Below are 57,671 nucleotides of genomic sequence, written 5' to 3'. Positions count from 1 at the left end.
GCCACCCTCCAGCTGAACAGCCAGTACGGCGTCCCCCTGCTGGAGGTGGTCCACGCCGGGTCCCACCGCGCTGACCACGCCCGCGCATTCGAACCCGATGCGATAGGCCGTGGACGGCTCGGAGCCGAGCATGCCCAGTGAGGTGAGGACGTCACGGAAGTTGACGCCGGCCGCCCGGACCCGTAGTTCCACCTCACCGGGTCCGGGCCGGCGACGTGCGGCCGCGGCGGGTTCGAGGCTGTCGAGGTCGCCGAACCGGCCGACGCGCAGACGGAACCCGTCGTGGCCGAACCGAACGGCCCGGGTGGTGCGGGCTGTCGTCTCGGCGGCTGTGACCGGCGCGGGCTCGATGCGCGCCACGAACCGGGTGCCACCGCGCAGTGCGACCTCGTCCTCGGGTGCGTCGGCCAGCAGTTCGACGGCCAGTCCCCGCAGACCGTCCTCGTCGGAGTCGGTGTCGATGAGCGTGGGCCGCATCCCGGGCCGCTCCACGGCGAGGACCCGGACCACACCGCGCACGCTGCTCTGGGCGAGGTGACCTGTCTCGTCCGCGACGACGGCGTATGCCTTCTTGGTGGCCGTGTACAGACGCCACGTTCCACCGCCCTCGTCGGCCGCCTGGGCCAGTGCGAGCAGTCGGCGTGCGCGTTGCTGCGCGCCCTGGGTGGGGTCCGCATCACCGTCAGAGGACGAGCCGCACAGCAGGACGACGGCACGCCAGGGATCGCTTCCGGCAGCCAGGTACTGACCGAAAGTCTCCGCAAGAGAGGCCAGCTCCCCGGAGGCCGGTGGGATGTCCCGCACCTGGACCCGGGCTCCGGCGGCGCGCAGGAACGCGGCCAGGCTGTCGGCCCGGCCGTCGCCTTCACCGAGTACGAGCCAGTTCCCAGGCGCGGTGGGGGCCGTACGGGGACGGGGGACGCGGTGCCAGCCGAGTTCCATGAACCACTGGTCGACGGAGGTTCCCTGGGTGGGGGCGCCGCGTCGGAAGCGCACGTCGTCGAGGGCGATGACCGGGCGGCCGTGCGCGTCCAGCGCCCGGACGTTCCCGGCGAGCGTCATGTCACTGCTCTCCGTGACCAGCGCGTGTGCGTGAACGGCCTGTGCGGGGTCGCCGAGTAGACGGAGGGCGCCGATCCCCATCGGCAGGATCGGTGCGGGTGCGCTGTCCTGGCCGGCTCCTGCGACCAGCAGTTGCAGACACAGATCAAGCAGGACGGGGTGCGCGCTCAGTGCCGGGGAGGGGGTGCGCGCCGCTTCCGGCAGCCGGATGCGGGCCCAGAAGCTGTCCCTCTGCCTCGTGGTCCGCAATGAGGTGATACCGGTGAAGGCGGGGCCGTGTTCCAGTCCGCAGGCCCGCAGCCCGGCGTAGAGGTCCTCGGGACGCAGGGGGACGGGGTGTTTGCGGTGCAGGCCGGGGATGGAAGCGGTGCGGGTGTCGCGGGACGCGAGCGCGTGGCGTGCGATGGCCGTGGCATGCAGTTGCCACGATCCGTCTGACGCGCGGGAGTGCATCTTGCAGGTCGCCTGCTCGCCGTCGGTGAGAGTGAGTGTGGTGCTCAGCTCCGTGTCGCTGCTCATGCGCAGCACGTCGTGGAAGGTGATGTCGATGAGGTCGACGTCGGAGGCGGCGGACAGCGCTGAGACGGCCGCGGTGTGGAACACCGCGCAGAAACCGGCTCCCGGAAGGACGGGGGCGCCGTGGACGCGGTGGTCGTCGAGCCAGGGCAGATGCTGAGCCGGAGCGGTGGCGTGCCAGTTGTGACGGACCGGTTCGCCGGGGACCTCGGTGTGCCGGCCGGGCAGAGCTCCGTCGTCAGCGGAGGGCGATTGGCCGACGGCCCAGTGGCGCGTGCGATCGAATGTGATGGTCGGTACGTCGGCCAGCGAGCCGTCGCCGTACAGTGGTGTCCAGTCAACGATGCCGCCGTGGCAGTGGAGAATGGCGAGCTGAGTCCGGAAGGTGGCCGTTTCGTCCTGCCCGCGCCGCAGGGTGTGAAGGACGACGGCGTCGGGGACCTGCGCTGCCAGACAGTCGGTCAGGGACTGGGTGACCACGGGGTGGGGTGAGATCTCGATGTAGATCTGGTGCCGGTCCAGCGCCGCGGCGGCCACCGCGGGGTGGAAACGAACCGGCCGACGGAGGTTGTCGCACCAGTAGGTGGCGTCGAGCAGCGGACTGCGCCGCGGGTCTTCGCTCACGGTGGAGTAGAACGGGACGCGGGGTGGTCGTGGGGTGAGACCGGACAGCGCCTGGTGCAGGTCGGCCAGCAACGGTTCGACGTGCGGGCTGTGTGAGGCGACGTCCACCGCGATCGGTACGGCGGGGATGCCGAGCTCCTCCCATCGGGCGATCAGGCGCGCGACCTCGTCGGCGTCGCCGGATACGACGGTGGTGTCGGGCGCGGCCAGGACCGCGACGGACACGGCGTCGGCCCCGGCCTCAGCGAGGGCCGTTTCCACCGCGGCCCGGGCCAGGCCGACACTGGCCATAGCGCCCTCGCCGGCGATCCGCTCAAGCAGCGCCGAACGTCGACAGATGACGCGGACTCCGTCGGCGAGGGTGAGGGCTCCGGCCACGACCGCGGCGGCGGCCTCTCCCATGGAATGCCCGATCACGGCAGCCGGTTGGACGCCGTGTGCCTGCCACGCCGCGGCGAGAGCGACCTGCAGGGCGAAGAGGACCGGTTGGATCCTCGGGCATCCGATGAGAGGCTCGCCAGCCCGGACCAGGTCCAGGACGGAGAAACCCGCCTCCCTGCGCATGAGCGCGTCGACTTCGGTCAGGGCCTTGCGGAAGGCATCGTCCCGGTCCAGGAGTTCGCGGCCCATACCGGGCCATTGCGAGCCCTGGCCGGAGAACACCCAAACGGGACGCCGGGGGGCGGTGACATCGCCCGCGCCGGAGGTCAATGCCGGAGCCGGCAGCCCGCTGACGAACAGCCGCAGCGCTTCGGCGGCCTCGCCGCGGGACCGGGCGACGACCGCAAGGCGCCCACGCCCGGGACTGCGACGCAGCGCCAAGGTGTGCGCGACATCCCTGAGCGGGACATTCCGGCCGGCCGTGTCCAGCCAGTCCGCCAGTTTACGGGCGGCCTCCGGGAGGGCTCGCTGGGAGCCGGCGGCCACGAGGATCACCTCGGGAGGCGCTGTCCGGGAGCTGCGTGGAGAAGGCAGGACGCTCCTGCGGGAGGGGCGCGGAGGCTCCTGGAGGATGACGTGCGCGTTGGTTCCGGAGAAGCCGAACGATGACACGGCAGCCAGCCTGACCGGCTCCTTGACGGGCCACGGCGTGTTCTCCAAGGGGATGAACAGGCGTGTGCCCTCTGCGGAGATGGCCGGGTTCCAGCGTGTGAAGTGCAGGTTCGGTGGAATGACTCCGTACTGCAGGCAGAGGACGGTCTTGATCAGCCCGGTGATTCCGGCGGCCGGCTCCAGATGGCCCAGGTTGGTCTTGACCGAGCCAAGGGCGCAGGGGGAGAGACCATTTCCGTAGACAGTGGCCAGGCTGGCGAACTCCACGGGATCGCCCACGGTGGTGCCCGTGCCGTGGGCCTCGATCAGTGAGATGCGGGCCGGATCGACACCGGCGCGGCTGAGCGCGGCGCGGTAGAGGGATTGCTGGGCGGCGGCGGAGGGGGCGGCGAGGCCGTCCGACCGACCGTCCTGATTGACCGCGGATCCGCGGACGACGGCGAGGATGCGGTCGCCGTCCCGGCGGGCCTCGGGCAGACGCTTGAGAACGACGACGCCGCAGCCCTCACCGCGGACGAACCCGTCTGCCGCGGCATCGAAGGTGTGGCAGTGACCGGTGGGTGAGAGCATGCCCATCCGGACGAAGGACCGGGTGATGCGCGGGGCAAGCATGAGGGTGACGCCGCCTGCGAGGGCGAGGTCGCACTCCTCGCGATGCAGCGTCTCACAGGCCAGGTGGAAGGCGACCAAGGAGGACGAGCACGCGGTGTCGAGAGCGATGCTGGGTCCGTGCAGACCAAGGAGGTAGGAGATTCGTCCGGCGGCGACGCAGTGGCCGTTCGTCAGAATGGATCCCTCGAGTTCCTCGGGGTGGCCGGCCAGTTGATCCATGTAGTCGTTGTAACTCAGCCCCGTGAAGACGCCGGTCGTGGAGCCGGCGAGCCGGTCGGGAGGCAGTCCGGCGTGTTCCAGGGCCTCCCAAGCGACCTCTAGGAGAAGACGGTGCTGGGGGTCGAGAACGTCGGCCTCGCGGCCCGAGACTCCGAAGAAGTCCGCGTCGAACCGCGAGACGTCCCTCAGATAGCCGCCTTGTAACGAGGCCGGGAAGGCGTCGGTGTGCCACCTGTGTCCGGAGCCGGCGACATCCCGCCCGGGCGGGGGAGCGCCGACTGCGTCGCGGCCTTTCGACAGCAGCCGCCATAAGGAGGCCGGAGAGTCGACGTCTCCGGGGAGGCGGCAGCCCATGCCGATGACGGCGATGGGCGCGTTCGCTGGCCGAGGGCCGTGTGTGTCGTTGGCCACGAAAGTCTCCTTGCTGTGGCGGAGGGGAGGAGCGTGGACCTGCGCCGCGAGAAGCGGGCGGGCCGTGCGACGGCGTGCCCGGTGCGCCGAGCCCGCGGACGCAGGGGGACGAGGGGGCCGTTCGTACGCCTTCGCGGGACAACCGTGGCCATGCTGAACACCTGACTCCGCAGGTCGTCCAAGGTCTCGGGGACGGGCGACGGCGATCGGACAGCGGCGGCAGGCGAAGCCTGGGATCAGACGTCCGGGCTGCCCAGCAGGATCGCGCTCTTCACGCCCCCCACCTGGTAGTTGAAGGTGAACGCGTAGTCGAAGTCGAGGGGGCGGGGCAGCGTCCCGGGAACCGGGTCGAAGGTCAAATGCTCGGCCGGCTGCTCGCAGTTGGCGGTCGGACACACTTGGTTGTTGCGCATCATCAGCAAGGTCAGTGCCACTCCCAGGCAGCCCGCCGGAGCACCGTTGTGGCCGAAGCAGCCCTCCTGCGAGGACATGAGGACGTCGTGTGACGATGAGCCGTACAGTTCCCTGATCGCATTCGCCTCGAACGCGGTGACAACCACGTTGCCGTCGCTGCCACCGTGGATGTAGGGCACCTGACTGATCTCCCACGTGTCACCGAGGCACCTTCGCACCGCGGACACCAGTGCTTTCCCGGTCTCGTCGGAGGCCAGCGGGTTGGCGAGCCCGTCGCGAGTGGTGGACTGCGACAGGATCTGGCCGTAGAGGCGCGCATCTCGTGCGAAGGCGTGTTCCCGGCTCTCGATGATGACGGTCGCGGATCCCTCGCCATGGTTGATGCAGTCTGCGCGTTGGTCGTAGGGGCGCATAAGGGCGTCGAACGACGGCAGAAGGCTCGGCATGTCCTCGGAGCGCATAGCGTCGTATGCCTTCTGGGCTCCGCTCAACAGGCGTTGGATGTTGCGGATCATGGTGACGCTGAAGACGTCGGCTCCCGTCACCACTGCGATATCGGTCTCCCCCGAGGCGATCATACTCAGAGCGTTTCCGATCTGGAGCGCCGATGAGGCACAGCCGCACGACACCGTGAAGTTGGCGCCCTTCGACCGCGTGAATGCCCCTTGGACCAGGGCGACGTCCGATGGGGTGACAGCCTGCTCCGCCGCGACGAACATCTCCAGGGCCTCGGCGACGGGATAGGTCGCGGGGTCGGCCCGTAAAACGGCGAGGTAGCTGTCGATGTTGGCGTCCACGCCACCGCGGCCCACCAGGATGGCGGCTTCCCGGAGGTCCTGCTCCACATCGAGGCCCGCGTCCCGGCTCGCCTGCGCAAGCGACACCAGCCCGAAGCGATGAGCGTCCGTGTAGTGGCGTGAGAAAAACTCCGGAATGCCCGGTACCTGTTCTTCGAACGACGCTTTGGAGAGGCCGACGCTGCCGTAGTAGACGCCCTTTTTGACGAGGCAGGACGTGCCGGTGGAGGCGACCTGCCAGAGATCATCGGCAGTGAACACCGGGGCGCCCGGACCGGGAAGGCACAGTCCGATCCCTGTGACGACGGCGTCCCGCGCGCGTACGCCGGTGCGCCGCCTCATGAGGCACCTGCTCGTGCCAGTGAGTCGATCATTGAATTCTCCTCAGGATCAGGTGGTGGGTTATTCGGCGACGTAGGTGCGACGACACCACTTGTAGACGGGCAATCGCTCTCCGACATGAAGGGAGTACGAACCGGAGAACTCGAAGTGTTCATAGGCGTTGCCGCACAAGATTTTCACTTTGGGTTCGTCCCGCAGGGATGAAACTTCCCACACGCTGGGCAGCTCGCCCCAGACCGGACCGCCGGAAAGCAATACTCGGACAGGATTGGGCGCTTTCGGCTCCGGCACCTCGCGGCTACAGGGGATTACTTTCCCTGCCGGCCTCTCCTCGGTTTGTGGTGATTGTTTTCTCTCGGCGGTGAGCGGACGGTAAAAAGGTGAGGGGAAGAGACACCGGAACGCCGTGAGGAAGGAGCGGCACAGAGAATCGATGAGAGCGCGGACCAGCATGATGACCTGCCAGACGTTGAGGGAGCCCCGTCTCCCGGTGACTAGTGGACGCCTCGCCACGACGGCCGCGCACCGTAGATGCGGAGGGGGCAGGATGGCTGACGGCACCTGCGCTGTTGATCCGGACGCCGGTCACGGCCCCGAGCGCATCGGAGACGAAATGGCTGCGTGCTGCCGAGTGGGCCGGGCACCAGTCGGCGTCGGCTGGTGCCCGGCCCGTCTGCCGCCCGCCGGAATTGGGGAGAGGGGGCGCCCGGCGAGCGGCAGGTCCCGGCTTGTGCCGGGGGAAGGGCGGGGGTCACGTGACGTTGTCGCGGCGGCCGCCCGCCCGGGTACCGGTCAGGACGCGTTGGCCAGCGCCTGGGTGATCGCCGAGGCCGTGGCCTGCTCGGAGCTCAGGGCCGCGCTCGACGCCCCGAGCAGGTTGTAGACCAGAGCGGTCGCGTTGGTCGCGGTCGCCGTGAGGATGTTGGACCCCACCACTTGCGGCTGTCCCTGGCAGTCACCGATCGCGGCCACGAGGTAGGTGGCGGTGGCCGCGTTGTGCGTGCGAGCGCCCGCCACGTTGCTGGCCTGGTCCGCCGCGATGGCGGCGTTGTTGGCCGTCTGGGCGGCCTGGAGGTCGGCGACACAGGCCGAGACTGCTGCGGCGGGGGCCGCCGTGGCCAGAGGGGCGATGCCCACGACCGCGCCGGCCGCCATGGCGGTGACCACGGTGGCGGTGGCGAGACGGGAACGGAACATTGTGCACTCCCTTGAAGAGATGGCTGTTGCGCTGTTAGACACGACGCCGGTGGGAGCGGTCCGGTCCCCATGGACATTCGGGGGGTGGCTGCTGGGGAACGAAAACTCGGCCTGGTCGCCGCGCACTGCGCGCTGGGAGTGACGACCGGAACGGGCAGCAGTCACGTCCCCGGAAAGGGATGGGCGACCCGCCGGTTCGTGCTCCAGTAATGCGCCATGAGTCAGCGCCATCTCAAGAGGGATGCCGACTGCGTCACCCGATTGGAGCACGCCACACGGGAATAACCCCCGGCATACCGGACAGCGGCTTGCGCCGCGTTGGCGGCTTCCGCTTTTTTTCATTTCGATGGTGGCGGTACGTCGAAGTTGAGTGAAGAATGCTTTCTTGTACGGTCGGCGGACGACGCGCGCCGACGAGTGTCGCTGAGCCAGCGGCGGCCCAGAAACAGAAGCGCGACCAATCGGAATGGGAAAAAACCGCCCGATGGCGCGAAGATCTCCTTTTAAGGGGTTTTGCCTCGCGCGGCCGTAGGGGGCTCACTCGGTGTGCTATTGCGGCTCCTGTTGCGCAGAGTTCACGCCGGTGTGCGCCGTTAGCGCAGAATCATCCGGTCCTCGTGAGTCCCTGGAATACGCAGGTGGGAGTCTTATCACTTTACATTACGCCATTCGGGTGCTATCTCTCCGGCACGTGTTGCCGCTATATGCCGCCTGGGCGGATAACAGTTACATCCAACGGTGGGCTGCCCGTCCTCTCCGGGGTAGTGGTTGCCCGGGCTTCCGTGCGTCGGCTTCTGTCGGCCACTGAGCGCCGAGCTGCCGCGATGGGCACTCCGAGAGAGGTGTTGGATCCGTCAGCCGGCGTCGGCCGGCGCCGGCTGACGCGTCACTCCCGGACTGCCCTGTTGCGGTGTAAGGCAGGCTGACCACCGCCATCCCCGTATGTCCCGTCGGCAAGTCTGCCGAGGACTGGGGCAGACTGGAAACCGTGATGAATGTCCCCGCCACGGCGGGCTCGCTCGCATCTCGTAGATATCGGAAGCGCATTGCACTCGTCGTCGACGCACAGATGTCTGCACTTTCTGCCCGGTTCGGCGGTTGCCCCGGCACCGCGTCGGGCGCCGACCCACGTCCCAGGGGCTACCGGCACTTCTCTTCTCGTTGCTGCCCGTGCCCCGACAGCATCAGGAGACACACATGGTGACCAACCCCGCAGGCGTGGAGATCATTCTTTCTCCTGAAGACATCGAACGGTGGCCTGACACATCCGTGATCCGAACGACGGCCCCCGTTTGGTGCCGATCGCGCACCATTACCGTCCGGTGCCCAGCGGTGGATCAGGCCGTCCCGATCTGCAGGCATCTGACTCGCTTATGGCTTGACCGGCAGGGCTTAACGGACGAGGATATTCGCCACACGATCTTGCTGGTCACCACGGAACTCGCCACGAACGCGATCGTTCACACCGACAGCACCGTGATCACAACCAGCCTCCGGCGGAATCGGACTCATCTGCGCGTCCAAGTGCGCGACCAGGGAGTCGCCTCCGCGGGGAAAACGCACTGGCACAACGGCTCGGGATTCGGTCGGGGGCTGGGAATCATCGCTAGCTCCACCCGGGCGTTCGGTACCCGTGTTGCCGACAGCGGAGCCCGGACAACCTGGGCCACTGTCTGCCTGACGAACGGCCAGCCGCCTCGTGGCCCCGACAAGCCCGACGCGATCACTGCCTGCGTCGACGATGCTCGGTGGGGTCCCCCGCATGCCGGTCGAGGACCGTCAGGCTTCGCGAAGCGGGAGCGTTGTCCGGGCCGTTGATGCCACTGAGACGCAGACCGAAGATCGCCGACCGGATGATCTTGATAGTCTCGTCCAGGTTGTCCACCGCCCGCAGCACGCGCTCGGACGCCACAGCATGGTTGATGAAGCGGTCCGCGCTCTGCAGGGTCATACCGGTGGTGAACGGCCGTTGGATGGTGCAACCCGGTCGTTCCGTGTGTCTCGTGATTGAGCGCCGTGGTTCACATGTCGCGTCAGGTTGGGTGGCATATGGGGCCTGCTGACTGGCCGGGCAGGTAGGCCGTGCGTTCCTGCGGGGTGAGGTCGCGGTTGGCGGCACTGCATATCTTTCGTATGGCCGCGTCGGGTTGGGGCAGGACGATCTTCCACAGCCGCGCTGTGTGGTCGCTGCCGCCTGTAACGAGCGTATGGCCGTTGGGGTGGAAGGCCACCGCATTCACCTGGAGGTTCTGCCCGGTGAGGTTGACGATGGTTTTGCCGCTTGCGACGTCCCACAACCGTGCCGTGTGGTCGGAGCTGCCTGTGGCGAGGGTGTGACGGTCAGGACTGAAGGCCACCGACGACACGTCATTGACGTGTCCGGTGAGGGTGGTGCGGGTCTTGCCCGTGGCGACGTCCCACAGCCGGACGGTGAAATCTGCGCTGCCCGTGGCAAGCGTACGTCCGTCGGGGCTGAAGGCCACCGACGTCACCGCGTCGGTGTGTCCGGTGAGGGTGGTGCGGGTCTTGCCGGTGGCGAGGTCCCACAGCCGCGCCGTTTTGTCGTCGCTGCCCGTGGCAAGCGTACGTCCGTCGGGGCTGAAGGCCACCGACGTCACCGCGTCGGTGTGTCCGGTGAGGGTGGTGCGGGTCTTGCCGGTGGCGACGTCCCACAGGTGCACCGTTTTGTCGGTGCCGCCGATGGCGAGGGTGTGGCCATCGGGGCTGAAGACCGCCGACGTCGGCAGGTTGTCCGGTCTGGCGAGGGTGGTGCGGGTCTTGCCGGTGGCGACGTCCCACAGCCGCACCGTGGAGTCGAGACTGGTGGTGGCGAGGGTGCGTTCGTCGGGACTGAAGGCCACCGACGTCACCGCGGCGTTGTGTCCGGTGAGGGTGGTGCGGGTCTTGCCGGTGGCGAGGTCCCACAGCCGCGCCGTGTGGTCGGCGCTGGCGGTGGCGAGGGTGCGTCCGTCACGGCTGAAGGCCACCGAAGTCACAGAGTCGGTGTGGCCCGCCAGGGTGGTGGTATTGCCGGTGGTGATGTCCCACAGCCGTACCATGTGGTCGACGCCGGCGGTGGCGAGGGTGCGTCCGTCAGGGCTGAAGGCCACCGACTCCACCCAGCCACTATGCCCTCTCAGGATGGCGCGTGATGCACCGGTGGCGACGTCCCACAACGCCGCGACGTTCTCGAGGCTGCCTGTGGCGAGGGTGCGTCCGTCGGGGCTGAAGGCCACCGACGTCACCGCTTCGTCGTGTCCGGTGATGGTGATGCCGGCTTTGCCGGTGGCGACGTCCCACAGCCGCGCCGTGTGGTCGGCGCTGGCCGTGGCGAAGGTGCGTCCGTCGGGGCTGAAGGCCACCGACAGCACCGACTCCGAATGTCCGGTGATGGTGTTGCGGAGCTGACCAGTGGCGACATCCCACAGCCGCGCCGTGTGGTCGAGGCTGCCTGTGGCGAGGGTGCGTCCGTCAGGACTGAAGGCCACTGACGTGACTGCATGGTTGTGTCCGGTGAGGATGCGGGACTTGCCGGTGGCGACACCCCACAGACTCACCGTGTTGTCACTGCTGCCTATGGCGAGGGTGTGTCCGTCGGGACTGAAGGCCACCGACGTCGCGGCAACGTTGCCCACGAGGGTAGTGCGGGATTTGCCGGTGGCGGCATCCCACAGGCGCACAGTGGAATCGTCGCCGGCAGTGGCGAGGGTGTGTCCGTCGGGACTGAAGGCCACCGACTCCACCGCCTTGTCGTGTCCGGTGAGGGTGGTGCGCGTCTTGCCGGTGGCGAGGTCCCACAGCCGCGCCGTTTTGTCGAAGCTGCCTGAGGCAAGGGTGTGTCCGTCCGGGCTGAAGACCACCGACGCCACCACATCGGTGTGGCCGGTCAAGCGCCGGGACAGCGGGAGGGCTGACGCCTCTCGCAGGCTTGCCATGGACTCGGGTGTGTGGCTGGTGCGGTATGCCTGGACCGCCAGTAATGAGGCCAGCTCGGGATTCGCCCCCATGAGCGTTTCGGACTGGGCGGCGAGCTGTCTCGACAATGCTTCTTGCCGTTCGGCGACCGCCGTGCGCCACTGCCACAGGACACCTCCCGCGGCCACGAGCGCGAGTACGAGCAGGGACGCGAGGACGGCGTTGAGGCGCCGGCTACGCCGGATGGAAGCTCGTTGGCGTTCCTTGCTCGCAGCGAGAAAGGCTGCGATGTCGCCCGGCAACCGGCGTTGCCGTGACCAGTCGATGCCTTCCGCCAGTGCCGTCCCACCCAACAGGTCCCCGGGGTCGGCCGTGCCGGCCCAGCGGGACTGCCGTTCATGAGTCTTGTCGAGCCAGTCGTGGAAACGGTGATCCTGGCGGACCCACTCGCGCAATGTGCCCCATTCACGGATGAGGGCATCATGAACCAGTTCGGCCACGGGCTGCCCTGCGGAGTCTTCCGGGGGCTGAGGCGCGCGGAGCGTATGGGTGGTGATGATGCGATGGCGCGTGAGGAAAGCCATGACCGAGTCAACGGCTTCACCGTGGCTCGTTCCGGCGTCGACGTCGGCGGCTAGGTCACGTAGTTCGTCAAGGGGGACCTGAGCACGCACTGCCGGAACGTTCCGGCTCGGATCTGCGGGCCGTACCAGGGAGGTCAGGATCCGCCGAGCGATGGACCGCTGGTTCGGGGACAGGTCACTCAGGACGCTGTCGCACCACGTGGTCAGGCTTCCGCTCACCGCTCCGATGCGCCGGTAGGCCCCGTGGGTGAGATATCCGTCCTGCCGTCGAAGCCACAGCTGGCTGAGTGTCAGCTCCAGCAAGGGCAACACGGTGACCGGCGCCTGCTGTGCCGCGGTCGCCTCGGGGGTGATCGCCAGCACGTCGCTGATGATCTGCTCGGGCAGTCCGGGCTGGAAGCGGAGTCCGACATCCTGGGCGGGCAGAGTGATGATGTCGTGCAGGTCCTCCTGGCTCAGACTGCCCTGCACATTGAGCAGTCCTGGGATCGCTGCGTCCAGCAACTCGGGGGCCACAGCAGCCAGCTGAGGGTAGAAGTCGTCCCGCATCACCAGGATCACGCTGACTCTTGTTCCGGAACCGGCCACGGCCGTGAGCTCGTCCAGGGCGGCTCGGCGTATGTGCTGCCGGCTGTCGGCAGGCGAAGTGAAGAGTTCTTCGAACTGATCGACGACCAGCAGGACCCCTTGGCAACCGGGGTCCGCTGCCAGTCTCCGCCGCACCGCCGCCGCGATCCCGTCGTCTGCCGCTCCGGGCAGACCGGCCTTCTCGATCTCGGCCAGCAGGTTCTGCCCAGGACGGACCACCACCGGCAGCCACTGATCGCTCCCCGCAACCCCTCCCTGCGCCAGCGCGCGCAGCACCCCCGCCTGGATCAGCGACGACTTCCCGGAACCCGACGGCCCGAGCAACAGCGTCAGCCGGCGCTGCTGGGCAAGGCTGGCCAGGACTTGTCGTACCGCTTCCTTCCGGCCCTGGAACCAGCGGGCGTGCTCCGCCCCGAACGGCTCCAGTCCCCGGTACGGGCACACGTCCCGCACCTCCAGCTGCGGCACGATCTTCCGGAGGACCTGGGTCGGGGTGACGTAGGCGATGCCCTGACCCCGCTCGAAGGCGTCCGGCGCGGATATCTCGGTGAGCATGCCGATGACAAGGCCGGTCACTTCGTCCAGGACCGGGCCTCCGCTGAAGCCGGTGGTCAGGTCGTTGGCGTCGGTGAGCTGCAGCAGCAGGCCCCGGGCGGCCGAGGAGGGAAGCAAGTCGCCGGCCACGCCGAAGCCGAAATGCCCCTCCGGCGGTGCCTGGGCCGGGAAACCGAACGACCTGACCCGGTGGCCACGGCAGCCCTCCGCCGAACCCAGAGGGAGGAACTCCATGCCGGGCCGTATGCCGGTGAGCCGGACCACGGCCACGTCCTCGGCCTCCGGCGCACGCCAGGTGTCCTCCCCGACCCGGCCCTCGTCCTCCCGCGCATCCGGCAGATGCGGGAAATCCAGCCGCACCGTCTCACCTGGCCCGCCGCCCGCCGCCTGGATCACATGCGCACAGGTGACCAGCAGCCCCTCGGCTATCAGGAACCCTGCCCCCGCCACACTCCCGTCCGGGCACAGGACCTGCGCCACAGCAGCGGGCAAGGCCGAAGCGACTGGACCGGAGTCGTTCACGGGATCAATGGGCATCGGATCACCCTGGACCCTTCCATGACACGGTCACATTGAGGTGACAGCCTGCCTGTCCTTTCGTGATCACGGCTCCGGCCGCTACCGACAGGTCCACGCCGAACTCGATCACGACATCATCGGGGCGGGCCTTGCGCAGCTGCTCAAGGGCGGCGCGTGCCACCTCCGTGACCGGTTCCAGTGCCTCCTGCAGGGTCGCCGGCAGCTCATGCACGACCTCGCCGATCCGGCCAGCCTTCACCGGCCCGTCGTACGCGGCCGGGGCCTCGACCAGAACGCTGCCCCCACCCTTCAGCGGAATCCGAGTCAGGGATGCCACGACGCCTCCTACGTCTGCCGTCCCAGTCAGCGTCGCCCAGCACGAACCCGGACCGCACCATGCAGTAGGCCAGACGAACGAGACCCCGACAGCCCCGGACCAACGGCATTCGATCCGGACCTACGGCCGGCGCAGCGGCATGTGCGGCAGAGCGCGCTACGGTGAGTGACCACCCTTGGGCCTGTGCTCAGGCACTCCTCGAGTAAGAGCGGGCATGTCCATGTTCCCCACCTGAACGGGGTCAGGCGAGTTCAGTCGCTTGTCATGGCGGTTCCGGTGTCGGCGGACGTACTGAGCAGGCCCACGAACATGGTCTGGTGCAGCGTTTCCACATGGCGCCGTGCGGCCTCCCCCGCGGCGGCGGTGTCGTGGCGACGCAGGGCATCGAGGAGTTCGCGGTGCTCACGGTTGGAAGCGCGCAGCGCGTCCATGGGGTAGGGCAGGTAGTAGCGGTAGAGCTCGCGGAGGACCGCGCCGTAGGGGCCGGTGATCGAGGAACTGCCGGTCGCCTCGGCGAGCCGGAGGTGGAAGCGCTCGTCGCAGCCGTGGAACTCGGCCCAGCTGGGCACGCGGTCCATCTCCTCGACGAGTTCACGCAGCTCGGACAGGTCCTCGTCGGAGGCACGCACCGCCGCCAGGTGGGCGATGCCGCATTCCAGGGCGAGCCGGTGGTCGATCAGCCGGCGCACGGCATCGCCGGCCGTGCGGTAGGCATCCGTGGTGAGGACGGTCCCGGGGGTGGGGTGCGCGGCGACCAGCGTGCCGCCGCCGCGCCCGCGACGGCGCTCCAGAACGCCGTCGCTGCACAGAGATACCAGGGCTCGACGCGTGGTGATCTCGCTGACGTCGAGGGCCTGGGCGATCTGTGGGATGCCGGGCAGGCGGTCGCCGGGGGCCAGCAGGCCCAGATCGACAGCGAGAGCGATCCGGGCCCTGACCGCTTCCAGTGCGGACAGCCTGCGCACGCCACTGAGTTCGGGGGCCGTGAGGCCGGTGGTCGGGGCGTGTTCGCTGCCGGGCATGGCGTCACTCTAACCAGCTGCGTCGATCACCACTGAAAAATGCTCATCTTGAGCACTCTTGTTTAAGTGCTCATCTTGAACTAGTTTCGCGTTCATGTCCCGCCCCCTGCCCCTGGCTCTCGCCCAGCTCCCCCCGCGGCCCGCGCACACCCCGCTCGCTGGTTTCGCGGCTGAGTCGGAGAGCATCTTGGCCCGCTTCCCGCACACCCGGATGGCGGTCTTCCCCGAGCTGCACCTGTGCGGCGTCGACGCTCTCGGCGCCGAGGCGCACGAGCAGCTGCGGGAGATCGCCGAGCCTCTGGACGGCCCCCGGGTCAAGGAGATCGCTGCGCTGGCCGGAGATTTGGGCATCTGGCTGCTGCCGGGCTCGGTGTGCGAGCGCGGGCCGGCGGGGGAGCTGTTCAACACCGCCCTGGCCTTCTCCCCCCCCAGGGGCGTCTGGCGGCCTGGTACCGCAAGGTGTTCCCCTGGCGGCCGAGCGAGCCTTACGATCCCGGCGACCGGTTCGTGGTCTTCGACGTCCCGGAGGCGGGGCGGATCGGCTTCGCGATCTGCTACGACGCCTGGTTCCCGGAGGTCGCCCGCCACCTGGCGTGGCAGGGCGCCGAGGTCATCGTCAACCCCGTGATGACCACGACCGCCGACCGCGCGCAGGAGGTCGTCCTGGCCCGCGCCAACGCCATCGTCAATCAGGTGCACGTGGTCAGCGTGAACACCGCCGGCCCCCTGGGCAGCGGGCACAGCCTGGTCGTCGACCCCGAGGGCCGGATCCGGGCCGAGGCTGCCGGCGACGGCAGCACCATCCTCACCGACGTGATCGACCTGGACGACGTGACCCGCGTCCGGCGGTACGGCACCGCAGGCGTGAACCGCATGTGGGACCAGTTCACGGATACCGACGCCCCCATCGAACTGCCGCTGTACGGCGGCCGCCTCGACCCGCGCACCTGGCGTCCGGGAGCCTGACATCTCGGCTCTCACCCCTCCGTCCCCGCCCGTACGTCCCCGGAGCCCCTCCATGGCCAACGACGCCCCCGGCGCGCCCGCACTCGCGCGCACCCTCACCCTCAGAGCCGTCGTCCTGTTCGGTCTCGCCTACATGACCCCGCTGATCGTGCTGGGCACCTTCGGCGTGGTCGCCGCCAGTACCGGTGGCGCGGTCCCGACGGCGTACCTGCTCGCCCTGGTGGCGATGCTGTTCACGGCCCACAGCTACGGAAAGATGGCCGCCGCGTATCCCGTCGCCGGCTCCGCCTACACCTACGTCCGCAAGGCGATCGACGGGCGGCTCGGCTTCCTCGTCGGCTGGGCGACCCTGCTCGACTACTTCTTCCTGCCGATGGTCATCTGGCTGATCGGCGGCGCCTACCTGCAGGCGCAGTTCCCCGGTGTGCCGCACTGGATCTGGATCATCGGCTTCGTCGCCGTCACCACCGCGCTGAACATCCGGGGCATCAAGACCGCCGAGCGCGTCAACGACCTGCTGATGGTCTTCCAGGTGCTGGTCATCGGCATCTTCGTCGTCCTGTCGGTGCGTCACGTCTTCCAGACGGGCGGCGCCGGTGCACTGGTGAACGCCACACCCTTCGCCAACGGCGCGACCACCGCCGCCGGGATCTCGGCGGGCGCCGCCATCGCCGCGTACTCCTTCCTCGGTTTCGACGCGGTCACCACGCTGACGGAGGAGACGGTCGACCCGAAGCGGACCATGCCGCGCGCGATCCTGCTCACCGCGTTGATCGGCGGCGGCATCTTCGTCCTGGTCGCCTACACCACCCAGCTCGCCCACCCGGGCAGCTCCTTCGACGACCCCAGCTCCGCCGCCTTCGAGATCGCGAAGACCATCGGCGGCGACCTGTTCTCCTCGGTGTTCCTGGCCGGACTCGTGGTCGCGCAGTTCGCCTCCGGCATCGCCGCGCAGGCCAGCACCTCACGCCTGCTGTACGCAATGGGCCGCGACGGCGCCCTCCCGCACAAGATCTTCGCCCGACTCCACGAGCGCTACCGCACCCCCGCGCTCAACATCCTGCTGACCGGCGCGGTCGGCCTGATCGCCCTGCGCCTGGACGTGGCCGCCTCGACGTCCTTCATCAACTTCGGCGCGTTCACCGCCTTCACCTTCGTCAACGTCTCCGTACTCGCCACCTACGTACGGCGCCGCCGGGCCGGCGAGTCCCCCAGCCCGCTGTCATACCTCGTCGCACCCGCGATGGGCGCGACGGTGGACCTCTACCTGCTGTACAACCTGGACGGCAGAGCGCTCACCCTGGGCCTGATCTGGCTGAGCCTCGGCGTGGTGTACCTGGCCTATCTGACCCGGATGTTCCGCGTCCCGCCGCCGGAGATGTCGTTCACGGAGACCGCACCGGAAGACGTCCAAGGCGCCGCGCCTCTGCAGAACACGAAGTGACGGGGTCCGATCAGCAGTACAGGTTGCTGCCGGGGCTGGCGCCCAGGCTCGACGCGAACCGCTGGTAGGCATCGACGCGGCTCTGCGCCTGGCTGCGGATGCCCTCCCGGCCCGCCTCCGACTCCAGCACCGACACGATCCGCTGGTAGTCCGGCGCAAGGACCGACACCGCCATGCCCTCGGCCCGCCGGCGGCACGGGCGAGCCTGCCATATCGCGCTCCCGGCCGACTCTGCGACCTTGCACGCAGGCTCGGCCAGAACCTCGGCGACCGTCACGCGGGCATCGACCAGCCGCGCTCTTCGCGGACGCACTCGCCCTCGACCAGAGCGTCAGCGGCGCCGCCGCCCGTACCACCCTCGGCTGGCGCGGTAGGGGCGGGCGGTTCCGTGTGCCGTGGTGGGATTGCAGCCGGATGCGGTGGCCAACAGGCCCCGGCAGGCGCGGAACGGACGCAGAATCCGTCCCGCGCCCCGGGCCTCGTCAGCGTTTTGACGCGGCGATCCGTGCGCGCAGTGCCTTCTTGTCGACCTTCCCCATCGGTGTGCGCGGAAGCTGCGGCAGCGGAATCAGCCGGTCGGGGATCTTGTAGGCGGCCAGGCCGCGGCTCCTGAGGAACTCCTTCATGGCGGACGGTCGGACGTCCGCCTCGTTCAGGACGACGAACGCGTACGTCCGCTCGCCGAGCACGGTGTCCGCAACGCCGATCACGGCCGCGTCCTGTACGGCGGGGTGGGTGCGCAGCTGCCGCTCCACCTCCTCCGCGGAGACCTTCTCGCCGGCCCGGTTGATGACGTCCTTGTTCCTGCCGACGATCACGATGTTGCCGTCGGGCCTGCGCCGGACGAGGTCGCCGGTGCGGAAGAAACCGTCCGGCGTGAACGAGCGGGCGTTCTCCTCGGGGGCCCGGTAGTACCCGCGGATCGTGTACGGGCCCCGGACCTGCATCTCGCCCGCCTCCCCCTCGGGCACGGGGTTCCCCGACTCGTCGACGATCCGGACCTCGTCACCCGGTGACATGGGGCGGCCGTCCGTGTTGACGGCCGCCTCCTCCGGGTCGTCGAGCCGGGTGTGGGTCAGCAGCCCCTCGCTGATGCCGTACCACCGCTGGATCCGGCAGCCCAGCACCTGGGCCGCGCGGCGCGCCAGGGCCGGGTCGAGCGGGGCACTGCCCACCTGGATGAGCAGGCGGGACAGTTCGCCTGGCGGTCGCCCGGAATCGGCCCACAGCCGCAGCACCGAGGGCACGACCGTGGTCACGGTGACTGCCTCGCGGCGGATCAGCGAGAAGACGTCGTCGGGCCGCACGCTCGACGTGAGGACCGCCTTCCCGCCCATCAGGAGACTGCCGAACACGCCCGGACAGGCGAGGGCCGCCTGGTGCGCGACCGGGTTGACGGCGAGGTACACCACCTCCGGGCCCACCTGCATCGCCTCCGCGCTGGCCCGCATGACGTACTCGTAGTCGTCGTGGGTCCGGGGAATCAGCTTCGGCAGTCCGGTGGTGCCCCCGGAGAGCAGGAACAGCGCGGGGTCGGAGGCGTCCACCCGGGGCAGCACGACGTCCTGGGCGTCCAGCGACTCCAGCGACATGAACTCCTGGGCGTCGCCGCTGACGATCACGTGCGGGACCGACGGGATCTCCCGGGCGATCGTACGGAAGTCGAACCCGCCGAACTCGTCCTTCACCACATAGGCAACAGCCCCGGAGTGAGCGCACAGATGGGCGATCTCGGCCCTGCGGTGACCGGGCAACGCCAGCACCGGGATCGCTCCGGCCCGCAGCAGCGCGAAGACCAGGACGACGAACTCCGGGATGTTGGGGAGGTGCACCACCACCCGGTCCAGGGGTCTGATGCCCAGCCCGATCAGGCCACCCGCCAACCGGTCCGCCCGCCGGGACAGCTCTGCGTAGGTCATCCGGCGTTCACCGCACACCACGGCCACCCGCTCGGCGTTCCGTTCGCACGACTCGTGCAACAAGTCACCGATCGGCCGGCCGAGCCAGACCCCTGTCCGGCGCAGGTCCGCCGCGAGCTTTTCGGGCCAGTGCACAAAACCGTCAAGCATGATCGCGTTCCCTTTCAGGGTCGGTCGAGGCGTGGATCGAGGGGGCGCGGAGGTCCTGGTGGGGCCGCGGGTGCGCTCGGTCCGTCCCGGCCGCGGGACGGCGGCGACGCGGGTGGAGGGCAGGTGCCTTCCCGCGGTGGCGGGCGGTGTTCCGGTGCGGTGGTGCGCGACTTCGCGTGCGACGTGAGCCTGCTGCCGTGCGGCGGCGTGCCTGCGGTCCTTGTGTCCCTCGGCATCGTCGGCGCCGCGGTCCACCGCGCCCCGATCTCTTGCCGACATCTGTCGCGGGCCCCGCGAATCCGCGGCGAGTGGAAAACATGGTGCGGACGGAAGACGGCCGGCCAGAAAGGCGGAGAGGATGAGCCGGATACGGGAACGCGGCTGGGTGCGGTCGATGATCGCCGGTGACCCTCTCGGCGTTCGGGTGGTGTGCTTCCCGCACTCCGGGGGCTCAGGGATCGCCTTCGGCCAGTGGTCCGCCGCGGTGCCGCCCGGTGTGTCGCTGATGGCCGTCCAGTACCCGGGCCGCGGCGACCGCTTCACAGAGCCGCCCGTGGACGACGTGGCCGCGATGGCCGGCTGCGTGGCGGCGGAGCTGCTGCGGTTGCCGCCGGGCGACCACGTGCTGTTCGGGCACAGTCTGGGCGCGCTGGTCGCCTACGAGACCGCCCTGCTGCTGCGGGATGACGGCCAGGAACCCCTGGCGCTCTGCGTGTCCGCCGCCCTGCCGCCCGGACACATGAACAACAGGGGTGTCCACCTTGCGCCCGACGACGAGTTCTGGTCGACGCTGTGCGCGCTGGGCGGCATCGAACCCGCGGTCGCCGAGAACGCCGAGCTGCGCGACCTCCTCTTGCCCGTCATCCGCACGGACCTGCGGGCCCACGCGACCTATCGGCCCCGCCCCGGCATCCGTCCGCTGTCCTGTCCCGTGCGCTGCTACCACGGAGCGGGCGACCCGCTGGTGGAGCAGGCCCAGCTGGCGGGGTGGGCGAGCGTCACCTCCGGTGTCTTCACGGGGACCGTGCGGCCGGGCGGGCACTTCCACGTGACGACCGACGTCGCGGAACTCGTCGCGGACGTGCTGAGCCAGGGCCGGAGGTGAGGCGGCCTTGACCACCATCGCCGTGATCCCCGGTGACGGCATCGGTCCCGAGGTCATCGAGCCGGCGTTGGACGTCCTCGACGCCCTCGGCCTCGGGACGCGGACGGACGTCCTGGACCACGTCAACGCGGAGACGTACCTGCGCACCGGAACCGCGCTGACCGGAGCCGACCTCGACCGGATCAGGTCCAGTGAGGCGGCGCTCCTCGGTGCGGTCGGGGATCCCCGGCTCAGCGACACCGGGTACGTGCGCGCTGTCCTCACCACCCTGCGTCTCGAACTCGACCTCTACGTCAACTACCGGCCCGCCAGACTCTGGCACGACAGGCTCAGTCCGCTGCGCGACCCGGCCCGCCGGGCGATCGACTGCGTGATCGTCAGGGAGAACACCGAGGGGCTCTACAGCGGCATCGGCGGCGGTACGCGCACCGGGACCCCCCAGGAGATCGCCATCGACGTGGACCTCAGCACCCGGCAAGGCGTTTCCCGGGTGCTGGAGTTCGCCTTCTCCGTGGCGCGCAGGTCGGTGTGCCTCGTCGACAAGGCCAACGCCGTGCGCAACGGCGGACAGCTGTGGCAGCGGTGCTGGAGCGAGGCGGTCGCACGGCACCCGCACGTCGAGACGTCCCACCTCTACGTGGACACCGCCGCCCTGCGACTGGCCACCGATCCGACCGCCTTCGACGTCATCGTCACCAACAACTCCTACGGCGACATCCTGAGCGATCTCACGGCCGCGCTCGCCGGCGGCCTCGGCGTGGCGGCTTCGGCGAACCTCAACCCCGTGACCGGACAAGGGCTCTTCGAGCCCGTGCACGGCAGCGCCCCGGACATCGCGGGTACCGGCACCGCCAACCCGTGCGGCGCGATCCTCTCCGTGGCCCTGTTGGTCGAGCACCTGGGCCGGCCCGAGGAGGCGGACGCGGTCCGCCGGGCGGTCGCCGCGGCCGTGGCGACGGGCCGCGTCACCCCCGATCTCGGCGGATCCCTGAGCACGAAGGAGGTGGGCAGCGTGGTCCTGACGGAACTGCGGCGGCCCTAGTGCTGTGGCCGGAAAGGTTCACCGGCTCGCGGCGCCCGGCACGGCACCTCGCCGCGTTGTCGCATCACCCGAGTACATCCAGTACGCGGGTGATGCTCCGCCTTGCGATGCACCGCACCGGACGCCGCGAGCCTTCCGGCAAACCTTTCCGGCCACAGCACTAGCGAGGTGCGGACGCGGACACGACCGCGGACTGCGAGCGGAGCAACGGACGAGGAGCGGAGACGGCATGGACGGGAACGGCACGGACCGCGCGGACGGGAACCCGGAGACCGTCATCGTGGGGGCCGGTCTGGTGGGCGCGGTCACGGCTCTCTACCTCGCGCCCCGCTTCGGGCCGGTCACCCTGCTGGAGAAGCGGGCGGACCCCAGGCGCAAGCCCGGTGGGCAACGCCGGTCACTCGTCGTGATGCTGTCGGCGCGCGGCTGGCGCGCCCTGTCGGATCTGGGTGTCGCGGACGCCGTGCGCCGGATATGCGTCCCCCTGCACGGACGCTGCGGGCACCTGCCCGACGGCCGGACGCGGGTGACCCCCTACAGCCGGGACGGAGAGCCCATCTGGGCGGTGGAGCGCCGGCGGCTGCACCACATCCTGCTGGACGCCGCCGAGGCGACCCCCGGTGTGCGCATCCGCTTCGGGCAGCGCCTGCGCTCGGTGGACCTCGACGAACCCGCGGTGCTGGTGGAGGACCGGCACGGTTCGCACCGGCTGACGTGCCGCCGGGTCCTCGGCTGCGACGGTGCGCACTCCGCCGCCCGGGCCGCCCTGGAGGCGCGCGGCGCCCGGGCCGAGGTGCGCAGGCTGGACCTGGCCTACCAGGAGATCGACGTACCGGCCGGCCGGCTGGACCCGACCATCACGCACTTCTGGCCCACCGGGAAGGCGATGTTCGCCGCGCACCCCCTGCCGTCGGGGAAGCTCTCAGGTTCCTTGTTCATGCGCCTCGACGGCCCCGCCCCGTCCTACGCGGCGGCCCGCGGCGCCCGGGACCTGTCCGAGATGTTCGCCGCCCACTTCCCCGAGCTGACCGGCATCATCCCCGACATCGCGGAACAGCTCGCCGCCAAGGCCGTCTCGACCCTCACGGCCGTCCGCTGCGACCGATGGGTCTGGCGAGACACCTTCGCGCTGCTCGGTGACTCCTGTCACGCGATGGCGCCCTTCATGGGGCACGGCATGAACTGCGGCTTCGAGGACGCCCGGGTCCTCGTCGACTGCCTCGACGCCTCCGCGGACCGGGCGGCGGCCCTGGCCGCCTACGAGAAGTCGCGGACCGAGGACGCCGACGCGATCTCCCAGCTCTCCTACCGGCACTACTTCACCATGGCCAACCCACCTCGGGAGCAGACCGCTGCGGAGGTGCTGCGCGGGCGGCTGACGGCCCTCTTCCCCGACCGGTTCGTGCCGCTGTACGAGCGGTGCGCCTTCACGGAGGACAGCTACGCCTCCGTACTGCGCGACGACCGGCGCCTGGACCGGCTCGTGGCGGATCTGCTGGCCCGGTACGGCACCGAGCTGGCCTCGGCGCCCGACGACCGGCTGCGCGCCTGCACCCCTTCCCCCACCCCGACCACAGCCACCCTGGAGGACTCCGGATGTTCGTGATCCTGTTCAAGTCGCGCCTGTCCGAGCAGGCCGGCGAGGACTACCACGCCACCGAGGAGCGGATGCAGGAGCGGGTCCGCGGCATCGCCGGGTCCGACCCGGTGGAGGTCAAGCACTACACCGGGGAGGACGGTGAACGTCTCGCCGTCATGATGTGGCGGGACGGGGAGACGTTGGAACAGTGGCGTTGCGACCCCGAGCACCAAGTGGCGCAGCGACTGGGCAGGCAACGCTGGTACTCCGCCTACGAGCTGACCGTCGCCGAGGTGATCCGGACCAGCGCGCACGACGACGAAAGCCCGTCCGCGGCGGCCGAGGAGCCGCGCTAGCAGGCGCAGGACGGCCGTCGGAACGCGCAGACCGGCGACCGGAAGATGTCGTCCGAGGGCGGTTGTGGCGGGCCGGACGGACACCGGCCCCGGGCGGTCCGGCGGAGTCGTTTCGGGTGATGGCCAATTCCTTGTCGACCTCTGGCCAACATCTTTCATCCCAGTTGTTCAACCGCATGGGCCGCGACAAGCATCGGCACGGCGAGGGGCCGTTGACCGGGAAACCACTTTTGCTGGGGGCATCTGGATGGGTTGTACCGTCGTCACATCCGCGCAGGAAGCCATGTGGCTCGCGCAGGAATTCACTCCCCACGTACCGAACAACGTGGCGACTGTCTGGGACATCGACGGCGACCTGGACACCGTCCTGCTCGCCGCGGCCCTGCGGGCGGTGGTGGCGGAATCCGACGCGCTCACGGTGAACTTCCGCCGCGACGACGACGGACTGCGGCCGGTCGCCCGGGACCTCGGGGCGTGGGAGCCGTTCCGCCTCGACGTCGGCGACGCCGCCGACCCCGCCGACGCGGCTCGCGCCGTCGTCGCCGATCTCGTGCGCCGGCCCTTCGACCTGACCGAGGACGCGCTGCTGCGGATCGGCTCGATCCGGCTGGGCCCCGGCCGTCACCTGCTCGTGCTCGTCTTCCACCACATCCTCACCGACGCGTTCGGCGTTCTCACCCTGCTGTCCCGGCGGATCGCCGAGATCTACCGCGCGCTGCGCGCCGGCTCCGCGTCGCCGGAGGGCGCCCCGAACCCGCCGGAGGACGCGGCGGCGAAGGACGCCGTCTACCGGGCGTCGGAGCGGTTCGCCGACGCCGAGCGGTTCTGGCGCGACTACCTCGCCGAAGACCTGACCGCCGCCCGTCTGCCCGCCGGTGTCCGTCCGGGCGCCGACGCCCTCACCGGCGAGCCCGGCTACTGGGACGGCCTCACCGCACCGCAGGGGATGGCCACCCGCACCGCGACGGTCCCGGCCGTCGAAGTCGCCGTCTGGGAACGCGCCTCCGCCGCGGCCGGGACCTCGGTGCCCGACCTGATCGCCTCGGCCGCCACCGCGTTTCTGGGGCACATGTGCGGTCTGTCCGAGCCGCTGCTGACCATCACCGTCAATCACCGCGTCGGCGCACTGCGCCGCTCCCTCGGCCTGCTCTCCAACCGGGTGCCGCTGCGCTCGCGGGTGGACCCCGCAGCCGACTTCGTGGAACTGGCCGAGGCGCTCGGCCGGGAGCGGCGCCGTGTCCTGCGGCATGCCCGGCACGACATATCGCTGATCAAACGGGCCACGGGCCACACCGGTGACGTGCGCAGCCCGTTCGGTGCCGTCGTCAACGTGCTCCCCTCCGTCGAAGCACTCGACCTGGCGGGCGCCACAGCCCACTTCGCCGGTGGCACCTTCGGCGTGATCGACGAGGTGATGGTCTGCGTCTACACCGACGGAAGGGCCGGCAGCGATCTGTACGTCCGGTTCGACGCGCCGCGGGCGGAGTACGACGACCAGGACATCGCCGGGCTCGCCGAGCGGTTCGTGACGTTCCTGCGTACGGCCCTGGCCGACCCGCACGCCCCGGTGGGGACCGTCTCCGCGCTGCACCCCGCCGAACGCCACGCGCTGCTCACCGAGTACGCCGGACCCACGGTGACCCCGCCGCCGACGACCCTGACCGAACTGCTGGACCGACAGGCCCGCGCCACCCCGGACGCCGTCGCGGTGACCTTCGAGGACACCCGGGTGACCTACCGGGAACTGGCCGAGCGGTCTGGCCGGCTGGCCCGCCTGCTGACCGAGCGCGGCGCCGGGCCCGAGCGGTTCGTCGCGGTCGCGGTGCCCCGTTCCCCGGAACTGGTCGTCGCCCTGGTCGCGGTCCTCAGGGCGGGCGCCGCCTACGTCCCCGTCGATCCGGACTACCCCCTCGCGCGGGTCGAGTTCATGCTCGCCGACGCCGGGCCCGCGCTGTTGCTGACGGTCAAGGACACCGCGGACCGGCTGCCGCGGACGGATGTCCCCGTGGTCATGGTCGACGACGCCCCGCTCATCGAAGGGCCCGTCATGTCCGCCCCGCACCGTGTCGACCACCCCGCGTACATGATCTACACGTCGGGATCGACCGGACGGCCCAAGGGCGCCGTCGTCACGCATGCCGCGATCGTCAACCGGCTGCTCTGGATGCAGGATCGCTTCCGGCTCGACGGCGCCGACCGGGTCCTGCAGAAGACGTCCGCCTCGTTCGACGTGTCCGTCTGGGAGTTCTTCTGGCCGCTGATCACCGGCGCCACCCTGGTGGTCGCCCGGCCGGACGGGCACCGCGACCCCGACTACCTCGCCGAGGTGATACGGCGGGCCGGCGTCACGACGGCGCACTTCGTCCCGTCGATGCTGGCCGAGTTCGTCACCGAGGAGACGGCTGCCGCGTGCACCGGTCTGCGCCGCGTCGTGTGCAGCGGAGAGGCGCTGCCGGCCGAGCTGGCCGCGCGGTTCCACCGGACCTTCGGCGTGCCGCTGCACAACCTGTACGGGCCGACCGAGACGGCCGTGGACGTCACCGCGTGGCAGTACCGGCCCGGGGCGCGGACGATACCGATCGGCACCCCGATCTGGAACACCGCGCTCTACGTCCTCGACAGCCGGCTGCGACCGCTGCCGCCCGGCGTCTTCGGCGACCTCTACATCGCGGGCGCCGGACTCGCCCGGGGCTACCACGGCCGCCGCGCCATGACCGCGGAGCGCTTCGTGGCCTGCCCGTTCGGGGAACCCGGGCGGCGCATGTACCGGACCGGCGACCTGGCGCGCTGGAACGCCGACGGCGAGCTGGAGTTCGCCGGCCGCGCCGACCACCAGGTGAAGATCCGCGGTTTCCGGGTCGAGCCCCGGGAGATCGAGGACACGCTGACCGACCACCCCGGAGTGCTCGGGGCGGCTGTCGTCGCCCGGCCCGGCCGAGCCGCAGACGGGGCCGCGCAGCTCGTCGCCTACGTCGTCCCGGCCACCTCCGGCGTCAGCGGCGGGACCGGCACCGACTGGGACCTGCACGCCGGTCTGGACATCGCCGAGCTGCGGGGCTTCGTCGCGGCCCGGCTGCCCGCCCACCTGGTGCCCGCCGCCTTCGTCGCGCTGGACCGAATGCCGCTGACCGCGAACGGCAAGCTGGACCGGGCCGGGCTGCCCGAGCCGGAGGTCACCGGCCGTGCCCACCGGCCGCCCCGGACCGGTGACGAGAGCCTCCTGGCCACCGCGTTCGCCGAGGTGCTCGGCCTCAGCCACATCGGGGTCGACGACGACTTCTTCACTCTGGGCGGCGACAGCATCCGGGCGATCCAGGTGGTGGCCCGCGCCCGCGCCGGCGGTCTCGCGCTCAGCCCGCGCACCGTGTTCGAGTGCCGCACCGTCGCCGCGCTCGCGCAGGCCGCGACCCGCGACACCGCACCGGTGGCGCTCGCCGAACTCGAGGGCGGGGGCGTCGGACTGCTGCCGCTGCCCCCCATGGCCCGGCTGTACGCCGAGCATGGCCCCGGCCTGGACCGCCTCGCCCAGTGGCTGGTGCTGGAACTGCCCGCAGCCGTCGACCTCCCCGGCCTCACCGCGGCCCTGCGCGCCGTCCTCGACCGGCACGACGTCCTGCGCTCACGGCTGACGGACGACGGCCTGCTGGTGCAGCCGCCCGGCACTCCGGACGCCGGCGCACTCGTCGACCGGGTCGACTGCCCGGGGGACTGGGACGGCGAGGCGTGGCAGACCCTGCTGCGCGCCGAGGCCGCCGAGGCCGTACGGCACATCGACGCCCGGGCCGGGCAGATGCTCCGGCTGGTCTGGTTCCAGGGGGCCGCGGGCGGCCCCGGGCGGCTGCTGGTCGTGGCCCACCACCTGGTCGTCGACGGCATGTCCTGGCGGGTGCTGCTGCCCGACCTGTCCGCGGCCTGGCGCCAGGTCCAGGAAGGGCGGACCCCCGCGTTGCCGCAGGTAGGCACCTCCCTGCGCCGATGGCTGCACGCCTTGGCCGACGAGGCGGCCCGCCCCGGACGGGTGGCGGAGGTGTCGTTGTGGCGCGACCTGCTCGCGGCCCCCGTCGCACCCGTGGGCTCCCGGCCGCTCGACCCCGGGCGGGACCTCACCTCCACCACGGACACCGTCCGGGTGGAACTCCCGCCCGACCTCACGGGCGCGGTCCTGACCTCCGTCCCCGCGGCCTACCGCAGCGGCGCGGACGACGTCCTGCTCACCGCTCTCGTCCTCGCGCTGGCCCGGGAACGGCGGGGTGTCACCGACGGCACGACGGTCGTACGGCTGGAAGGGCACGGCCGGCAGGAGGAACTGGTGCCGGGCGCGGACCTGTCGCGCACGGCCGGCTGGTTCACCACCGTCACCCCCGTGCGCCTCGACGTCTCGGGGATCGATGTCGACGCCGCGATCGCCGGAGGAGCCGCCGCCGGCGACGCCCTCAAGCGGGTGAAGGAGCAACGGCGCGTCCTGCCCGACCAGGGCATCGGCTACACCCTGCTGCGCTACCTCAACGACGACACCGCGGCGCTGCTGAGCCCGTATCCGGCGCACGACATCGGATTCAACTTCCTGGGCCGCTTCGCCTTCGAACGCCCGGAGCCTGCGCCCGGCCAGGACCCCGCCAGCGGCTCTGGATGGACCCCGGCGCCCGAATGCGCCGAGTTGGTCGCCGCACCGGCCGCGGACATGCCGACGCCCAGCGCGCTCGAACTGAACTCCCTGGTGACCGGCACCGGCGACGACGCGCGCCTCACCGCCCTGTTCACCTTCGCCACCGGAGTGCTGACCTCCGGCGAGGTCCGCGCCCTGGCCGACACCTGGTGCGCCGCCCTGCGCGGCCTGCGAAGCCTCGTCGCGTCCGGCGGGCGGGGACTGACCCCGTCCGACGTCCCGCTGGTCGGCATCCGCCAGGCAGAACTGGACGGCTGGCAACGGCGTTTCGGACGCATCAGCGACGTATGGCCGCTCACGCCGTTGCAGGACGGCCTGCTGTACCACACGATGCTCGCGCAGACCGCGTCCGAGGCGTACCAGACGCAGTTCGTGTTCCGGCTCGAAGGCCCGCTGGACCCGGCGCGCCTGCGGGCCGCGGGCCAGGCCCTGCTCGACCGGCACCCCAACCTGCGGGTCGCGTTCCAGCCGAGCGCCACCGGTGAGCCCGTGCAGGTCGTCGTGGACGACGTCCCGCTGCCCTGGCGGCACCTCGACCTCACCGGCGAGGCGGACGCCGCCACACGGCTGGAGGAGATCCTCGCCGAGGAGCGTGATGCCCGCTTCCGCCCGGACAGCCCGCCGCTGCTGCGCCTGACCCTCGTCACGCTCGGCCACCGGCATGCCGAACTGGCCCTCACCGCTCACCACGTGCTGCTCGACGGCTGGTCGGTGCCGCTCGTCGAGCGCGAGCTGATGGACCTGTACGCGGCCGACGGCCATGACACCGCACCGGCGCGCCCGCACGGCTACCGGGACTTCCTGAGCTGGCTGTCACGGCAGGACACGGCACGCTCCGCCCGTGCGTGGGCTGAGGAACTCAACGGTGTGGCTGAGCCGACCCTGGTGGCGCCCACGACGCCCGGGGCCCGGCCGGCCGGCAGCGGCAGCGGGCAGATCGACGTGCCGCTCACCGGTGAGGACACCACCAGGTTGGCGCGCCGGGCCGCGGAGTGGGGCGTCACCGCCAACACCCTGGTGCAGGGTGCGTGGGCCGTGGTGCTCGCGCAGCTCACCGGCCGCGAGGAGGTGCTGTTCGGCGCCACGGTCGCGGGACGGCCCTCCGGGCTGCCGGGCGCGGACACCATGATCGGCCTCTTCATCAACACGGTGCCCGTGCGGGTGCGTTGTACGCCGGCCGACCCGGTCCCGGAGGTGCTCGGCCGGCTCCAGGACGCCCAGGCGAGACTGCTGGACCATCACCATCTGGGGCTCGCCGACATCCAGCGGGCGACCGGGTTGAACGCGCTGTTCGACACGCTGGTGGTGTTCGAGTCGTTCCCCGTCGACCGGTCCGGCCACTCCGCGGCGGGCGCGTCGGCGCAGCCGGTGGTGACCGGTATCCGCCCGTACGCCCCACCGCACTACCCGCTGACCGTGATCGCGGCGGCCGACCCGCTGTTGCGGATCTCCTTCCAGTACCGGCGCAACGTCTTCGAGCGGACCGCCGTGGAGGCGCTCGCCGACCGGCTGGTGCGGGTGCTGCGGCAGTTCGCCGCCGGTTCGCGGACCACCGTCGGCGCGCTCGACGTGCTGTCCGACGCCGAGCGCGAACAGGTGCTGCACAGCTGGAACGACACCACGGTCCCGCCCCCCGAGCGGACCGTCCCCGACCTTGTCGCGGCGCGGGCGGCGGTGACTCCGGACACGGTCTGTGTCGAGTTCCGCGGGCACCGGCTGACCTACCGGGAGCTGGACGAGCGGGCCGGCCGGCTGGCGCACTGGCTGGCCGCGCAGGGTGTGGGCCCGGAGTCCCGGGTCGTGGTGCTGCTGCCCCGCTCGGCCGACCTGGTGGTGGCCCTGCTGGCCGTATGGAAGGCCGGCGGCACGTATGTGCCGGTGGACCCGGAGTATCCGGCCGCCCGGGTGCGGGCCGTGGTCGAGGACAGCGCACCGGTGCTGGTCCTCGACGAGGAGCGGCTGGCCGGGGTGGATCTGTCCGACGGCTCCGCCCACCCTGTCCACGGCCCGCGCGTCCCGGTCGGCGCCGACCACGCCGCCTACGTCATCTACACCTCCGGCTCCACCGGGACGCCCAAGGGTGTGGTGGTCCGGCACGGCGCGCTGGCGATCCTGCTGACCGGTATGCGGGACCGATTCACCTTGACGCCGGACGACCGGCTGCTGGCCTGCGCCACCGTCGCGTTCGACATCGCCGCGCTGGAACTCTTCCTGCCGCTGCTCGCCGGCGGCCGGGTGGTACTGGCCGGCAAGGACGACATCACCCAGCCGACGGCACTGCTCGACCTGGTCGAACGGTCCGGCGTCACCGTCATGCAGGCCACCCCGGCGCTCTGGCAGAGCCTGGTCACCCACGCTCCGGCCTGTCTGACCGGGCTGCGGGTGATCTCCACCGGCGAGGCCCTGCCCCTGGCGCTCGCCGAAACCCTCTGCCGGCACGCCGCCGAGGTCACCAACCTCTACGGCCCGACCGAGACCACCGTCTACGCCACCGCCGCCCGTCTGCTCCCCGGCCACTCCGGCATGCCTCCCTCCGTCGGCGCCCCCGTCGCCGGCACCCGCGTCCTCGTACTGGACCACGCGCTGCGCCCGGTGCCGCCCGGCGCTGCCGGTGACCTCTGGATCGCCGGCGAGGGCCTGGCCCGCGGCTACCACGACAGGCCGGGCATGACCGCAGAGCGGTTCGTCGCCTGCCCGTTCGGGCCACCGGGCGCGCGGATGTACCGCAGCGGGGATCTCGCCCGCTGGACGGTCACGGGTGAGGTGGAGTACCTCGGCCGCTCCGACCACCAGATCAAGCTGCGCGGCTTCCGGATCGAGCCCGCCGAGGTCGAGCACACCCTGACCCGCCACCCCGCGGTCCGCCGGGCGGTCGTCATCGCCCGCGAGGACCGGCCGGGCGACCGCCGCCTGGTGGCGTACGTGGTGCCGGAGACCGGCGCCGAGCCGCCCACCACGGAACTCCTGCGGGAGGCGGTCGGAGAGCGGCTGCCGGCCTACATGATCCCGGCCGCGTTCGTGACTCTCGCGGAACTACCCCTGACGCCCAACGGCAAGCTCGACCGTTCCGCCCTGCCCCGCCCGGAGTTCGGCGGGGACGAGTACCGGGCTCCGCGGTCGCCCCGGGAGCGGACGCTGTGCGCGCTGTTCGCCGAGATCCTGGGCGCCGAACGGATCGGTCTCGACGATGACTTCTTCGTCCTGGGCGGCCATTCACTGATGGCCACCCGGCTGGCGGCCCGGGTGCGCGCCGAAATGGGCGTGGAAATCCCGATGCGCATCCTGTTCACCGCCCCGACCGTCGCCGAACTGACCGCCCGCTGGGACGAGATGTCGGCCTCCACCCGAAAGCCGCTGCGGAGAATGACCGAAAGGTAGGAAACACCATGATCCCCCTGTCGTACGCGCAGCGGCGAATGTGGTTCATCAACCGCTTCGAAGGCCCTTCCTCCACCTACAACATCCCGCTTCTCCTGCGCTGCCACGGTCCGCTCGACACGGTCGCGCTGCGGGCGGCGTTTCGCGATGTGATGATTCGCCACGAGGTCCTGCGCACGGTCTTCGCGGAGACCGACGGCCAGCCGTACCAGCGTGTTCTCGACCCTGCCGAGATCGAACTGCCCTGGCAGGACTGGGGTCGGGTGGCCCCCGACCGGGTGCCCGGCGTGGTGGCGTCGGTGAGCGGCAGCTGGATCGACCTGTCGACGGACGTGCCGCTGCGCGGCTGCGTCCTCCAGAGCGGCGACGAGGAATTCCTGGTCGTGCTGGTGATCCACCACATCGCCGGCGACGGCGGCTCGCTGGCACCGCTGGCACGTGACGTGTCGACGGCCTACCGGGCCCGGGTGACCGGCACGGCACCGGACTGGCCCGAACTGCCCGTGCAGTACTCGGACTACGCGCTGTGGCAGCAGGAAATGCTGGGCGACGAAAAGGATCCGGACAGCGTCGTCTCGATGCAGAGCGCCTATTGGCGCGAGGAACTGGCGGGTGTGTCCAAGCCTCTTCCCCTGCCCCTGGACCGGCCCCGTCCCGAGGTGGCGAGTTTCCGGGGCGGATCGGTTCCGGTCGGGTTGTCCGCCGAACTGCGCGCCGAGATCGAAAAGTTGGCGCAAACCCATGGCGTCACGGCGGCGATAGTGCTCCAGGCCGCCTTGGTGGTGTTGTTGCATCGGCTGGGAGGAGGCAAGGATGTGACCGTCGGCTCGCCGATCGCGGGCCGCACGGAGGAGGCACTGAGTGAACTGGTGGGCTTCTTTGTCAATACCTGGACGCTGCGCGTGCAGGTGATCGCGGACCGGCCTTTCGAGTGGGTACTGGAGCAGGTACGGAAGAAGGCGCTAGCCGCCTACGATCATCAGGATGTGCCGTTCGAGCGGCTCGTGGAGCTGTTGCGGCCGGAACGGTCGACCGCGCACCACCCCCTGTTCCAGGTCGTGCTGGCATGGCAGAACAACACCCCACCGCACCTGGACCTGCCAGGTCTCACCGTGACGATGGAACCGCTGCCCACCGGCAGCGCGAAGTTCGACCTGTTCTTCAACCTGGCGCCGGACGAGTCCACCGGTTCCGTCGTCGGTGAGATCGAGTACGCCACCGACCTCTTCGACCGCTCCACGGTGGAGGAGATCGCGGCGCGGTTCGTGGCCGTTGTCGAGGAGGCCGTGGCCGACCCGAGGACCACCGTCGGCGCAGCGGCCGAGGCCGAGCCCGGTCGGACCGGCGCCACTCTCGACGCCGCCGAACGCCGGAAGATCCTCGTCGAGTGGAACGACACCGCCCGCCCGGTCCACTGCCCGGGACCGGTCCACCTGCTCTTCGAGGACCAGGCCGCGCGGCGCCCGGACGCCACCGCCCTGCGCTGGGCCGGCGGCACCATGACCTACGGCGAGTTGAACCGGTGGGCGAACCGCGTCGCCTGGGACCTCAAGGAACGCGGCGTCGGCCCGGAGACCGTCGTCGGCGTCGGTGTCCCCCGGGGCTCGGCCATGATCGCCGCCGTCCTGGGCGTGCTCAAGGCGGGCGGCGCCTATCTGCCGCTCGAACCGGCGCTGCCCGCCGACCGCGTGGCCGGCATGCTCGCCGACGCCGGATGCTCCCTCGTGCTGTCCACGCCGGACACCGAACGCTGGGCCCTGCCGGACGGAGTCCGACTCGTCGAACTCACCGACGCCCGGTCGTCCGGCCCCGACCACGATCCGGAACTGGCCGCGGGCCCGGACAACACGGCGTACATCATCTTCACCTCCGGCAGCACCGGGAAGCCGAAGGGCGTCGCGGTCACCCACCGTCCGGTGCACAACCTGCTCGACTGGTGCTACCGCACCTTCGCGTTCGGCCCCGACGACGTCGTCCTGTGCGTCACCTCGCTCGGCTTCGACCTCTCCGTCTTCGACATCTTCGGCCTGCTCGGCTGCGGCGGCGGCGTCTACATCGCGGACGCCGTCCAGCAGCGCGATCCGCAGCTGCTCCTGGACGTCCTGCTCACGGAACCGATCACCTTCTGGGACTCGGTGCCCACCACCCTCAACCAGGTCGCCTCCCTGCTCACGGGGGACGGCGGGTACGAGGGCACCGACGACCTGCGCCTGGTGTTCCTCTCCGGCGACTACACCCCGCTGTCGCTGCCCGACGAGGTCCGCCGGGTGTTCACCGGCGCGGAGATCGTCAGCCTCGGCGGCGCCACCGAGGCGACGGTGTGGTCCAACTACTTCCGGGTCCGGGAGATCGACCCGGCCTGGCGCAGCATCCCCTACGGCCGTCCCATCGACAACGCCCGCTACTACGTGCTCGACGAGAACATGGAGCCGTGCCCTGTCGGCGTCGAGGGCGACCTGTACATCGGCGGGGACTGCCTCTGCGTCGGCTACGTCAACCGGCCCGAGCTGACCGCGGAACGTTTCGTCCGCGACCCGTTCAGTGCGCGTGAGGGCGACAGGCTGTACCGCACCGGAGACCGCGCCAGCTTCTTCCCGGACGGCACCATCTGCTTCCTCGGCCGCGCCGACAACCAGGTCAAGCTGCGTGGGTTCCGCGTCGAGCCCGGCGAGATCGAGCACACCCTGGTCCGGCACCCGGCCGTCCGCCAGGCCATCGTGACCGCCCGCGAGGACCGGCCCGGCGACCTGCGGCTGGTCGCCTACGTCGTCCCGGACACCAGCGCCCTGCGGCCCGCCGGCGGCACCGACGAACAGGTGGGGGAGTGGCAGGAGGTCTACGACCAGGCATACTCCCACGACGGCGGACACGGACTCGGTGAGGACTTCACCGGCTGGAACAGCTCCTCCACAGGTGAGCCGATCCCGCTCGACGAGATGCGGGCCTGGCGCGACGCCGCCGTGGAGCGCGTCCTGTGCTGGTCGCCCGAGCGCGTCCTCGAACTCGGCGTCGGCACCGGACTCCTTCTCGCGCACATCGCCGGCCGGGTGCAGGAGTACTGGGCCACCGACTTCTCCCAGGCCGTGATCGACCGGCTCAGCGACCAGGTGACCCGGGCCGGCCTGGCCGACCGGGTCCGGCTGCGCCGCCAGGCCGCCGACGACCTCGCCGGACTGCCCCGGGGCGGATTCGACACCGTGGTGCTCAACTCGGTCGTGCAGTACTTCCCCGACGAGCGCTACCTCGCCCGGGTCCTGGACGGTGCCTGGGAACTGCTCGCGCCGGGCGGCCGGATCGTCCTCGGCGACATCCGGCGGGCGTCCTCCCTGCGCGCGCTCCAGACGGGCGTCCAGCGGGCGAAGCACCCCGATGCGGCACCGGACGTACTGCGCACCACGGTCGACCAGGCCGTCCTGCTGGAGAAGGAACTGGTGGTCGACCCCGAGTGGTTCCTGCGCTGGGCACACCGGGCCGGGGCGGCCGGCGCCGACATCCGCGCCAAGAACGGCGTCCACCACAACGAGCTGACCCGGCACCGCTACGAGGTCGTGCTGCACAAGCCGGGCACGGCTCCGGCGGACGCCCCGCGCCGGCTCGACGGAGTCCCCACCCTGACCTGGGAAGGCGACCTCGGCCGGCTCGCCGACCGGGTACGTGACCGGTCCGAGCCGGCGGTGCGGATCACCGGAATCCCCAACGCCCGCCTCACCGAGGAGGCCGCGGCGGCCCGCGCCCTCGGCCTCGACGACTCCGCCGCGCCCGAGCAGCCGCCGCTCGACCCCGCCGAGATCCGCGCCTGGGCCGCCCGGCACGGCTGGGACGCGGTGCCGACCTGGTCGGCCGACGCGGTCGACCTGCTCGACGTCGTCGTGCTGCGCGACGGCCCGGCGGCCGGCACCACCCTCACCGGCACGTACCTGCCGGCCACCGACGGACGCGCCCCGGCGAACGACCCCGCGGCCGCCGCCGCCGTCACGGCGCTGCTGCCCGACCTGCGCGGCCATCTGCGGGAGACCCTGCCCGAGTACATGATCCCGGCCGCCATCGTGCCCATCGCCGCCGTGCCGCTGACCGACAACGGCAAGCCCGACCGGCGCGCCCTGCCCGTGCCCGACTACACGGCCGGTGGCGGCCGGCCCCCCGCCACACCGGAGGAGGAGTCGCTGTGCGCGCTGTTCGCCGCGGTCCTCGGTCTCGACCGGGTCGGCGTGGACGACAACTTCTTCACCGTCGGCGGCCACTCGCTGCTGGCCACCCGGCTGGTCAGCCGCATCCGTGACCAGCACGGCGTGGAGATCCCCATCAGGGTCGTCTTCCAGTCGCCCACCGTCGCCGAACTGGCGGCCCACCTGACCACCCTGAGCGACGTCCGCCCGCCGCTGCTGCCCCGCGCCCGGCCCGAACGGCTGCCGCTCTCCTACGCCCAGCAACGGCTGTGGTTCATCCACCGCTTCGAGGGACCCTCGGCGACCTACAACGTCAACCTGGCCCTGCGGATGCGCGGCGAACTCGACGCGGCGGCCCTGCGCCGCGCCGTGCACGACGTCGTCGTGCGGCACGAATCGCTGCGCACCGTCTTCGGCGAGGCGGACGGACAGGCGTACCAGCGGATCGTCGAACCGGCCGTGGTCGAGGTCCCCTGGGAGGAACGCGCGGTCACCGAGGCCGAGCTGCCCGGCGCCCTGCGCGAGGCGGCGCGCCGCCCGTTCGACCTGGCGGCCGAGATCCCCTTCCGCTCCTGGCTGCTGCGCACCGGCGAGCGCGAGGCGGTGTTCCTGATCGGCGCGCACCACATCGCCGCCGACGGCTGGTCCGCCCTTCCGCTCGCCCAGGACCTCGCCACCGCGTACGAGGCCCGCCGCGCGGGCCGGGCGCCCGAGTGGGAACCGCTTCCCGTGCAGTACGCCGACTACACGCTCTGGCAGCGCGAACTGCTGGGCGACAGCGAGACCCCGGGCAGCCTCTACCGGCGGCAGCTGGACTACTGGACCACCCAGCTGGCCGGCCTGCCCGAGACCGTCACGCCGCCCACCGACCGGCCGCGGCCCGCCGTCGCGTCGTACGCGGGCGATCTGGTGCCGTTCGGCCTCGACGCCCAGCTCACCGACGGCGTGCGCAGGCTGGCCCGGGAGACCGGCGCCACGGTGTCCATGGTGCTCCAGGCGGCCCTCGCCGCGCTGCTCACCAGGCTCGGCGCGGGCACGGACGTGCCGATCGGCTCGCCCATCGCCGGACGCACCGACGAGGTGCTGGGCCGGCTGGTCGGGTTCTTCGTCAACACGTGGGTGCTGCGCGCGGACACCTCGGGCGATCCCTCCTTCGCCGAGCTCGTCGGCCGGGTCCGCGAGAGCAGCCTCGCCGCCTACGACCACCAGGACATCCCCTTCGAGCACCTGGTCGAGAAGCTCAACCCGGTCCGCTCGCCCGCCCACCACCCGCTGTTCCAGGTGTGCCTGGCGCTCCAGAACAACGCGCGGCCGGAGTTCCACCTGGCGGGCCTGACCGTGACCGAGGAGCCGTTCTCCCCGGGTACCTCGCGCTTCGACCTGTTCATCAGCGTCACCGAACGGGACGAGGACGGCGCACCGGCCCGCATCGAGGGCTTCGCGGAGTACGCCACCGAGCTGTTCGACGCCGGGACGGTCGGCACGCTCCTCGACCGCTGGCTGCACCTGCTGCGCCAGGTGGTCGCCGCGCCGGAGATGCCCATCGGATCCGTCGGGGTCCTGGCCGAGCACGAGCGCACGGCGCTCAGCGGCTGGGGCGGCCGGGGCCGGGACGCCCGGTTCGACGCCGGCACCCTCCACGAGCGGTTCGCCGCCACGGCCGCGGCGACCCCGGACGCGACCGCGCTGGTCTCCGCGGACGGCACGCTCACCTGGACCTACGCCGAACTGGACCGCTGGGCCAACCGCCTCGCGCACCACTTCCGGGCCCGCGGCGCCCGCCCGACCAGCCGTGTCGCGCTCGTGCTGGAGCGCTCGCCGATGCTGGTCGCAGCCGTCCTCGGTGTCCTCAAAGCCGGTGCCGCCTACGCGCCGGTCGACCCGACCTACCCGCCCGAGCGCATCGACTTCCTGCTCGCGGACCTTGATCCGGCGGTCACCGTGGACGAGGGACTCGCCGAGGAGGACCTCGACGGGCTGCCCGACTCGCCGCCCGAGGTGGAGGGTGTCGGCGAGCACGCCGTCGCCTACGTGATGTACACCTCGGGTTCCACCGGCCGCCCCAAGGGCGTGGAGGTGACCCATCGGAACGTCGTCGACCTCGCGCTCGACGACTGCTTCGGCACCGGCGCCCATCGCCGCGTCCTCGTCCACTCGCCGCACACCTTCGACGCGTCGACGTACGAGATGTGGGTGCCACTGCTCGGCGGCGGCACGGCCGTGGTGGCCCGCGCCGGCCGGCCGGACACCGCGGAACTCGCCCGGGTGATCACCGAGCGGGAGGTGACGGCGCTGTGGTTGACCGCCGGACTGTTCGCCGTGATGGCCGAACAGCACGCCGAGTGTTTCAGCGCCGTCCAGGAGGTGTGGGCCGGCGGGGACGTCCTGTCGCCGACCGCCGTCCGCGCGATCCTCGACGCCTGTCCCGGCGTCACCGTGGTCAACGGCTACGGCCCGACCGAGACCACCACGTTCGCCTCCCGGCACCGGATGGCCTCCGCGGCGGAGTGCACCGATCCGCTGCCCATCGGCACCCCGATGGACGGCAGCCGGCTCCTCGTCCTGGACGACCGGCTGCGGCCGGTGCCGCCCGGCGTGGTGGGCGAGCTGTACATCGGCGGCGACGGCGTGGCGCGCGGTTACGCGGGCCGCCCGGGCCTGACCGCCACCCGGTTCGTGCCCGACCCGTCCGCACGGCCCGGAGCGCGCGTGTACCGTACCGGCGACCTGGTGCGCTGGGACACAGCCGGTCGCCTTCAGTACGTCAGCCGCAGCGACGACCAGCTCAAGCTGCGCGGCTTCCGCGTCGAGCCGGGCGAGCTGGAGGCGGTGCTGCGCGAACAGGACGGCGTGGCGAACGCGGTGGTCGCCGTGCGCCGGGACCGGCTCGGCGAACGCCGCATGGTCGCCTACGTGGTGCCCGACGGCTCCGCGTCCACCAGCCGTGACGCTGCCGAACAGGTCGGTGAGTGGCGCGAGATCTACGACACCATGTACGGCGGGACAGAGGTCGGCACCGACACGGTCGGCGAGGACTTCACCGGCTGGAACAGCTCCTACACCGGCCGCCCCATCCCGCTGCCGGAGATGCGGTCCTGGCGTGAGGCCGTGCTGCGGCGGGTGCGGTCCCAGCGCCCGCGTCGGGTGTTGGAGATCGGCGTCGGCTCCGGCCTGCTGCTCGGGCCGCTCGCACCGGAGGCCGAGGAGTACTGGGGCACCGACTTCTCGGCGCCCGTCATCGAACGACTGCGCGCCCAGACCAGCGCCGACCGGCGGCTGTCGGACAAGGTGACCCTGCGCTGCCAGCCCGCCGACGACGCCGACGGCCTGCCCGCCGGGTACTTCGACACGGTGATCCTCAACTCGGTCGTGCAGTACTTCCCGGACGCCGGCTACCTCACCCGGGTGCTCGATCTCGCGATGGACCGGCTCGCACCCGGCGGACGCGTCGTGCTCGGCGACGTCCGCAACCACCGCACCCTGCGCACGTTCGCCGCCGCGGTGCACCGCTGCCGGCAGCCCGCCGACGGCCCGGCCGCCGTGCAGGCCGCCGTCGAACGCGCGGTGCTCGCCGAGAAGGAACTCGTCGTCGACCCGGGCTTCTTCACCCGCTGGGCCGAGGCCCGGCCGGACGCCGTCGCCGCCGACATCCGCCTCAAGCAGGGCGACCACCACAACGAGCTGACCCGCCACCGCTACGAGGTCGTGCTGCACAAGGCGCCGGCGAAGCCGCTGGACCTCGGCGACCTGCCCGAGGCGGTCTGGGCGGCGGAGGTCCGCGAACTGGCCGACCTGGAGACCGCGCTGGCTCGGCACGGCGGCCGGCTCCGCCTGACCCGCGTCCCCAACGCCCGCCTGGCCGGCGAGGCCGCCGAGTGGGGCGCCCCCGCCGAACTGGGCGGCACCCTCGACCCCGCCGAACTGGAGGCATGGGGGGCCGAGCGCGGGCTCGCGGTGTACTGCACCTGGTCGGCCCAGGCGGGTGACTGCTTCGAGGCGGCCGTCCTGCCCGACATCGACGCCGTCTGCTGCGACGGCCTCTACCGGCCCGCCGGCGCCCCCTCGGCACGGCTGGCGAACGTCCCCGCGGTCTCCCGCCGCGCCTCCCGGCTGCCCTCCCTGCTGCGCGAGCGGCTCGTCGGCCGGCTCCCGGAGTTCATGATGCCCGCCGAGATCGTCGTCCTGGACCGGCTGCCGCTCACCGAGAACGGCAAGGTGGACCGGGCCGCGCTCCCCGAGCCGGACCCGGTCGGCGGGGAACACCGGGCCCCGCGCACCCCGCGCGAGGAGGAACTCGCCGCGCTCTTCGCCGAGGTGCTGGGTCTGGACCGGATCGGCATCGACGACGACTTCTTCGCGTTCGGTGGCCACTCCCTGCGGCTGACGCGTCTGGTCTGGCGGATCCACGAGAAGCTGGGCGTGGACGTCCCGATCCGCACGGTGTTCCAGTATCCGACCGTCGCCGCACTGGCGGCACAGCTGTCCGCCGATGTCGAGGCCGACTTCGAGGACCCGTTCGCCGTTCTGCTGCCGATCCGCACCGAGGGGCAACGGCCACCTCTGTGGTGGCTGCACCCGGGTGGCGGGCTGAGCTGGCCCTACCTGGGTTTCGCCCGCCATGTGGAGCCGTCCTGGCCGCTGTACGGCATCCAGGCACGCGGCTTCGACGGGACCACTCCGCCGGCCGGCTCCATCGAAGAGATGGTCGAGGACTATCTCGGGCAGGTGCTCCGGGTCCAGCCGAGCGGCCCCTACCACCTGCTGGGCTGGTCCTTCGGTGGCACCCTCGCGCACGCCATGGCGGCCGAACTCCAGCGCCGCGGACACGAGGTGGCACTCCTGGCGCTGCTGGACGCCGCGCCCTCCAGCCACTTCGCCGACCTGGAAGCGCTGGACGAGGCCATGGTCCGCCGCTACCTCGCCAACTACATGGGACACCTGGCGGGGATGGAGGAGTACCCGTCGCTGGTCACCACCGCCTCGTCGATCTTCATCGGACAGATGGAGCAGATGCGGCGGTTCACCTCACCGCGGTACCGCGGTGACGTCGTCTTCTTCAACGCACTCCTCGACCCGGAGACCCACGACAAGCGGGAACTGGACGAGGAACTGGACGTGCTGTGGAAGGAGCACGTCGACGGTCGTGTGCAGCGCATCGACATCGCCTGCGCTCACAACGAGATGTACTGGCCGCGGAACGCGGCTGAGATCAGCCGCGCCATCAACCGGATTCTGCGGGCAGCGCAGTGACCCTGTTCCAACCCCCCATTGAGGGAACGAGATCTGGAGGACACAGGTGAGCACCAATCCGTTCGACGACGAGAACGGCCAGTTCCATGTGCTGGTCAACGACGAGGACCAGCATTCCCTCTGGCCGGCCTTCGCCGAGGTTCCCGCCGGATGGCGCAGCGTCTTCGGCCCCGCCGGAAGAGCGGAGAGCGTCGCCTACGTGGAGGAGCACTGGACCGACATGCGGCCGCGCAGTCTCCGGGAAGCGATGAACGGCTAGGGCCGTGCAGTGAGTCGCGGCTCCGGATGCTGACCTGAAAAACCCGGCGCCACTGCGGGTCGAGGCCGTGGCAACCGCACCGAACCACCACGGCCTGCGGCTCGTTACGCCTGCTTGACTGACGTGAGAACGCCGTCGGCCGGCGATGACAGTGACCATCCATTTGCGTCGACGGGGAGGCGCGTGCTGTGGGATGCACAACCAGCGATGTCATGTTCGTCCGATGGCCGGCACAGATAGACCTTCGGAACCGATGTAAGAGGGACGGCGTACCTCGCCTCCTGGTGGTGGAGGCGGGTGCCCGTCCGCCGGTCTGCAACGACCCCTTCGAGGACTGGGTCCGAGCGCCCATCTCCCGGGACGATCTCGACGCCCGGGTCAGAGCTCTCCAGAACCGGCTCGACAGCCGGCAGATACCCACCCTCGACTCCGCCGGAACACTCAGTTTCGGTCCGCACTCGATCACCATCTCGAATGTCCAGACCGAATTGATGGAGCTGCTCATCGAGCACTTCGGCGAGGTGGTGTACCGGCATGAACTCTCACAAAGGCTCGCGGAACGCGTGCAGAGGCCGACGAGGAATTCGCTCGACCTCCACATCATGCGGCTTCGCCGCCGTCTGTCGCCCACCGACCTGGTCATCCGCACGGCCTGGGGCCGCGGTTATGTGCTGGAGACCGAGGTCGGCTAGGTACTGTGCGGATCATGGGCGGAGCCATGAACGGACCGCCGCTGTGGTGACCGTGCCGTGGAAGACGTGCGCCCGTTCGTCGTGACGGGTGGCGACAGCCCGGGAGTTCTAGAGCCGGTTGATGATCCGCTCGGCCTCGTGGCGACGCCGGGAGCGCTCGCGGCCGAGTCCGGCGGGTCTGCCGCCCGTGCTGCCTTCAGCGCCGACGGCCGGCCCGCTGGTCCTTCGGCTCGGGAATGGTGGGCTGACGGCGGTTCGACTGCACGGCATCGGTACCAGCCGGCGGCTGAAGGCTATGAGTGGTGCACCTTCCCGCGCAGCCGGCGAAGTTCCGGGAAGGGCCGGGTGACTCGGCGGGCAAGGAAGTCGACACCGCTCGACCCGCCGGTTCCGCCCTGCTCCCCAACCATCTTCGACACCAGCGCCAGGTGTGCCACTTTCCAGTGCCAGTACCCGTTCCCCAGGTCCACCAGCGCTTCCGCGAGGCGGTGCAGCACGCCGGACTCCACGCCACGTCGGCAGACGTCGTGCACGGACTGCCCGTGGTACTCGACCGCCGCCGCGAACGCCTCGTAGAGACTGCCCTGGTGGTGGCTGTTGCCCAGCAGTGTGGTCAGCCGCCGGAACTGCGCGGACTGCGCGCCGCTCGCCGTGTCCAGATAGGTCCGGAACTCGGCGAAGTAACGCAGTGGCAGTTTCTCCAGCACCAGCATCTGCTGTTGCAGCACCCGTATCAACTCGCCGGCCCGCAGCAAGAATTCCAGCCCGAGCTCCAGATCGTGCATGTCACAGGGCGGTAGGAGCGCCTCGGTCGCGGCGTCCAGATCAGCCCCGAGCTGCTTCAGCCACAGCTCGCAGGACTGGTGGGTGATGATGAAGAACTGCTCGGCCAGGACGACCGCGCGGCCGGCCGTGTGTGGAGTCCGCGGCTCCTGGAGCGAAAGCAGAGTCTCCACCTGGAGATAGTCCGCATACGTCAGAGTGCTCAAGACGCCGCCTCTCGTCATAGGTGATCTGCCGGCCGCGGCCGGACAATCCGGCGCGTCCAAGGACCCATATGCCTGAGCGTGACACGGAAAGGGACCTGCTGATCGGCAATCTTTCGTCTCTCATTCAAGAAGAAAGACCCGCGCAAGAATTTCCCGGCATAGGCGCCGCCGATGTCAGGATTCCGGCATGACCACCCCGACCGCGCTGGACCTGACCGACGCGACCGCCTTCGTACGGCACGACGCATACGCGTTCTGGCGCGACGTGCGGAAGTCCCGGCCCGTGTACTGGCACGACGGGGACCCCGGTTTCTGGGTCGTCGCCCGCCACGCCGACGTGCTGTCCTGCTACGCCGACGTACGCTCCCTGAGTTCCGCTCGCGGGACCGTGCTGGACGTCCTTCTGAGCGGCGGTGACTCGGCAGGCGGCAAGATGCTCGCGGTCACCGACCGGCCCCGCCACCGGGAGCTGCGCAACCTGATGCTGCGCGCCTTCTCCCCGCGTGTCCTCGGCGCGGTCGAACAGAAGATAGGGGAACGGGCGTCACGGCTCATCAAGACCGTCACCCGGCAGGGCGAGTTCGACTTCGCGGCGGAGGTCGCCGAGCACATTCCGATGAACACGATCTGCGATTTACTCTCCATTCCGGAGGCGGACCGCGAGAAGCTGCTGCGCTGGAACAAGCTGGCCCTCTCCTCGGACGACGCCGAGTCCGACCGGCTGGACTCCCTGGAGGCCCGGAACGAACTCATCGGCTACTTCATGGACCTCGCCCGGCACCGCCGCGGCGACCCCGGCGACGACGTCATCAGCATGATCGCGACGGCGGAGGCGGGAGACCGCCCGCTGACGCTGGAGGAGGTCGCGCTCAACTGCTACAGCCTCGTGCTCGGCGGTGACGAGTCCTCCCGCGTGTCCGCGATCTGCGCGGTGAAGACGTTCGCCGAACACCCCGCCCAGTGGCGGGCGCTGCGCGAAGGGTCGGCCGCGATCGACACGGCGGTCGAGGAGGTGCTGCGCTGGGCCACGCCGGCCATGCACTTCGCCCGCACCGCGACCCGGGACATGGAGATAGGCGGCCGGCGGGTGCGTGCGGGCGACATCGTGACGCTGTGGAACACCTCCGCCAACAACGACGAGGAGGTGTTCGACCAGCCGCGCCGGTTCGACCCGGCCCGCTCGCCCAACAAGCACCTCTCCTTCGGCCACGGCCCGCACTTCTGCGTCGGCGCGTTCCTCGGCCGGGCGGAGCTGCGCGCACTGCTGAGCGCGCTCACCGAGTCGGTGACCGAGATCGAGGTGTGCGGAAAGCCCACACCGATCTACTCCAACTTCCTGAACGGCTACGGCAGCCTGCCGGTCGCCTTCCACTGATCGTCAGCCGGACAGCCGGCTCTCGACGGCCGCGGCCAGCTCGCCGATCGTCGCCGCCTCCAGCACGGTCCGGATCGACAGCGCGACGTCGAACCGCTCCCGGATCCGGGCGGCCAGCCTGGTCGCCTGCACCGAGTGCCCGCCGAGCTGGAAGAAGTTGTCGGCGACCCTCGCCTCCGGGATCCCGAGGACGTCCCGCACGATCGCGCAGACCATGGCCGCGCAGCCAACCGCCTCGACGGCGTCCGGCGCCCGCCCGCCGTCCGGGAGTCCCCCTGCCCCCGCGTCCGGCTGCGGCAGGGCCCCTCGGTCGATCTTGCCGTTGGCCAGCGTCGGGAACCGCTCCAGCACCATGACCCGTGCGGGCACCATGTGCGCGGGCAGCGACTCGGCGACATGGGCGCGCAGATCACCCGGCTCGACCGGCGCCGTGGTGGTGACGTAGCCGACGACATGCGCGTCGGCCAGCTCACCCCGCACCACGGCGACGGCGACGTCCACCGCGGGATGGGCGGCGAGCCGGGTTTCGATCTCACCGAGTTCGACGCGGAAACCGCGCAGCTTCACCTGGCCGTCCGCGCGGCCCGCGAAGAACAGCTCGCCGTCCGGCCCCCTGCGGCCCAGGTCGCCCGTGCGGTACATGCGGCTGCCGGGCGGCCCGAACGGGTCGGCCACGAACTTCGCCGCGGTCGCCCGGAACCGGTTGAGATAGCCGCGCGCCAGCCCGCTGCCCGCGATGTACAGCTCGCCCTCCGTGCCGGGCGGCACCGGACGCAGGCGCTCGTCGAGCACGTGCACCTCGTTGCCGATCCACGGTGTGCCGATCCCGACGTCACCGGCGTCGCGCACCGGGCCGCCGATCGTCGCCCCGACGGTCACCTCGGTCGGGCCGTAGCCGTTGAACATCCGCCGTGCCCGCGACCACTTGCGCACCAGCGTCGGCGTACAGCTGTCCCCCGTGGACATGACGGTCCCGCCGAGCAGGATGTCCTCGGCGTCGGTCTCGCTGAGCGCCACCGGGGGCAGTACCGCGTGAGTGATGCCGTACTTGAGCAAGGTGTTCCACAGCGGATGGCCCGGCAGCAGGTCGTCGGCGGGCACCGTCACGAGGGCCGCCCCGGACAGCAGTGCCAGGGACACGTCCCAGAAGGCGGCGTCGAAACTGATGGACGCCCACTGGAGCACGCGGTCGCCCGGGCCCGCCCGCAGGAAGGCCGCCTGGGTGGCGGCCATGTCGCGCACACCGCTGTGCGGCACGGCGACACCCTTGGGCGTTCCGGTCGACCCCGAGGTGTAGATGACGTACATCAGGTGCTCGGGGCGCAGTGCGGCGTGGCGCTCATGCTGGGCGACGTCGTGCCCCGGCAGAGCCGCGCACGCGGCGCGGAACGCCGGTTCGTCAAGGACGAGTTCCTCCGGACCCGCGCCGAGGGGCGCCACCGAGGAGGACCGCAGCAGCAGCACCGGCCGCGCGTCGGACAGCATGAACGACAGGCGTTCTGCCGGATAGCCCGGGTCGAGCGGGAGGTAGGCGCCGCCGGCCTTGAGTACCGCCATGATCGCCACGATCAGTTCGCTCGACTTCGGCATCGCGACCGCGACGAGCGAGTCGGGACCGACACCGTGCGCGATGAGCCTGCGGGCGAGCCGGTTGATCCGGGTGTTCAGCTCCGCGTACCCGAGGGTGCTCTCCCCGTCGATGAGGGCGGGCTCTTTGCCCCGTCGGGCGACGGTTGACTCGAACAGTGCCGGAACCGTGTTCAAGCGCAGTCAGCTCCTTCGGGAGGCTCCCTGATCGACGGCGAATCTAATCTCCGGCGGCCGGGGAGCCCGGCGAATCCTTCCCGTCTCTGTCAGTGCCCGCTCCCAGTACCGGCGGGTACCCGCAGGCGGCCCTCCGACCGGGTGACGGCGGCGCCGTCGCTGACGTGCAGGACCGCGTCGGCGGTGTCCAGGGTGGCCCGGTCGAGCGGGAAGTAGCCCTGCTGCGGGGTGGTGTCCGTGCGGGGCCGGGCGGTGGCGACCGTGCCGGTGGGGGCCAGGGCCCAATCGGTGACGCGGTCCTGCAGGCGGCTCTCGTAGGTGCCCGGCTCGGGGTCGCACAGACCGACGGCCTCGCTGCGGCCCAGGCTGCCGACGACGAAGATGTACTGCTCGCCCAGCAGCGGTGCCACGACGGTGCCGGCCCCGGGCCAGTTGACGCACAGGTCTCCCAGGCTCCAGGTGCTCGGGGTCCGCTGGAGGTGCACGTTGTGGGCGAAGACCAGCGTCGCGCCCCGCCGGCCCTCGATGCTGCGGATGTCCAGGAGGTTCTGCGCCATGAGCGCGTCCCGGGTGGCGAACAGCCGGGACAACCGGTCGCCGTTCTCCAGGCGCTGGGCCGCCTGCCGGTGGTAGCGCAGCAGGCCCAGGCCGGCGGTGAGGTGTGTCCTGGCCCGGAGCCACTCCGCGCCCGAGGTCTGCGCGATCCGCTCGGCGGCGTTGGAGTGGAGCAGGGTGAGCATGTCGTCGGCGAGGGACCACAGCCGCTCGGCCTCGGGCGTGGCACCGACCGACATGGCCGGGTCCATCACCGCCTCCGTACGGCTCCACTGCTCGTCCGGGCCCAGCAGCCCGGTGAGGTCGAGGTCGAGCCCCAGATAGTCCCGGGCGTGTTCGAGACAGCGCCGCGGGCTGGGGGCGCTGGTCGTCTCCGTCGGGGCGTCGAAGCCGTAGAAGGCCAGCCGCTCTTCCGGCGGCAGGCTCGCATTGTGGTCGCGCATCCAGGCGACGAGGCGCCGGTTGGTCTCCAGGTTCCCGAAGTCGTGGGAGAAGCCCTCGCGCGCCACCTCGTCGAGATCCCCGTCGCCGCCCTTGACGAAGTCGTCCACGCGCAGCGCGGCCACGCGGTCGGTCTCCAGGGCGATCGAGCGGAAGCCGAGGTGGGCCAGCCGGGCGAACAGCTCGTTGCGCACCCACCCGAAGGCGGGTTCCCGGTGGGTGGGCTCCCCGAGCGCCAGCACAGCGCACGAGGCCACGGGAAGGCCGTGAAAGTCCTTTCTCATGTCTGTCAATCGAATCATTGAAAGGCCGGTTGAGGCTTACGGCGATGCCGTCGCTGCAGCGGGCGGACTGACCGGGCCGCGAGGTCTCAAACCGTCGGCGGGGACCCCGGCGCGGGAGCCGGTTGCGCGGTGACCGGCGGTCCGGCCGGGGCGACGCCCAGGAGGGCCACGTACCCGCCGAGCCGGGCCGCCGCGTCGAGCATGGCCACACCGCGGGCTGTGAGCCGTCGCCGCCAGTCGTCGAGGGCGGCGGACAGCGCCTCGGTGCCGCCGGCCGTGCGGATCTGCCGGACCACCGTGCGGATGTGCTCCAGCGGGTAGCCCCCGCGCCTGAGGAGATGGGTCAGCTCGGCGTCGACCACGTCCGTGGCGCCGAACGAGCGGTGGCCGGTGACCGGCTCCCGGGCGGGGGCGAGGATGCCCACCGCTTCCCAGTTCCGCAGGGTCGCCGCGGTCACCCCCAGACGGCGCGCGAGTTCGCCGATGCTGAGCGGCTCGTTGCCGGCGGATGTGTGCTCAGCGAGGCCGGGGCCGGAGGTGAGGTGCTCCACCGCCCGCCCCACCGCGTCCAGCGTGCTCCGGTCGCGCAGCAGCTGGACGTGACCGCGGTCGACGTCCGTCAGGGCGGCGTCCAGGTCGCCGGTGTTGAGCGACCGCATGATCTCTCCGCCCGTTGCGTGACCGTATGCCTGGACGAGCGCCAGATAGGCGCGCAGGGCCGCCGCGTGGGTCTCGGTGTAGGTGCGGTAGCCGGACGGGGTGCGCTGGGCGAGCGGGATGAACCCGTCCCGCTCGTAGTTGCGCACCGCCTGGGTGGAAATGCCGTGCTCACGGGCCAGGTCGAACGGACGCAGGTACTTCACGGTTTGAGACTTTATCTCAGGGACTCCGGGTGGTTTCTGTAAAACCCACAGCAAAACCCTCAACCGACTTTGCAGGTATACGCTTGAGTCCCATGAACCGGGACGTTCAGGAACTCGTCACCACGTCGCATGACGAAGGCGTGCCGCGTCCGACCAACGGGAGGGACACCATGACGGCCGGCACGGAGACGGACATCCAGCCTCCTGCGCTGTGTGCCGCCGACAGTCATGATCTGATCCGTGTGCACGGGGCACGTGAGAACAACCTCAAGAACGTGCATGTGGAGATCCCCAAACGGCGGCTGACCGTGTTCACCGGGGTCTCCGGCTCGGGCAAGAGCTCCCTGGTGTTCGACACGATCGCCGCGGAGTCGCAACGGCTGATCAACGAGACGTACAGCGCCTTCATCCAGGGCTTCATGCCCACCCTGGCGCGGCCCGAGGTCGACGTGCTCGACGGGCTGACCACCGCGATCCTGGTCGACCAGCAGCCGATGGGCACCAGTCTCCGCTCCACGGTCGGCACCGCCACCGACGCGGGCACCCTGCTGCGCATCCTCTACAGCCGGCTCGCCAAGCCCTACATCGGGTCGCAGAAGGCGTTCGCCTTCAACGTCGCCTCGGCCGACGCGTCGGGTGTCCTCGTGGTGAACGGCAAGAAGATCGAGAAGGGCTTCAGCGTCGTCGGCGGCATGTGCCTGCGGTGCGAGGGCATGGGCGCCGTCTCGGACATCGATCCCGCCCAGCTCTTCGACGACGCCAAGTCGCTCGCGGCGGGCGCGATCACGGTGCCCGGCTGGAAGCCCGACGGCTGGGTGGTGCAGTCGTTCACCGAGTCGGGCTTCCTCGACCCGCACAAGCCGATCCGCGACTACACCGAGCAGGAAAGGCACGACTTCCTGCACCGGGACCCGGTCAAGGTCAAAGTGAAGGGCGTCAACACCACCTACGAGGGCCTCCTCGCGCGGGTGCGCAAGTCGTTCCTGTCCAAGGACAAGGAGACGCTCCAGCCGCACATCCGTGCCTTCGTGGAACGGGCGGTGGCGTTCTCCGCCTGCCCCGAGTGCCACGGCACCCGGCTCAGCGAGACCGCCCGGTCCGCGAAGATCGACGGTCTCAGCATCGCCGACGCCTGCGCCATGCAGATCAGCGACCTCGCGGCCTGGGTCCGCGGTCTGACCGACCCGTCGGTCAGGACACTGCTCACGGTGCTCGGCCAGACCCTCGACTCGTTCGTCCAGATCGGCTTGGGCTACCTCTCGCTCGACCGGTCCTCGAGCACGCTCTCGGGCGGTGAGGCCCAGCGCGTCAAGATGGTCCGCCACCTGGGCTCCGCGCTCACCGACGTCACCTACGTCTTCGACGAGCCCACCGTCGGCCTGCACCCGCACGACATCCAGCGGATGAATGACCTGCTGCTGCGACTGCGCGACAAGGGCAACACCGTGCTGGTCGTGGAGCACAAGCCGGAGACGATTCTGATAGCCGACCACGTCGTCGACCTAGGACCGCACGCCGGCACCAAGGGCGGCGAGGTGGTCTTCGAGGGCACCGTCGAGGGTCTGCGGGCCAGCGGCACCGTCACCGGACGGCACCTGGACGACCGGGCCTCGCTGAAGCCGTCCGTGCGCGAGCGGACCGGTGTGCTGGAAGTGCGCGGCGCGAACGCCCACAACCTGCGCGACGTCGACGTGGACATCCCGCTCGGCGTGCTCACCGTGGTCACCGGGGTCGCGGGCTCCGGCAAGAGTTCCCTGATCCACGGCTCGGTGGCGGGCCGGGACGGCGTCGTCACGGTGGACCAGTCGCCCATCAAGGGCTCCCGGCGCAGCAACCCGGCCACCCACACCGGCATGCTCGAACCGATCCGCAAGACGTTCGCCAAGGTCAACGGGGTCAAGCCCGCTCTGTTCAGCCCCAACTCCGAGGGCGCCTGCCCCACCTGCAAGGGCGCCGGTGTCATCTACACCGACCTGGCGATCATGGCCGGCGTCGCCACCACCTGCGAGGAGTGCGAGGGCAAGCGGTTCCATGCCTCGGTGCTCCAGTACCGGCTCGGCGGTCGGGACATCAGCGAGGTGTTCGCGATGCCGGTGGCCGAGGCCGCCGAGTTCTTCCGCAGCGGTGAGGCACGGACGCCCGCCGCGTGTGCCGTCCTCGACCGGCTCGCCGAGGTCGGCCTGGGCTACCTCAGCCTCGGCCAGCCGCTCACCACCCTCTCCGGCGGCGAGCGGCAACGGCTGAAGCTTGCCGGCCACATGGCCGGAACAGGCAGCGTCTACATCCTCGACGAGCCGACCAGCGGCCTGCACCTGGCCGACGTCGAGCAACTGCTCGCCCTGCTCGACCGGTTGGTGGACGCCGGCAAGACGGTCATCGTCGTGGAGCACCACCAGGCGGTCATGGCACACGCCGACTGGATCATCGACCTCGGGCCCGGCGCCGGCCACGACGGCGGCCGGATCGTCTTCGAGGGCACGCCCGCCGATCTCGTCGCCGCCCGCCCCACCCTCACGGGTGAGCACCTCGCACGGTACGTCGGCGCCTGACGCGACGCGGCCATGCTCCTGCCCCCGCCTGGTGACGGGGGCGGGGGCGTCGACCGCAGCCGGCATGCGCCGGGCTGGAAACCGGCATCGCCCGTACCGTCGTGGGCGCACGGCTGTCTGGCTCACCTCTTTCGCCCGCACCTCTCCGGTACCGCGGCGGCGACCACAATGCGGGCCGACGGCCTCCGCCCGCTGGCAGCGCGTTCCGGATTTCCGCACCGCGAGCCCGCCGGACCGCTCCTGCGGTGGTCGGACCCCGCTCACGCCGCCCGACGGAAGGGATCAGACCGATGTCCTCGCACGCCGACCACACCACCGTGATCGTGGGAGCCGGCCCTGCCGGGCTCACCGCGGCGCTCAGCCTGGCCAGATACCGGCACCCGGTGACCGTCGTGGACAGCCCCCGGGCACCGCGCAACGGCGCGTCGGCGGGCGTTCACGGCCACATCGGAATGGACGGCGTCACTCCCGCCGAGTTCCGGGCTCGCGCCTGGCGGGAACTCTCCCGGTACTCGACCGTGGAGCGGCTGGAGGCCGACGCCGAAGGTGTGGCCCCCGTTCCGAGCGGGGGCTTCCGGGTCGAGCTCGGCGGCGGTGAGACCGTCGAGGCCCGAACCGTCCTGCTCGCCACCGGTGTCGTCGACGTCCGTCCGGCCGACGTGGACGGCTTCGCGGAGTGCTGGGGCCGCAGCGTGATCCACTGCCCGTTCTGCCTCGGTGAGGAGAACGCCGGTCGGCGCTGGGCGACGGTCGCCGACAATGCGGAACTCGCGGGACTGTCGGCCGTGGCCTTCCGTGCCTGGAGCGAGGACACGATCGCGATCTGTCAGGAGTCCATGCCCGGCCTGGAGACCGCTCGCGCGACCGCGCGAAGCAGGGGAGGCGACGTTGTCACGGGAACGGTCCGCCGCCTGCACCACCGGGAAGGGGCCCTGTACGCCGTCGAGTTGGCCGACGGCAGGGTCCTGGAGAGGCAGACCCTGGTGTGGACGCCGCGACAGCGGCAGCAACCCGTCGTGCAACGGGCGGCCGACGAACTGAAGCTGACAGCCGACGACGCCGGCTTCGTCGCCGTCGACGCCACCCAGTGCACCAGCGTGCCCGGCCTGTACGCGGCCGGGGACCTGACCAGTCGCTGGAAGCAGTCGGTCACCGCGTCGACCGCGGCGGGAGCGGCGGCCGCCGACGCCATCCACATGTCGGCGTTGCTCGGTGCCGTGCACCACTGAACCGGTTGCCGCCCCTCCACCGCTCACCCCAGGGCGCGTCGGATCAGGAAAGGAATCACGGCAGATGCCAGCAGCGATCAGAACGGCCGGACTGTGCAAGCGTTTCGGCTCGCTCACCGCACTCGACCGCCTCGAACTCACGGTCCCCGAGGGCACGGTGCACGGCCTGCTCGGCCCCAACGGCGCCGGCAAGACCACCACCGTCCGGATTCTGGCCACCCTCATCACGCCGGACGAGGGAACGGCCGAGGTGTTCGGCGTGGACGTGCGCAGCGACCCCCGGCGGGTCCGGTCGGTCATCGGGCTCACCGGCCAGTACGCCGCTGTCGACGAACTGCTCACCGGGCGCGAGAACCTGCACATGATCGGCAGGCTGTTCCGGCTGTCGAAGTCCGACTGCCGGGCACGCGCGAGCGAACTGCTGGAACGCTTCGGCCTGGATGACGCGGCCGACCGGCAGCCCAAGACGTACTCGGGCGGGATGCGGCGCAGGCTCGACGTCGCAGCCAGCCTCATGGCGCGGCCCAGGCTCATCTTCCTCGACGAGCCGACCACCGGCCTCGATCCGCGCAGCCGTATGGAGGTGTGGCGGCTCTTGCGCGAACTGGTCGCGGACGGTACGACCGTGCTGCTCACCACGCAGTACCTGGAGGAGGCGGACCGGCTCGCCGACTCCCTGTCCGTGATCGACCAGGGCAAGGTCATCGTCAGCGGTACCCCGGACGAGCTGAAGGCCCAGGTGGGCCAGGACCGGGTCGGCATCACGCTCCTCGACACGGGAGTCATGGAGCAGACGGTCCGGATCCTGCGGGAGCGGCTGGGCACCGAACCGGTCGCCGACCCGGAGAAGGTGCAGGTCCACGCGCCGCTGCCCGACGGCGGCACCCTGCCCGACCTGCTTCACCTGCTCAGGGAGTCGGGGATTGCGATCGGTGACGTGGCGCTCCGCCGACCCACTCTCGACGACGTCTTTCTCGCCGTGACCGGCCGATCCGCCGATCACGGCGCCGACCAGCGTAACCGTGGGAAGGAAACCGAGCGGCCATGACCTCCACCACTTGGACGCGGGAGAGCGGCACGTCCCGTACGCAGTCGCGGAGCGCCCTCGCATGGTGGTTCTCCGACGTGTGGCAGATGACCCTGCGCAACGTACGGCACGTGCTGCGCAGCCCCGAGCTGGTGATGTTCTCACTGGTCCAGCCGGTGATGTTCATCCTGCTGTTCACCTACGTCTTCGGCGGCGCCATCGACGTCGGCGGCGAACGCTACGCCCAGTTCCTGCTGCCCGGCATCCTCGTCCAGATGGCGCTCTACGGCTCCGCCGCCGGCACCACCATCGGGGTCGCCGCCGAGATGCGCGAGGGCCTCATGGACCGCTTCCGCTCGATGCCGATGAGCCGTACCGCCGTGCTCATCGGACGCACGCTGTCGGAGATCCTCCGCAACGTCGGCGTGGCCGGCGTGACCGTCGGAGTCGGCCTGCTGGTCGGCTTCCGGTTCCACAACGGCCTCCTGCCCGCGCTGGCCGGCCTGCTGCTGTTGCTGCTGTTCGGCTACGCGGTGTCGTGGTTCGCCGCCTACCTCGGGCTGTCGGTGCGCAACGCGGAAGCCGCCCAGGCGGTCGGCGGTGTGTGGATCTTCCCGTTCACACTGATCTCCTCGGCGTTCGTACCGACCGGCACGATGCCGGGCTGGCTGCAGGCGTACGCCGCCCACAGCCCCATGACGGCGGCCGTGAACGCGCTGCGCGCACTGTTCACCGGGGGCCCGGCGACGAGCTACGTCCTGCAGACCGTGGCCTGGTCGGTCGGCCTGATCGCGGTGTTCGCCCCGCTCGCGGTCCGCAAGTACGGCTCGCGCTGACCGGCGGGCGGTACCTCCATGACAGAAGTCCGCAAGAGACCGAGGACGCACCGGGGGGCGACGCAATCATGGCAGCCATGACTGAACCTGTCGGCGCATCCGACGGACCCGCGGTGATGACCGAGGTGTTCGACGCCGTCTACCGCGGGGAGAGCCCGTTCGGCAACCGCCCGCCGTGGGACATCGGGGCGCCTCAGCCCGCCTACGTCGCCCTGGAGGAAGCGGGGCTCATCGGCGGCACGGTGCTCGACGCGGGCTGCGGCACCGGTGAGGACGCCCTCCACCTGGCGGGCAAGGGGTATGCGGTGACGGGGCTGGACCTGTCCCCGACGGCGATCCTTCTCGCCCGGGACAAGGCCAGGGCACGCGGACTCGACGCCGTCTTCGAAGTCGCCGACGCCCTCCACCTCAAGGGCTACGAGGCGCGTTTCGACACCGTGATCGACTCCGGCCTCGCTCACACCTTCGAGGGCGACAGGCTGCGCTCCTACGCGGCGGCCCTGCACCGGGCCTGCCGTCCGGGGGCGGTGGCGCACATCCTCTCGATCAGCGACCGGGGGTCCGCGGAGATGCAGGCGCGGCTCGCCGAGGCCATCGAGGAGATACCGGCACCGCTTCCGGACGACGACGAGCCGCCCGGACTCAAGCGCTCCGCCGACCACTTGCGCAACGGCTTCGCCGACGGCTGGACGGTCGAGTCGATCGACGAGGCCCTCATGCGCGGCATCATCCCGACCACGTCGGAACTCCTCGACGTGCACGCCTGGCTCGGACGTTTCCGCCGTAGCTGACCGCGACCCTCGAAGACGGCTCCCGCGAAGGTGATGAACGATGAAGGTGCGAGTAGGCACGTGGCTGCGGACCGTCGCGTCTTCACCGGCCGGCCGGGCGGTCAGACGCGCGTTCCCGCCGGCCGGCACCTGCCCCGCCCCGCCGCGCTGGACCGGGGCCGCCCGCACCGCCTACCGGTTCGGCTGCGTCTACGCCGGCCTGTACTGCGTGACCAGCCCGCAGGTCTATCTGTCCCTGCGCGGGGGCGGAATGGGGCGTCTCCAGGAAGCGGCCGACTCCTGGGCGAAGCTCTGGGCGATACGCCCGGTGCGGAACTGGATGTCCGTCCGGGTCCTCGGCAGGGAGCTCGGTGACCGCTTCGACGGCGGCGACGACCCGCACGCCTGGGCGGGGCAGCTCTGCTGGCTCGCGGGCGCCGCCGCGGCCACCCCGGTCTGGTCCGCGCTGGACCGGCACGGGACGGACTACGCGACGCTGGACAAGTGGTTCCGCCTGGCCGCCCGTTTCTGCCTCGCGGCGCAGATGTTCTCCTACGGCGCGGCCAAGGCTGTCCCGCTCCAGTTCCAGCTGCCGCCGTCAAAACTCGTCGAGCCGCTCGGCGACCTCAGCCCGATGGGCCTGCTGTGGGCGCAGACCGGATCTTCGAAGCCGTACCAGATGCTGCTCGGCTGTGCGGAGATCGCGGGCGGGCTGCTGCTCATCGCGCCGCGCACGGCGTCGCTGGGCGCGCTGCTGTCGGCGGCGGAGATGGCCCAGGTGTTCCTCCTCAACATGACCTTCGACGTCCCCGTCAAGGTCCACTCCTTCCACCTGCTCCTGCTCAGCCTGCTTCTGCTGGCCCCGCAGACGCCGCGCCTGGCCGAGGCCCTGCTCACCGGGCGCCCGCTCCCCGCGGCCGCCCCCGCGGACCTCCTCCGATCCCGCCGGGCGAACCAGATCGCCACCGCCCTGCAGGCCGGCGCGGGGCTCTGGCTGCTCGGCGCGCAACTGCGCAACGACTGGTGGTTCTGGAAGAACCACGGGGGCGGACGGGAAAAGCCCGAGCTGTACGGCGTCTGGGACGTCACCGACTTCTCCGTCGACGGCGAGCCGCACCCGCCTGTGACGACCGACGGCCAGCGCTGGCGCCGAGTCGTCGTGGACTCCGCCGACGCCGTGGCCATCCAGCACATGGACGACTCGCTCGACCCCTGCATGGCGGCGATCGACATGAACGCCCGTTCGGTCGCACTGGCCAAGATGGCCGACCCGAAGTGGCAGGTGACGTTCGCCTTCGAGCGCCCGGCCGACGATCGCCTGATCCTGGAGGGCGACGCCGACGGCTACCACCTCCGCCTGCACCTGCGCCGCCGCGAGCTCGGCACCTTCCCGCTGGTCAGCCGTGGCTTCCACTGGGTGCAGGACAACTCGTACCTGCGTTAGGCGGGCCTGTCGCCCGAGCGGCGCACGCGGGGCGGTGCCCGAAGTCCACGGAAGGAGAACAACGGATGAGCGTGGACGTGGAGACGCTGGCCGCGGAGGTACGAGGACCCGTCCTGCTGCCCGGCAGCCGAGGGTACGACGAGGAACGGACCGGTTTCCAGGCCGCCTTCCGGCACCACCCCGCCGTCGTCGTCGGCGCCACCCGCCCCCAGGACGTGCGCGCCGCGGTCCGCTTCGCCGCCGAGCGGGGGCTGCCTGTCGCCGTGCAGTCCACCGGACACGGCATCGTCACCGCCCTGGACGGTGATGGCGTTCTCATCACCACCCGCCGGATGAAGGCCGTCGCGGTGGACGCGGAGGCCGGAACCGTCAGCGCTCAGGCCGGGGTGCTGTGGGGAGAGGTCATCGAGCAGGCCGCCCCGCACGGTCTGGCCCCTGTCAACGGCTCGGCTCCGCACATCGGCGTCGTCGGCTACCTTCTCGGCGGCGGTGTCGGCCTGCTCGGCCGCCGGACCGGTTACGCCAGCGACTACGTCCGCGCCATCGACATCGTCACCGCCGACGGCGCGCTGCGCCACGTCACGGCCGGCTCCGACCCCGACCTGTTCTGGGCGCTGCGCGGTGGCGGCGGCAACTTCGGCGCCGTCACCGCCATCGAGACCGCCCTCGTGCCGGTGACCCGGCTCTACGGCGGCGGCCTCCACTTCGCGGCGGACCACCCCGTCGACCTCCTGCACGCCTACCGGGCATGGACCCTGACGCTGCCCGAGGAACTCACCTCCTCGATCGCCCTCATGACCTGCCCATCGTCGCCGTCTGTCGCCGGGCCGCTGCGCGGACGCTACGTCGCCCACGTCCGGATCGCCTTCACGGGCTCCGCCGAGGAGGGCGAACGGCTCGTGGCGCCCCTGCGTGCGCTCGGCCCGCGCCTGATCGACACCGTCCGGGAGATGCCGTACACGGAGGTCGGCACCATCTACCAGGACCCGCACCTCCCGCACGCCTACTTCGGCGGGAACGTCCTGCTGCGCGAACTCGATCCCACGGCCCTGCGGACCGTCGTGGATGTGGCCGGACCCGGTGCGACCGTGCCCTGCATCGTCGAGGTCCGTCACCTCGGCGGTGCCTTCGCCCGCCGGCCCACCGACCCGGGCGCGGTCGGGGGCCGTGACGCCGCGTACATGCTGCGAGTGATGACCAGCGGCACGGCCGCGCCGTCCACGGCAGCCCGGCCGGTCCATCAGCGCGTCTACGACGCCCTGAAGCAGTGGACCATCGGCCGCAGCCTCAACTCCGTCTACAACGACGGCGACCCGGTCCTCCAGGAGCAGGTGCGGGAACTCTTCGCGGCCGAGGACTTCGAGCGGCTGCGACGCGTGAAGACGCTGCACGACCCGCACAACCTGTTCCGGTTCACCCATAACATTCGACCGACGGCCAGCAATTGACCGACCTCTTCGGGGCCCCGCCTGGCTGAACGTCGTCACCGACTCCCTGTTCGTGCTGGGCGCCCTGCACGCCCGTGGCGGCGGGCCGAGGCCGGAGACGACCAGCGGTGGGACCGGGAGCGGTGGGCCGCACCTGTCTCGGCGTGCCTCTCGGCCCCGCGCGCACCGCGGCGTGTTCCAATCGGGCATGGCATCGTCCTGGACCGGTGAACGGGTACGCCTGCGTGCTATCGAGCCCGACGACTGGACGGCATTCGCACGCTTCGCCGACGACGACGCGCGGCGAGGGAGCCGGCTGGACCTCCCTCGGTCCGCCGAGAGCTACCGTGCTTGGGCGAAGGAACAAGCCGTCGCCGAG

34 protein-coding genes and 3 pseudogenes (2 of these 37 only partly in view) are annotated in these 57,671 nt (G+C 70.9%); 22 read left to right on the top strand and 15 right to left on the bottom strand.

The annotated features are described in order from the left end of the window. From ACIGYR_RS29020 to ACIGYR_RS29005, 4 genes are all read right to left on the bottom strand, one after another. Positions 1–4,497: the 5' portion of an SDR family NAD(P)-dependent oxidoreductase gene (locus tag ACIGYR_RS29020; RefSeq protein WP_399605250.1), read on the bottom strand. The gene continues 1,824 nt to the left of window position 1, outside the view; 4,497 of the gene's 6,321 nt are visible here — the first part of the coding sequence; it begins with the start codon at positions 4,495–4,497; its stop codon lies beyond the left edge, outside the window. Positions 4,498–4,733: 236 nt separating this feature from the next. Further along, a complete protein-coding gene (locus tag ACIGYR_RS29015; protein WP_399605252.1) occupies positions 4,734–6,050 on the bottom strand; it encodes a beta-ketoacyl synthase N-terminal-like domain-containing protein in 1,317 nt (438 codons plus the stop codon). Positions 6,051–6,110: 60 nt separating this feature from the next. Further along, a complete protein-coding gene (locus ACIGYR_RS29010; protein WP_399605254.1) occupies positions 6,111–6,503 on the bottom strand; it encodes a DUF5988 family protein in 393 nt (130 codons plus the stop codon). 339 nt (positions 6,504–6,842) lie between these two features. Beyond that, positions 6,843–7,247 (bottom strand): hypothetical protein, encoded by a 405-nt coding sequence (locus ACIGYR_RS29005; RefSeq protein ID WP_399605256.1) that lies wholly within the window; start codon positions 7,245–7,247, stop codon positions 6,843–6,845. 1,197 nt (positions 7,248–8,444) lie between these two features. Between ACIGYR_RS29005 and ACIGYR_RS29000 the strand changes: the two genes are divergently transcribed. Beyond that, complete coding sequence (locus tag ACIGYR_RS29000; RefSeq protein WP_399605258.1) at positions 8,445–9,065, top strand: ATP-binding protein; 621 nt, start codon at positions 8,445–8,447, stop codon at positions 9,063–9,065. Here the strand turns inward: ACIGYR_RS29000 and ACIGYR_RS28995 are convergent. The 4 genes from ACIGYR_RS28995 to ACIGYR_RS28980 all read right to left on the bottom strand — a co-directional run bounded on the left by ACIGYR_RS28995 (position 8,971) and on the right by ACIGYR_RS28980 (position 14,767). Beyond that, on the bottom strand, positions 8,971–9,198 hold the full coding sequence (locus tag ACIGYR_RS28995) for a hypothetical protein (RefSeq protein WP_399605298.1): 228 nt from the start codon (positions 9,196–9,198) through the stop codon (positions 8,971–8,973). The two genes, ACIGYR_RS29000 and ACIGYR_RS28995, sit on opposite strands and share 95 nt — an antisense overlap. Positions 9,199–9,280: 82 nt before the next feature. Further along, positions 9,281–13,339, bottom strand: a complete 4,059-nt coding sequence (locus ACIGYR_RS28990) for a trypsin-like peptidase domain-containing protein (protein WP_400014337.1) — start codon at positions 13,337–13,339, stop codon at positions 9,281–9,283. A gap of 91 nt (positions 13,340–13,430) precedes the next feature. Continuing rightward, positions 13,431–13,745: a CU044_2847 family protein gene (locus ACIGYR_RS28985; protein WP_399605262.1), complete on the bottom strand. Its 315-nt coding sequence runs from the start codon at positions 13,743–13,745 to the stop codon at positions 13,431–13,433. Positions 13,746–13,996: 251 nt separating this feature from the next. Then, entirely contained in the window at positions 13,997–14,767 is a 771-nt protein-coding gene (locus ACIGYR_RS28980; protein ID WP_391843760.1) for a FadR/GntR family transcriptional regulator, read from the bottom strand. A 94-nt stretch (positions 14,768–14,861) separates the two neighbouring features. Between ACIGYR_RS28980 and ACIGYR_RS28975 the strand changes: the two are divergent. The 3 genes and pseudogenes from ACIGYR_RS28975 to ACIGYR_RS28965 form a co-directional block, all read left to right on the top strand. Then, a pseudogene (locus ACIGYR_RS28975) lies at positions 14,862–15,140 on the top strand (carbon-nitrogen hydrolase family protein); the annotation flags it as partial. Positions 15,141–15,226: 86 nt separating this feature from the next. Further along, positions 15,227–15,733: a carbon-nitrogen hydrolase family protein gene (locus ACIGYR_RS28970; RefSeq protein WP_399605264.1), complete on the top strand. Its 507-nt coding sequence runs from the start codon at positions 15,227–15,229 to the stop codon at positions 15,731–15,733. A gap of 52 nt (positions 15,734–15,785) precedes the next feature. After that, a complete protein-coding gene (locus ACIGYR_RS28965; protein WP_399605265.1) occupies positions 15,786–17,177 on the top strand; it encodes an APC family permease in 1,392 nt (463 codons plus the stop codon). Positions 17,178–17,187: 10 nt separating this feature from the next. On the opposite strand, the gene ACIGYR_RS28960 is transcribed toward ACIGYR_RS28965, so the two are convergent. Then, entirely contained in the window at positions 17,188–17,490 is a 303-nt protein-coding gene (locus ACIGYR_RS28960; protein ID WP_399605267.1) for a hypothetical protein, read from the bottom strand. 169 nt (positions 17,491–17,659) lie between these two features. After that, positions 17,660–19,246, bottom strand: a complete 1,587-nt coding sequence (locus ACIGYR_RS28955) for a (2,3-dihydroxybenzoyl)adenylate synthase (protein ID WP_399605269.1) — start codon at positions 19,244–19,246, stop codon at positions 17,660–17,662. Positions 19,247–19,604: 358 nt separating this feature from the next. On the opposite strand from ACIGYR_RS28955, the gene ACIGYR_RS28950 reads away from it, so the two are divergent. The 9 genes and pseudogenes from ACIGYR_RS28950 to ACIGYR_RS28910 all read left to right on the top strand — a co-directional run bounded on the left by ACIGYR_RS28950 (position 19,605) and on the right by ACIGYR_RS28910 (position 41,739). After that, entirely contained in the window at positions 19,605–20,351 is a 747-nt protein-coding gene (locus ACIGYR_RS28950; RefSeq protein ID WP_399605271.1) for a thioesterase II family protein, read from the top strand. A gap of 7 nt (positions 20,352–20,358) precedes the next feature. Then, positions 20,359–21,393, top strand: a complete 1,035-nt coding sequence (locus ACIGYR_RS28945) for an isocitrate/isopropylmalate dehydrogenase family protein (RefSeq protein ID WP_399605273.1) — start codon at positions 20,359–20,361, stop codon at positions 21,391–21,393. A 229-nt stretch (positions 21,394–21,622) separates the two neighbouring features. Beyond that, complete coding sequence (locus ACIGYR_RS28940; protein WP_399607149.1) at positions 21,623–22,999, top strand: FAD-dependent oxidoreductase; 1,377 nt, start codon at positions 21,623–21,625, stop codon at positions 22,997–22,999. After that, positions 22,990–23,328 carry an antibiotic biosynthesis monooxygenase family protein gene (locus ACIGYR_RS28935; protein ID WP_399607147.1) on the top strand — a complete coding sequence of 113 codons (339 nt, stop codon included), beginning with the start codon at positions 22,990–22,992 and terminating at the stop codon, positions 23,326–23,328. Before ACIGYR_RS28940 ends, ACIGYR_RS28935 begins: the two co-directional genes overlap by 10 nt. Positions 23,329–23,575: 247 nt before the next feature. Continuing rightward, positions 23,576–31,009, top strand: a pseudogene (locus ACIGYR_RS28930) (amino acid adenylation domain-containing protein); the annotation flags it as partial. Further along, the gene (locus ACIGYR_RS28925; protein WP_399607169.1) at positions 30,995–31,372 is read left to right on the top strand and encodes a phosphopantetheine-binding protein; all 378 of its coding nucleotides are present in this window, start codon (positions 30,995–30,997) and stop codon (positions 31,370–31,372) included. The pseudogene ACIGYR_RS28930 and the gene ACIGYR_RS28925, both read left to right, overlap by 15 nt. A gap of 8 nt (positions 31,373–31,380) precedes the next feature. Further along, on the top strand, positions 31,381–40,788 hold the full coding sequence (locus tag ACIGYR_RS28920) for an amino acid adenylation domain-containing protein (RefSeq protein WP_399607145.1): 9,408 nt from the start codon (positions 31,381–31,383) through the stop codon (positions 40,786–40,788). 46 nt (positions 40,789–40,834) lie between these two features. Beyond that, positions 40,835–41,047 (top strand): MbtH family protein, encoded by a 213-nt coding sequence (locus ACIGYR_RS28915; protein ID WP_113687523.1) that lies wholly within the window; start codon positions 40,835–40,837, stop codon positions 41,045–41,047. Between the two features lie 284 nt (positions 41,048–41,331). After that, positions 41,332–41,739, top strand: a complete 408-nt coding sequence (locus ACIGYR_RS28910; protein WP_399607142.1) for a helix-turn-helix domain-containing protein — start codon at positions 41,332–41,334, stop codon at positions 41,737–41,739. A gap of 12 nt (positions 41,740–41,751) precedes the next feature. Here the strand turns inward: ACIGYR_RS28910 and ACIGYR_RS28905 are convergent. Both ACIGYR_RS28905 and ACIGYR_RS28900 read right to left on the bottom strand, forming a co-directional pair. Continuing rightward, positions 41,752–41,992, bottom strand: a pseudogene (locus tag ACIGYR_RS28905) (IS5/IS1182 family transposase); the annotation flags it as partial. Positions 41,993–42,032: 40 nt separating this feature from the next. Then, positions 42,033–42,728, bottom strand: a complete 696-nt coding sequence (locus tag ACIGYR_RS28900; RefSeq protein WP_391843781.1) for a tryptophan 2,3-dioxygenase family protein — start codon at positions 42,726–42,728, stop codon at positions 42,033–42,035. 187 nt (positions 42,729–42,915) lie between these two features. On the opposite strand from ACIGYR_RS28900, the gene ACIGYR_RS28895 reads away from it, so the two are divergent. Continuing rightward, on the top strand, positions 42,916–44,103 hold the full coding sequence (locus ACIGYR_RS28895; RefSeq protein WP_391843783.1) for a cytochrome P450: 1,188 nt from the start codon (positions 42,916–42,918) through the stop codon (positions 44,101–44,103). Between the two features lie 3 nt (positions 44,104–44,106). Here ACIGYR_RS28895 and ACIGYR_RS28890 read toward each other — a convergent pair whose 3' ends face one another. The 3 genes from ACIGYR_RS28890 to ACIGYR_RS28880 all read right to left on the bottom strand — a co-directional run bounded on the left by ACIGYR_RS28890 (position 44,107) and on the right by ACIGYR_RS28880 (position 48,010). Beyond that, positions 44,107–45,867, bottom strand: a complete 1,761-nt coding sequence (locus ACIGYR_RS28890) for an amino acid adenylation domain-containing protein (protein WP_399607135.1) — start codon at positions 45,865–45,867, stop codon at positions 44,107–44,109. Positions 45,868–45,956: 89 nt separating this feature from the next. Further along, complete coding sequence (locus ACIGYR_RS28885) at positions 45,957–47,147, bottom strand: erythromycin esterase family protein (protein WP_399607133.1); 1,191 nt, start codon at positions 47,145–47,147, stop codon at positions 45,957–45,959. 86 nt (positions 47,148–47,233) lie between these two features. Continuing rightward, positions 47,234–48,010: a TioE family transcriptional regulator gene (locus tag ACIGYR_RS28880; protein ID WP_399607130.1), complete on the bottom strand. Its 777-nt coding sequence runs from the start codon at positions 48,008–48,010 to the stop codon at positions 47,234–47,236. 170 nt (positions 48,011–48,180) lie between these two features. Between ACIGYR_RS28880 and ACIGYR_RS28875 the strand changes: the two genes are divergently transcribed. The 8 genes from ACIGYR_RS28875 to ACIGYR_RS28840 all read left to right on the top strand — a co-directional run. Continuing rightward, positions 48,181–50,559, top strand: coding sequence for an ATP-binding cassette domain-containing protein (locus ACIGYR_RS28875; protein ID WP_391844114.1), 2,379 nt, complete (start codon positions 48,181–48,183; stop codon positions 50,557–50,559). A gap of 290 nt (positions 50,560–50,849) precedes the next feature. Continuing rightward, entirely contained in the window at positions 50,850–51,788 is a 939-nt protein-coding gene (locus ACIGYR_RS28870) for an NAD(P)/FAD-dependent oxidoreductase (RefSeq protein ID WP_399607127.1), read from the top strand. A 64-nt stretch (positions 51,789–51,852) separates the two neighbouring features. Beyond that, entirely contained in the window at positions 51,853–52,836 is a 984-nt protein-coding gene (locus ACIGYR_RS28865; RefSeq protein ID WP_399607124.1) for an ATP-binding cassette domain-containing protein, read from the top strand. Further along, positions 52,833–53,651 carry an ABC transporter permease gene (locus tag ACIGYR_RS28860; RefSeq protein WP_399607120.1) on the top strand — a complete coding sequence of 273 codons (819 nt, stop codon included), beginning with the start codon at positions 52,833–52,835 and terminating at the stop codon, positions 53,649–53,651. The genes ACIGYR_RS28865 and ACIGYR_RS28860 overlap by 4 nt, the downstream gene beginning before the upstream one ends. A gap of 77 nt (positions 53,652–53,728) precedes the next feature. After that, positions 53,729–54,442 carry a class I SAM-dependent methyltransferase gene (locus tag ACIGYR_RS28855; protein ID WP_399607117.1) on the top strand — a complete coding sequence of 238 codons (714 nt, stop codon included), beginning with the start codon at positions 53,729–53,731 and terminating at the stop codon, positions 54,440–54,442. Between the two features lie 40 nt (positions 54,443–54,482). Continuing rightward, positions 54,483–55,865, top strand: coding sequence for a DoxX family protein (locus ACIGYR_RS28850; RefSeq protein ID WP_399607114.1), 1,383 nt, complete (start codon positions 54,483–54,485; stop codon positions 55,863–55,865). A gap of 65 nt (positions 55,866–55,930) precedes the next feature. Continuing rightward, entirely contained in the window at positions 55,931–57,313 is a 1,383-nt protein-coding gene (locus ACIGYR_RS28845) for an FAD-binding oxidoreductase (RefSeq protein WP_399607111.1), read from the top strand. Positions 57,314–57,500: 187 nt separating this feature from the next. After that, positions 57,501–57,671, top strand: the beginning of a protein-coding gene (locus ACIGYR_RS28840) for a GNAT family N-acetyltransferase (RefSeq protein ID WP_399607109.1). 387 nt of this gene lie beyond the right edge of the window; 171 of the gene's 558 nt are visible here — the first part of the coding sequence; the start codon lies at positions 57,501–57,503; its stop codon lies off the right edge, out of view.

This window comes from Streptomyces sp. NPDC053076, from assembly GCF_044546845.1.
Lineage (GTDB): Bacteria > Actinomycetota > Actinomycetes > Streptomycetales > Streptomycetaceae > Streptomyces.
The sequence above is the reverse complement of the archived record's forward strand: the minus strand, read 5'-3'. Positions and strand labels throughout refer to the sequence as shown.

What these genes read in the sequence shown, in the direction of transcription:
- ACIGYR_RS28845 (WP_399607111.1), top strand. Translation starts at nt 55,931, where the DNA reads ATGAGCGTGGACGTGGAGACGCTGGCCGCGGAGGTACGAGGACCCGTC.
- ACIGYR_RS28940 (WP_399607149.1), top strand. Translation starts at nt 21,623, where the DNA reads ATGGACGGGAACGGCACGGACCGCGCGGACGGGAACCCGGAGACCGTC.
- ACIGYR_RS28925 (WP_399607169.1), top strand. Translation starts at nt 30,995, where the DNA reads ATGATCCCGGCCGCGTTCGTGACTCTCGCGGAACTACCCCTGACGCCC.
- ACIGYR_RS28935 (WP_399607147.1), top strand. Translation starts at nt 22,990, where the DNA reads ATGTTCGTGATCCTGTTCAAGTCGCGCCTGTCCGAGCAGGCCGGCGAG.
- ACIGYR_RS28855 (WP_399607117.1), top strand. Translation starts at nt 53,729, where the DNA reads ATGACTGAACCTGTCGGCGCATCCGACGGACCCGCGGTGATGACCGAG.
- ACIGYR_RS29000 (WP_399605258.1), top strand. Translation starts at nt 8,445, where the DNA reads ATGGTGACCAACCCCGCAGGCGTGGAGATCATTCTTTCTCCTGAAGAC.
- ACIGYR_RS29015 (WP_399605252.1), bottom strand. Translation starts at nt 6,050, where the DNA reads ATGAGGCGGCGCACCGGCGTACGCGCGCGGGACGCCGTCGTCACAGGG.
- ACIGYR_RS28955 (WP_399605269.1), bottom strand. Translation starts at nt 19,246, where the DNA reads ATGCTTGACGGTTTTGTGCACTGGCCCGAAAAGCTCGCGGCGGACCTG.
- ACIGYR_RS28950 (WP_399605271.1), top strand. Translation starts at nt 19,605, where the DNA reads ATGAGCCGGATACGGGAACGCGGCTGGGTGCGGTCGATGATCGCCGGT.
- ACIGYR_RS28885 (WP_399607133.1), bottom strand. Translation starts at nt 47,147, where the DNA reads ATGAGAAAGGACTTTCACGGCCTTCCCGTGGCCTCGTGCGCTGTGCTG.
- ACIGYR_RS29005 (WP_399605256.1), bottom strand. Translation starts at nt 7,247, where the DNA reads ATGTTCCGTTCCCGTCTCGCCACCGCCACCGTGGTCACCGCCATGGCG.
- ACIGYR_RS28995 (WP_399605298.1), bottom strand. Translation starts at nt 9,198, where the DNA reads ATGACCCTGCAGAGCGCGGACCGCTTCATCAACCATGCTGTGGCGTCC.
- ACIGYR_RS28860 (WP_399607120.1), top strand. Translation starts at nt 52,833, where the DNA reads ATGACCTCCACCACTTGGACGCGGGAGAGCGGCACGTCCCGTACGCAG.
- ACIGYR_RS28870 (WP_399607127.1), top strand. Translation starts at nt 50,850, where the DNA reads ATGTCCTCGCACGCCGACCACACCACCGTGATCGTGGGAGCCGGCCCT.
- ACIGYR_RS28965 (WP_399605265.1), top strand. Translation starts at nt 15,786, where the DNA reads ATGGCCAACGACGCCCCCGGCGCGCCCGCACTCGCGCGCACCCTCACC.
- ACIGYR_RS28850 (WP_399607114.1), top strand. Translation starts at nt 54,483, where the DNA reads ATGAAGGTGCGAGTAGGCACGTGGCTGCGGACCGTCGCGTCTTCACCG.
- ACIGYR_RS28895 (WP_391843783.1), top strand. Translation starts at nt 42,916, where the DNA reads ATGACCACCCCGACCGCGCTGGACCTGACCGACGCGACCGCCTTCGTA.
- ACIGYR_RS28875 (WP_391844114.1), top strand. Translation starts at nt 48,181, where the DNA reads ATGACGGCCGGCACGGAGACGGACATCCAGCCTCCTGCGCTGTGTGCC.
- ACIGYR_RS28865 (WP_399607124.1), top strand. Translation starts at nt 51,853, where the DNA reads ATGCCAGCAGCGATCAGAACGGCCGGACTGTGCAAGCGTTTCGGCTCG.
- ACIGYR_RS29010 (WP_399605254.1), bottom strand. Translation starts at nt 6,503, where the DNA reads ATGCTGGTCCGCGCTCTCATCGATTCTCTGTGCCGCTCCTTCCTCACG.
- ACIGYR_RS28980 (WP_391843760.1), bottom strand. Translation starts at nt 14,767, where the DNA reads ATGCCCGGCAGCGAACACGCCCCGACCACCGGCCTCACGGCCCCCGAA.
- ACIGYR_RS28920 (WP_399607145.1), top strand. Translation starts at nt 31,381, where the DNA reads ATGATCCCCCTGTCGTACGCGCAGCGGCGAATGTGGTTCATCAACCGC.